The 57,671-nt window shown below is 70.2% G+C and carries 54 protein-coding genes (2 of these 54 only partly in view); 51 read left to right on the top strand and 3 right to left on the bottom strand.

Annotation, left to right across the window (positions count from 1 at the left end; translation table 11 throughout):
- The 9 genes from AB4078_RS03390 to AB4078_RS03350 all read left to right on the top strand — a co-directional run.
- On the top strand, positions 1-242 hold the 3' portion of the coding sequence (locus tag AB4078_RS03390; protein ID WP_440731808.1) for a YebC/PmpR family DNA-binding transcriptional regulator. It extends 517 nt beyond the left edge of the window; only the last 242 of its 759 coding nucleotides appear in the window; its start codon lies beyond the left edge, outside the window; its stop codon occupies positions 240-242.
- A 19-nt stretch (positions 243-261) separates the two neighbouring features.
- Entirely contained in the window at positions 262-891 is a 630-nt protein-coding gene (locus AB4078_RS03385) for a GrpB family protein (protein ID WP_441975948.1), read from the top strand.
- A complete protein-coding gene (gene ruvC, locus AB4078_RS03380) occupies positions 888-1,478 on the top strand; it encodes a crossover junction endodeoxyribonuclease RuvC (protein WP_441975947.1) in 591 nt (196 codons plus the stop codon). Before AB4078_RS03385 ends, ruvC begins: the two co-directional genes overlap by 4 nt.
- A gap of 9 nt (positions 1,479-1,487) precedes the next feature.
- The gene (ruvA, locus tag AB4078_RS03375; protein WP_440731805.1) at positions 1,488-2,105 is read left to right on the top strand and encodes a Holliday junction branch migration protein RuvA; all 618 of its coding nucleotides are present in this window, start codon (positions 1,488-1,490) and stop codon (positions 2,103-2,105) included.
- Positions 2,098-3,126: a Holliday junction branch migration DNA helicase RuvB gene (ruvB, locus tag AB4078_RS03370; RefSeq protein WP_441975946.1), complete on the top strand. Its 1,029-nt coding sequence runs from the start codon at positions 2,098-2,100 to the stop codon at positions 3,124-3,126. Before ruvA ends, ruvB begins: the two co-directional genes overlap by 8 nt.
- 75 nt (positions 3,127-3,201) lie before the next feature.
- The gene (locus tag AB4078_RS03365; protein WP_441975945.1) at positions 3,202-3,651 is read left to right on the top strand and encodes a preprotein translocase subunit YajC; all 450 of its coding nucleotides are present in this window, start codon (positions 3,202-3,204) and stop codon (positions 3,649-3,651) included.
- Between the two features lie 69 nt (positions 3,652-3,720).
- The gene (gene secD / locus AB4078_RS03360; RefSeq protein WP_441975944.1) at positions 3,721-5,448 is read left to right on the top strand and encodes a protein translocase subunit SecD; all 1,728 of its coding nucleotides are present in this window, start codon (positions 3,721-3,723) and stop codon (positions 5,446-5,448) included.
- On the top strand, positions 5,448-6,449 hold the full coding sequence (secF, locus tag AB4078_RS03355) for a protein translocase subunit SecF (RefSeq protein WP_441975943.1): 1,002 nt from the start codon (positions 5,448-5,450) through the stop codon (positions 6,447-6,449). Before secD ends, secF begins: the two co-directional genes overlap by 1 nt.
- 56 nt (positions 6,450-6,505) lie before the next feature.
- On the top strand, positions 6,506-8,764 hold the full coding sequence (locus AB4078_RS03350) for a RelA/SpoT family protein (protein WP_440731800.1): 2,259 nt from the start codon (positions 6,506-6,508) through the stop codon (positions 8,762-8,764).
- Between the two features lie 36 nt (positions 8,765-8,800).
- Here AB4078_RS03350 and AB4078_RS03345 read toward each other — a convergent pair whose 3' ends face one another.
- The 3 genes from AB4078_RS03345 to AB4078_RS03335 form a co-directional block, all read right to left on the bottom strand.
- A complete protein-coding gene (locus tag AB4078_RS03345; protein WP_441975942.1) occupies positions 8,801-9,364 on the bottom strand; it encodes a type IV toxin-antitoxin system AbiEi family antitoxin in 564 nt (187 codons plus the stop codon).
- 91 nt (positions 9,365-9,455) lie between these two features.
- Complete coding sequence (locus AB4078_RS03340) at positions 9,456-11,072, bottom strand: DUF349 domain-containing protein (protein ID WP_441975941.1); 1,617 nt, start codon at positions 11,070-11,072, stop codon at positions 9,456-9,458.
- An 87-nt stretch (positions 11,073-11,159) separates the two neighbouring features.
- On the bottom strand, positions 11,160-11,459 hold the full coding sequence (locus tag AB4078_RS03335) for a hypothetical protein (protein WP_441975940.1): 300 nt from the start codon (positions 11,457-11,459) through the stop codon (positions 11,160-11,162).
- 124 nt (positions 11,460-11,583) lie between these two features.
- Here AB4078_RS03335 and AB4078_RS03330 point away from each other — a divergent pair, with 124 nt between their 5' ends.
- From AB4078_RS03330 to AB4078_RS03125, 42 genes are all read left to right on the top strand, one after another.
- Entirely contained in the window at positions 11,584-12,921 is a 1,338-nt protein-coding gene (locus AB4078_RS03330) for a replication-associated recombination protein A (protein WP_441975939.1), read from the top strand.
- A gap of 216 nt (positions 12,922-13,137) precedes the next feature.
- The gene (gene rpsD, locus AB4078_RS03325) at positions 13,138-13,767 is read left to right on the top strand and encodes a 30S ribosomal protein S4 (protein ID WP_440731795.1); all 630 of its coding nucleotides are present in this window, start codon (positions 13,138-13,140) and stop codon (positions 13,765-13,767) included.
- A 142-nt stretch (positions 13,768-13,909) separates the two neighbouring features.
- Positions 13,910-14,101 (top strand): hypothetical protein, encoded by a 192-nt coding sequence (locus tag AB4078_RS03320; RefSeq protein ID WP_440731794.1) that lies wholly within the window; start codon positions 13,910-13,912, stop codon positions 14,099-14,101.
- A 68-nt stretch (positions 14,102-14,169) separates the two neighbouring features.
- Positions 14,170-16,830, top strand: a complete 2,661-nt coding sequence (alaS, locus tag AB4078_RS03315) for an alanine--tRNA ligase (protein ID WP_441975938.1) — start codon at positions 14,170-14,172, stop codon at positions 16,828-16,830.
- Positions 16,827-17,300 (top strand): Holliday junction resolvase RuvX, encoded by a 474-nt coding sequence (gene ruvX, locus AB4078_RS03310; protein ID WP_440731792.1) that lies wholly within the window; start codon positions 16,827-16,829, stop codon positions 17,298-17,300. Before alaS ends, ruvX begins: the two co-directional genes overlap by 4 nt.
- 1 nt (position 17,301) lies before the next feature.
- Entirely contained in the window at positions 17,302-18,651 is a 1,350-nt protein-coding gene (mltG, locus tag AB4078_RS03305; protein WP_441975937.1) for an endolytic transglycosylase MltG, read from the top strand.
- Between the two features lies 1 nt (position 18,652).
- On the top strand, positions 18,653-19,477 hold the full coding sequence (locus AB4078_RS03300; protein ID WP_441975936.1) for a shikimate dehydrogenase family protein: 825 nt from the start codon (positions 18,653-18,655) through the stop codon (positions 19,475-19,477).
- A gap of 57 nt (positions 19,478-19,534) precedes the next feature.
- Positions 19,535-20,764: a chorismate synthase gene (aroC, locus tag AB4078_RS03295; protein ID WP_441975935.1), complete on the top strand. Its 1,230-nt coding sequence runs from the start codon at positions 19,535-19,537 to the stop codon at positions 20,762-20,764.
- Positions 20,751-21,266: a shikimate kinase gene (locus tag AB4078_RS03290; RefSeq protein WP_441975934.1), complete on the top strand. Its 516-nt coding sequence runs from the start codon at positions 20,751-20,753 to the stop codon at positions 21,264-21,266. Before aroC ends, AB4078_RS03290 begins: the two co-directional genes overlap by 14 nt.
- The gene (aroB, locus tag AB4078_RS03285) at positions 21,263-22,369 is read left to right on the top strand and encodes a 3-dehydroquinate synthase (protein WP_441975933.1); all 1,107 of its coding nucleotides are present in this window, start codon (positions 21,263-21,265) and stop codon (positions 22,367-22,369) included. The genes AB4078_RS03290 and aroB overlap by 4 nt, the downstream gene beginning before the upstream one ends.
- Entirely contained in the window at positions 22,366-22,881 is a 516-nt protein-coding gene (locus tag AB4078_RS03280) for a GNAT family N-acetyltransferase (RefSeq protein WP_441975932.1), read from the top strand. Before aroB ends, AB4078_RS03280 begins: the two co-directional genes overlap by 4 nt.
- A gap of 12 nt (positions 22,882-22,893) precedes the next feature.
- Positions 22,894-23,352, top strand: coding sequence for a type II 3-dehydroquinate dehydratase (gene aroQ, locus AB4078_RS03275; RefSeq protein ID WP_441975931.1), 459 nt, complete (start codon positions 22,894-22,896; stop codon positions 23,350-23,352).
- A gap of 103 nt (positions 23,353-23,455) precedes the next feature.
- Complete coding sequence (gene efp / locus AB4078_RS03270) at positions 23,456-24,019, top strand: elongation factor P (RefSeq protein ID WP_045273064.1); 564 nt, start codon at positions 23,456-23,458, stop codon at positions 24,017-24,019.
- A 3-nt stretch (positions 24,020-24,022) separates the two neighbouring features.
- On the top strand, positions 24,023-24,433 hold the full coding sequence (nusB, locus tag AB4078_RS03265) for a transcription antitermination factor NusB (protein ID WP_440731784.1): 411 nt from the start codon (positions 24,023-24,025) through the stop codon (positions 24,431-24,433).
- Between the two features lie 102 nt (positions 24,434-24,535).
- A complete protein-coding gene (locus tag AB4078_RS03260; RefSeq protein ID WP_441975930.1) occupies positions 24,536-27,484 on the top strand; it encodes a DEAD/DEAH box helicase in 2,949 nt (982 codons plus the stop codon).
- Positions 27,485-27,588: 104 nt separating this feature from the next.
- The gene (locus tag AB4078_RS03255) at positions 27,589-29,169 is read left to right on the top strand and encodes a Rieske 2Fe-2S domain-containing protein (protein ID WP_441975929.1); all 1,581 of its coding nucleotides are present in this window, start codon (positions 27,589-27,591) and stop codon (positions 29,167-29,169) included.
- A gap of 112 nt (positions 29,170-29,281) precedes the next feature.
- Positions 29,282-29,821, top strand: a complete 540-nt coding sequence (gene pyrR / locus AB4078_RS03250) for a bifunctional pyr operon transcriptional regulator/uracil phosphoribosyltransferase PyrR (RefSeq protein ID WP_441975928.1) — start codon at positions 29,282-29,284, stop codon at positions 29,819-29,821.
- Positions 29,818-30,825 carry an aspartate carbamoyltransferase catalytic subunit gene (locus AB4078_RS03245; protein WP_440731780.1) on the top strand — a complete coding sequence of 336 codons (1,008 nt, stop codon included), beginning with the start codon at positions 29,818-29,820 and terminating at the stop codon, positions 30,823-30,825. Before pyrR ends, AB4078_RS03245 begins: the two co-directional genes overlap by 4 nt.
- Positions 30,822-32,123: a dihydroorotase gene (locus AB4078_RS03240; RefSeq protein ID WP_441975927.1), complete on the top strand. Its 1,302-nt coding sequence runs from the start codon at positions 30,822-30,824 to the stop codon at positions 32,121-32,123. The genes AB4078_RS03245 and AB4078_RS03240 overlap by 4 nt, the downstream gene beginning before the upstream one ends.
- On the top strand, positions 32,120-32,641 hold the full coding sequence (locus tag AB4078_RS03235) for a PH-like domain-containing protein (RefSeq protein ID WP_440731778.1): 522 nt from the start codon (positions 32,120-32,122) through the stop codon (positions 32,639-32,641). The genes AB4078_RS03240 and AB4078_RS03235 overlap by 4 nt, the downstream gene beginning before the upstream one ends.
- Positions 32,638-33,789 (top strand): glutamine-hydrolyzing carbamoyl-phosphate synthase small subunit, encoded by a 1,152-nt coding sequence (gene carA / locus AB4078_RS03230; RefSeq protein WP_441975926.1) that lies wholly within the window; start codon positions 32,638-32,640, stop codon positions 33,787-33,789. The genes AB4078_RS03235 and carA overlap by 4 nt, the downstream gene beginning before the upstream one ends.
- On the top strand, positions 33,789-37,076 hold the full coding sequence (gene carB / locus AB4078_RS03225) for a carbamoyl-phosphate synthase large subunit (RefSeq protein ID WP_441975925.1): 3,288 nt from the start codon (positions 33,789-33,791) through the stop codon (positions 37,074-37,076). The genes carA and carB overlap by 1 nt, the downstream gene beginning before the upstream one ends.
- Positions 37,077-37,078: 2 nt before the next feature.
- Positions 37,079-37,933 carry an orotidine-5'-phosphate decarboxylase gene (gene pyrF, locus AB4078_RS03220; protein ID WP_441975965.1) on the top strand — a complete coding sequence of 285 codons (855 nt, stop codon included), beginning with the start codon at positions 37,079-37,081 and terminating at the stop codon, positions 37,931-37,933.
- Positions 37,926-38,840, top strand: a complete 915-nt coding sequence (gmk, locus tag AB4078_RS03215; protein WP_440731775.1) for a guanylate kinase — start codon at positions 37,926-37,928, stop codon at positions 38,838-38,840. The genes pyrF and gmk overlap by 8 nt, the downstream gene beginning before the upstream one ends.
- Positions 38,841-38,944: 104 nt before the next feature.
- Entirely contained in the window at positions 38,945-39,199 is a 255-nt protein-coding gene (gene rpoZ, locus AB4078_RS03210) for a DNA-directed RNA polymerase subunit omega (protein WP_045273081.1), read from the top strand.
- Positions 39,200-39,349: 150 nt separating this feature from the next.
- Entirely contained in the window at positions 39,350-40,543 is a 1,194-nt protein-coding gene (gene metK, locus AB4078_RS03205; protein WP_441975924.1) for a methionine adenosyltransferase, read from the top strand.
- A 29-nt stretch (positions 40,544-40,572) separates the two neighbouring features.
- Positions 40,573-42,537: a primosomal protein N' gene (locus AB4078_RS03200; RefSeq protein ID WP_441975923.1), complete on the top strand. Its 1,965-nt coding sequence runs from the start codon at positions 40,573-40,575 to the stop codon at positions 42,535-42,537.
- 57 nt (positions 42,538-42,594) lie between these two features.
- The gene (locus tag AB4078_RS03195) at positions 42,595-43,554 is read left to right on the top strand and encodes a methionyl-tRNA formyltransferase (protein ID WP_441975922.1); all 960 of its coding nucleotides are present in this window, start codon (positions 42,595-42,597) and stop codon (positions 43,552-43,554) included.
- A complete protein-coding gene (locus AB4078_RS03190; RefSeq protein WP_441975921.1) occupies positions 43,551-45,044 on the top strand; it encodes an RsmB/NOP family class I SAM-dependent RNA methyltransferase in 1,494 nt (497 codons plus the stop codon). Before AB4078_RS03195 ends, AB4078_RS03190 begins: the two co-directional genes overlap by 4 nt.
- 60 nt (positions 45,045-45,104) lie before the next feature.
- Positions 45,105-45,800 (top strand): ribulose-phosphate 3-epimerase, encoded by a 696-nt coding sequence (gene rpe / locus AB4078_RS03185; protein WP_441975920.1) that lies wholly within the window; start codon positions 45,105-45,107, stop codon positions 45,798-45,800.
- Positions 45,797-46,060: a phosphoribosyl-ATP diphosphatase gene (locus tag AB4078_RS03180; protein ID WP_440731769.1), complete on the top strand. Its 264-nt coding sequence runs from the start codon at positions 45,797-45,799 to the stop codon at positions 46,058-46,060. The genes rpe and AB4078_RS03180 overlap by 4 nt, the downstream gene beginning before the upstream one ends.
- Before the next feature lie 55 nt (positions 46,061-46,115).
- Positions 46,116-46,958, top strand: a complete 843-nt coding sequence (hisG, locus tag AB4078_RS03175) for an ATP phosphoribosyltransferase (protein ID WP_440731768.1) — start codon at positions 46,116-46,118, stop codon at positions 46,956-46,958.
- Positions 46,958-47,719 carry an imidazole glycerol phosphate synthase subunit HisF gene (hisF, locus tag AB4078_RS03170; RefSeq protein ID WP_441975919.1) on the top strand — a complete coding sequence of 254 codons (762 nt, stop codon included), beginning with the start codon at positions 46,958-46,960 and terminating at the stop codon, positions 47,717-47,719. Before hisG ends, hisF begins: the two co-directional genes overlap by 1 nt.
- Positions 47,716-48,114, top strand: coding sequence for a phosphoribosyl-AMP cyclohydrolase (gene hisI, locus AB4078_RS03165; RefSeq protein ID WP_441975918.1), 399 nt, complete (start codon positions 47,716-47,718; stop codon positions 48,112-48,114). Before hisF ends, hisI begins: the two co-directional genes overlap by 4 nt.
- On the top strand, positions 48,114-48,692 hold the full coding sequence (locus tag AB4078_RS03160) for a Trp biosynthesis-associated membrane protein (protein WP_441975964.1): 579 nt from the start codon (positions 48,114-48,116) through the stop codon (positions 48,690-48,692). Before hisI ends, AB4078_RS03160 begins: the two co-directional genes overlap by 1 nt.
- Before the next feature lie 94 nt (positions 48,693-48,786).
- Entirely contained in the window at positions 48,787-49,017 is a 231-nt protein-coding gene (locus AB4078_RS03155) for a DUF6704 family protein (RefSeq protein ID WP_441975917.1), read from the top strand.
- A 2-nt stretch (positions 49,018-49,019) separates the two neighbouring features.
- Positions 49,020-49,796 (top strand): indole-3-glycerol phosphate synthase TrpC, encoded by a 777-nt coding sequence (gene trpC / locus AB4078_RS03150; protein WP_441975963.1) that lies wholly within the window; start codon positions 49,020-49,022, stop codon positions 49,794-49,796.
- Positions 49,793-51,016 carry a tryptophan synthase subunit beta gene (trpB, locus tag AB4078_RS03145; RefSeq protein ID WP_441975916.1) on the top strand — a complete coding sequence of 408 codons (1,224 nt, stop codon included), beginning with the start codon at positions 49,793-49,795 and terminating at the stop codon, positions 51,014-51,016. Before trpC ends, trpB begins: the two co-directional genes overlap by 4 nt.
- Positions 51,013-51,801 (top strand): tryptophan synthase subunit alpha, encoded by a 789-nt coding sequence (trpA, locus tag AB4078_RS03140; RefSeq protein ID WP_441975915.1) that lies wholly within the window; start codon positions 51,013-51,015, stop codon positions 51,799-51,801. Before trpB ends, trpA begins: the two co-directional genes overlap by 4 nt.
- A 29-nt stretch (positions 51,802-51,830) precedes the next feature.
- Positions 51,831-52,832, top strand: coding sequence for a prolipoprotein diacylglyceryl transferase (gene lgt / locus AB4078_RS03135; protein ID WP_441975914.1), 1,002 nt, complete (start codon positions 51,831-51,833; stop codon positions 52,830-52,832).
- A 169-nt stretch (positions 52,833-53,001) separates the two neighbouring features.
- Positions 53,002-57,519 carry a glutamate synthase large subunit gene (gltB, locus tag AB4078_RS03130; RefSeq protein WP_441975913.1) on the top strand — a complete coding sequence of 1,506 codons (4,518 nt, stop codon included), beginning with the start codon at positions 53,002-53,004 and terminating at the stop codon, positions 57,517-57,519.
- Positions 57,512-57,671: the 5' portion of a glutamate synthase subunit beta gene (locus tag AB4078_RS03125; RefSeq protein WP_441975912.1), read on the top strand. Its footprint extends 1,304 nt past the window's final position; only the first 160 of its 1,464 coding nucleotides appear in the window; its start codon is at positions 57,512-57,514; its stop codon lies beyond the right edge, outside the window. The genes gltB and AB4078_RS03125 overlap by 8 nt, the downstream gene beginning before the upstream one ends.

Genomic DNA, 57,671 nt, shown 5'->3' with positions numbered 1-57,671 from the left:
AGATCATCACCGAGGCATCCGACCTGGTCGCGGTGCGCACCGCGCTGCAGGAGGCGGGCATCGAGTACGAATCGGCGGACGTCGAGTTCGTGCCGAACCTCAAGGTCGAGATCGACGCCGAGGCGGCGCGCAAGATCTTCCGCCTCATCGACGCGCTCGAGGACAGCGACGACGTGCAGAACGTCTACGCGAACTTCGACCTCACGGCCGAGGTGCAGGCCGAGCTCGAGAACGACGAGTAAGCCCGAGGGAACCCTTTCGATGGCCGCGCCGCAGATCGTCCCCTACGATCCGGCGTGGCCATCTCTCGCTTCCGGCTGGAGCGCCCGGATACGCGATGCCTTCACTCGGGCCGGGATCGACATGACAGACCTCGCGCACATCGGCTCGACCGCGGTGCCGGGGCTCGCGGCGAAGCCGTTTCTGGATCTCCAGGCCGTTCTGCCCGCGGTCCCGGACGAGGGCGCGGCGACCGCCGCACTCGCCTCTCTCGGCATCCAAAGGGCGCGAGGCTCCCGGCCTGACTCGCCCGGCGTCGATGCCGACATCCCTCGACCCGGATCCGACCCGCGCCGCCACGAGAAGCTGCTCTACTTCCGGGACCTGGACGACGGCGGTTCTCTGCGCGGACTCATCCTGCACATCCGTCGCGCGGACTCGCCGTTCGCCGACTTCGTGGTCTCGTTCCGCGACTGGCTGCGCGCGGATCCCGAGGGACGGGCGGAGTATGAACGGCTGAAGCGATCCCTCGCCGCGGTTCACGCGGGCGCCGACGATTACGACGACTACACCCGCGCGAAGAGCGCCTTCATGGATCGCGCGCAGGCGGCGATGGGCTGGCCGCGCGCCTCGGCGCCGACCGACTGCGCTGCGCCTAGCCTGGAGGCATGACGGGCGTACGGCGGGTTCTGGGCATCGACCCCGGCCTCACGCGCTGCGGTGTGGGCGTCGTGGACGTCGATGCGAGGCGCCGCGGCACTCTCGTGCACGTGGGCGTGATCCGCACGCCCGTGGATGCGCCGATCGGCGAGCGCCTTGCCGCTGTCGCTGCGGGGATCCGTGCGGTGATCGCCGAACACGGCCCCGACGCGGTCGCGGTGGAACGCGTCTTCGCCCAGCAGAACAGCCACACCGTGATGGGCACCGCGCAGGCCAGCGGCGTGGCACTGCTGATCGCCGCCGAGCACGGGCTGCCGGCGGCCACGCACACCCCGAGCGAGGTGAAGGCGGCCGTCACTGGGTACGGCTCCGCCGACAAGAAGCAGGTGCAGGCGATGATCGCCCGGATCCTGAGGCTCGACGCACCCCCGCAGCCGGCCGACGCCGCCGACGCCCTCGCGATTGCGCTCTGCCATGCCTGGCGCGGAGCGGGACTCGGCGGGGGAGCGGATCCGGGATCCGACGCCCTGACCCCGGCGCAGAAGGCCTGGGCCGACGCGGAGCGTGTCGCTCGAACATACATACGAGCACGTGCGTAGACTGCTTTCATGATCTCTTCCCTGCGCGGCATCGTGCTGTCCGCGAGCACGGATTCCGTCGTCGTCGAGGTCGGGGGAGTCGGCTTCTGGGTCGCCGTACCCGGCGACGTCGCGCACACCGCCAGGGTCGGGCACGAACTCCGACTGCACACGTCGCTCATCGTCCGGGAGGACGCGCTGTCGCTGTACGGCTTCGCAGACCAGGCCGAGCTCGAGGTGTTCGGTCATCTTCTGTCGGTGACGGGCGTGGGACCGAAGTCCGCGCTCGGGGTGCTCTCGCACCTCTCCGTGGACCAGATCGCGAGCGCGGTCGCCGCTGACGACGACGCGCCCTTCCGCCGGGTCTCCGGCATCGGCCCGAAGACCGCCAAGCTCATCGTGGTGCAGCTCACCGGCAAGCTCCATGCGCCGGTCGCCGCATCCGCCGCCGCGTCCGTCCCCGACGAGATCGGAACGCAGCTGATCGCCGCCCTGATCGGACTGGGATGGTCGGAGCGCATCGCCGCGGACGCCGCGGAACGCAGCGCCGCCGAGGCCAGCGAGACCGAGCGCGGATCCGTCGCGCTGCTTCTCCGCCGCACGCTCGCCACCCTCGGTCCTGCCCAGGGCGGAAGTGCTCGTGGCTGAGTTCCACGACTCCGGCGACGTCGTCGACGAGGCCGAGCTCGCCGTCGAGGGAGCGTTGCGGCCGGCGAGCCTGAGCGAGTTCGTCGGCCAGCACAAGGTGCGCGGACAGATGACTCTGCTTCTCGAGGCCGCGAGGATCCAGGATCGCCCGGCTGATCACATCCTGCTCTCCGGCCCCCCGGGACTCGGCAAGACCACGTTGGCGATGATCGTGGCGCATGAGAGCGGGCGCCCGCTGCGCATGTCCAGCGGGCCGGCGATCCAGCACGCGGGTGACCTCGCCGCGCTGCTGTCGAGCCTCACGCCCGGCGAGGTGCTGTTCATCGACGAGATCCATCGGATGGCACGGTCCGCCGAGGAGATGCTGTACCTCGCGATGGAGGACTTCCGGATCGACATCATGGTCGGCAAGGGTGCCGGGGCGACGAGCATCCCGCTCGATCTCGCCCCGTTCACGCTCGTCGGCGCCACCACGCGTTCGGGTCTGCTGCCGAACCCGCTGCGCGACCGCTTCGGCTTCACGGCCCACCTGGAGTACTACGAGGCGGAGGAGCTCGAACGGGTCGTGGAGCGCTCCTCGAACGTCCTCGGCGTGGAGGTGCCCCCGATCGCGCGTGCCGAGATCGGACGGCGCTCCCGGGGCACTCCCCGCATTGCGAACCGACTGCTCCGGCGCGTGCGGGACTACGCCCTCGTGCACGGTGGCGGATCCTCGGCCTCCGTCGATGACGTGCGGGCGGCGCTGGAGCTCTACGACGTGGACCGGATCGGCCTCGATCGCCTGGACCGCGCCGTGCTGGATGCGATCGTGCGCCGCTTCCGCGGGGGACCCGTAGGGCTCAGCACACTCGCCGTCTCGGTCGGAGAGGAAGCGGACACCATCGAGAGCGTCGTGGAGCCGTATCTGGTCCGGATCGGATTCCTCGGCCGCACTCCCCGCGGGCGCATCGCCATGCCGGAGGCGTACGCCCATCTCGGCATCGCGCACCCCGAGGGGGCCGCGTTGTTCGATGACCTATAATCGCTGGAGACTTTCACCTTCCCCACCCCTTCCGCGCCCCACCGCCGGCGCGCGCCTCGAAAGGCTCCTCCTCGCATGAATCTCGCGACGTTCTTCTCGCAGTACGGCCTGTTCTTCGTCCTGGCCATCCTGCTCGTCTTCATGGTCCTCTCGACCCGCAAGCGCAACAAGCGAATGAAGGAGGAGCAGGAGAAGAAGGCCACGCATACCGTCCCCGGAGCCAAGGTGCTGCTGCAGGGCGGACTCTACGGCACGATCGTCGAGTTCGACCCGGAGAACCTGGACCGTCCCGCGAAGGTGGAGATCGCGCCCGGCGTGGTCATCGAGGTGCACTCGCAGGCGATCCTGCGGGTCGTGGACGAGGAGCAGAACGCTCCGGTCGCCGATGAGGCGCACATGCCGCTCGACGAGCAGACGACTCTCGACGCGCAGACCCCGCTGGACGAGCGCGCCAAGGACATCCGCATCGAGTCGGCCGAGGAGACCAAGGCGCGCCTGGAGCGCGACGCCGACGACAAGAACTGACGCGGTCCGCGCGCGCCGCTCGACCGTCCCTCCGGACAGACCGTCCCCCTCAGAAAGCGAAGAACCTTCGTGGCATCGTCTTCTCCCGTCAAGCACGCCTGGCGGGTTCTGCTCGGCCTGCTCATCGCCATCGGCGTGCTCTTCGGCCTGAACGCCCTGGGCGTGTACGGCTTCGGTAAGAGCTCCTGGTCGCCGCAACTCGCACTGGACCTGCAGGGTGGCACGCAGATCATCCTCAGCGCGCAGACGGCGGACGGCAAGGATCCCAACGCCGAGCAGCTCGATCAGGCGGCGCAGATCATCCGCCAGCGCGTGGACGCCTCGGGTGTCGGCGAGTCGGACATCACCACGGAGGGCGGCCGCAACATCGTCGTCCAGATCGCCGGCAAAGCGGACGAGGCGACGCGCAACCGCATTCAGGCCAGCGCGAAGATGGAGTTGCGTGCCGTGCTGGCGGCCACGGCGCCGTCCACGTCCTTCGTCGGCGACGACGGCAAGTCGACGCCGTATCCGACCCCTGCGCCGGATCTCGCCTCCACGCCGTCGCCGTCACCGACCGACGGCAGCGACATGTCGTGGGTGACGCCGAAGCTGCAGGCCGAGTTCCTCGCATACGACTGCAAGACCAAGCGCGATGCGGCGAAGCAGCCCACCGACCAGCCGCTGATCGCCTGCGATAGCAGCGGCCAGGCCAAGTACCTGCTCGGTCCGGTGGAACTGGACGGCACGTCGATCAAGGACGCCGTCGCCGGCCTGAACCAGCAGAATGCCCAGTGGGAGGTCAACCTCACCTTCGACGGCAAGGGCACCGACGCGTTCGGCAAGGTCAGCCAGCGCCTCTACGCGTTCACGCAGCAGAACCAGACGCCGCGCAATCAGTTCGCGTTCGTGCTGGACGGATCCGTCATCTCCGCGCCGTCCATGAACGGCGTGATCCTCGACGGGCGTCCCTCGATCAGCGGCTCGTTCACCCAGGAGACGGCGAAGAGCCTCGCCGACCAGCTCAAGTTCGGTGCGCTGCCGCTGAGCTTCACGGTGCAGAGCTCCGACACCATCTCCGCGACGCTCGGATCCCAGCAGCTGCAGATCGGCCTCATCGCGGGCCTGATCGGTCTCGGCCTCGTCGCGATCTACTCGCTGCTCAGCTACCGGGCCCTCGGTTTCGTGATCATCGCGTCGATCGCCGTGATGGCCGTCATCACCTACGTGCTGATCTGCATCCTGGGCTGGCGGATGGGCTTCCGCCTCTCGCTCGCCGGCGTCGCCGGTCTGATCGTCTCGATCGGATTCACGGCCGACTCCTTCATCGTCTACTTCGAACGAATAAGGGATGAGCTGCGCGACGGCAAGTCCATCACCGGTGCGGTGGAGGACGGCTGGAGTCGCGCCAAGCGCACGATCTACATCTCGAAGTCGATCAACATCCTCGCCGCCGTGGTGCTGTACATCCTCGCCGACGCAACGGTGAAGGGCTTCGCGTTCACGCTGGGTCTGACCACCCTCATCGACGTGCTGATCTTCGTGGTGTTCACGCACCCGGTGATGCAGATCCTCGCCCGCACGCGCTTCTTCGGCAACGGCCACCCGCTCTCGGGCATGGACCCGGAGGCGCTCGGCGCCGTCTACCGCGGACGCACCGAGTACCGCGCCGTCGCCACCGGCTCTCAGGGCAAGGCGGCTCGCGCCGGCCGCTCCCGTGGCGAGGCGGAGCGTCGTCAGACCATCGCCGAACGAAAGCGCGCGGAGGCTCTTGCCGAAGCGTCCCAGGGCGCGAGCCGGAACGGGGAGAACGACTGATGCGCTCCATGAACGAGTTCGGAAACGACCTCTACTCCGGCAAGACCTCGTTCCCGTTCGTCGGGAAGCGGCGGCTCTGGTTCATCATCGCGATCCTGCTCGTCGTGGGCTCCGCGCTGGTGCCGCTGTTCCGTCCGGTGCAGTTCTCGATCGAGTTCACCGGTGGATCCCAGTTCACGGTCGAAGCCCCCGCGAACCGCAACCAGGACATCGCGACGACCGCGGTGCGCTCGGTGCTGCCGAATGTCACCACGAAGGTGACCACCGTCAACAACCGCGACATCCGGGTGCAGACCGCCCAGCTCAAGAGCGAGCAGGAGAGCCACGACGTGGCGGCCGCCCTCGCGAAGGCGTACGGCGTCGCCGAGGACAAGGTGAACACCTCGTTCATCGGCCCGAGCTGGGGCGAAGGCGTGACACGCCAGTCGCTCTGGGGCCTTGCGATCTTCCTCGCGCTGACGTTCCTGATCCTCGCGATCTACTTCCGCACCTGGAAGATGTCGGCGGCGTCCATCCTCGGTCTGCTCGACGTGCTGATCATCACGGTCGGGGTGTACGCGCTGGCCGGGTTCGAGATCTCCCCGGCGGCCGTGATCGGCTTCCTCACGATCCTCGCCTACTCGCTGTACGACACCACGGTCGTGTTCGACAAGATCCGCGAGAACACGACCGAGGAGGGCGCCAAGTCCTCCCGCACGTTCGGCGAGGCCGTGAACCTCGCCGTGAACCAGACGCTCGTCAGATCGATCAACACGGCCGTCATCGCGGCCTTGCCGGTCGGCGCGATCCTGTTCATCGGGGCGTTCTGGCTCGGCGCGCAGACCCTCACCGACATCTCGCTGTCGATCTTCGTCGGCATCATCGTCGCCGCCTACTCGACGCTGTTCGTCGCGGCACCGTTGTACTCGCTGTTCCGGGAGAACGAGCCGGCGATCCGTGAGCACGACAAGCGCGTGCTCGCGGCGCGGGAGCGCGCCACGGCCACCGCGGTGGAGGTCTGAGCCTCGATGCGTCCGGCCGTCCCCGGCGCTTGTAGGATGATCTGCCTGGAGGTCGGATGAGCGAGGTCGGCACGACGCCTGGGGCGTCGGCGCAGGGGTCGAGTCTGCGCAGGCTCGTCCCGCGCATCTTCTCGCGCGCGCCCCGGATCAACGACCTCGACAACCTCATCCGCACGGTGCGGCAGAACCACCCGCGCGGCGATCTCGCGATCATCGAACGCGCCTACGCGGTCGCGGCGGAGAAGCACCAGGGGCAGAAGCGACAAAGCGGCGAGCCGTACATCACGCACCCGCTCGCGGTGGCGCAGATCCTCGCGGATCTCGGGCTCGGCCCGCGAGCGATCGCGGCCGCCCTGCTGCACGACACGGTCGAGGACACCGGCTACGCGCTCACCGAGTTGACCGCGACCTTCGGCGACGAGGTCGCCATGCTGGTCGACGGCGTCACCAAGCTCGACAAGGTGAAGTACGGCGACAGCGCGCAGGCCGAGACGGTTCGCAAGATGATCGTCGCGATGTCGAAGGACATCCGGGTGCTCATCATCAAGCTCGCTGACCGCCTGCACAACGCCCGCACCTGGGGTTTCGTGCCGCCGGAGAAGGCGGCGAAGAAGGCCACCGAGACCCTCGAGATCTATGCCCCGCTCGCGCATCGGCTCGGAATCCAGGCGATCAAGTCCGAGCTCGAGGACCTGTCCTTCGCGGTGCTGCATCCGAAGATCTACGCCGAGATCGACAGCCTCATCAAACAGCGCACGCCGCAGCGCGAGAAGTACATCCACGAAGTGGTCGACGCGGTCGAGAGCGACCTGCGTGACCTGCGAGTGCGCGGGAAGGTCGCCGGGCGGCCCAAGCAGCTCTACTCGGTGTACCAGAAGATGGTCGTGCGGGGCCGCGAGTTCGACGACATCTACGACCTGATCGGCATCAGGGTCCTGGTCGGCACGGTGCGCGACTGCTACGCGGTGCTGGGCGCGATCCATGCCCGATGGACCCCGCTGCCCGGCCGGTTCAAGGACTACATCGCCACCCCGAAGTTCAATCTGTACCAGTCGCTGCACACCACGGTGATCGGCCCCGGCGGCCGCACGGTGGAGATCCAGATCCGCACGCACGAGATGCATCAGCAGGCCGAGTTCGGCGTGGCCGCGCACTGGATGTACAAGGAGCGGATGAACGGCACGGGCAAGGGCACCGCCGACGCGGACATGACTTGGCTCGCGCATATCTCGGACTGGCAGGCCGAGACCGCCGACCCCAGCGAGTTCCTCGACTCGCTGCGCTTCGAGATCGGCGCGAAGGAGGTCTACGTCTTCACGCCGAAGGGTCGGGTGATCGGGCTTCCCTCCGGTGCGACGCCGGTGGACTTCGCCTACGCGGTGCACACCGAGATCGGCCACCGCACGATGGGCGCCAAGGTCAACGGCCGGCTCGTGCCGCTGGAGACCGCGCTGAACAGCGGTGACGTGGTCGAGGTGTTCACCTCGAAGAACCCCGACGCCGGACCCAGCCAGGACTGGCTGACGTTCGTGAAGAGCACACGCGCGCGTAACAAGATCCGCGGCTGGTTCACGAAGGAGCGCCGCGAGGAGGCGATCGAGCAGGGCAAGGAGGCCATCGCCCGTGCGATGCGCCGGCAGAACCTGCCCCTGCAGCGGCTGATGAGCCAGGAGTCGTTCACCGAGGTCGCGCACCAGCTGCGCTATGAGGACGTCTCGGCGCTGTACGCCGCGGTCGGTGAGGGGCACGTGTCCACCCAGTCCGTGCTGGAGAAGGTCACCGCGCTCATCTCCACGACCGAGGACACCTCGACCGGCGCGATCGACATCCCCGCCCAGGGACGCAGCCGCATTCCGCGCGAGGGCGACTCCGGGGTGCTGGTGCGCGGCGCGGCCGACATCCTGGTGAAGCTCGCAAAGTGCTGCACCCCGGTGCCGGGGGACGAGATCGTCGGTTTCGTCACGCGGGGGAGCGGCGTTTCCGTGCACCGCTCCGACTGCGTGAACGTCAAGGCACTGTCGGTCGAGAAGGACCGGATGGTGGACGTCGAATGGGCGCCGACCACGCGCAGCGTGTTCCTGGTGCAGATCCAGGTGGAGGCGCTGGACCGTTCCGGTCTGCTGTCCGACGTCACCAGGGTGCTCAGCGAGCACCACGTGAACATCCTCTCCGCCACCGTTCAGACGACCAACGATCGCCTGGCGCTCAGCCGCTTCGTCTTCGAGATGGGCGACACGGTGCACCTCGACCGCGTGCTCAACGCGGTGCGCCGGATCGACGCCGTCTACGACGTCTACCGCGTCACCTCGTCCTGAGCGAGGTCTTCGCGCCCCGAGGCGCGGTCGTCTCGCTCAGCAGGACGGCGGTTCTGCTCCGTAAGCGGAGAGGAACCGTGCGACGCGGTGATAACCGGGGCCGTGGTGCAGCCGTGCCAGGCGGACAGCGGTGCGGGCGACGAGCGACGGATCCGCGAGAACCAGCAGTCGGGCCCAGTCATGCCGCTCCGGCACCGTCACGGGCCAGCGCAGCAGGTCGATGAGTGTGCGCTCCGGGGTCGTCACCGCGAGGCCGCCGAGGTGCTGCACGTCCGAGGGATCCAGCACCGGATCATGCACGATGATCCGTCTCGTCGTGGGGGCGCGCAGCCGGCGACCCGTCGCACTCTGCAACTCGTGCGGATCCGGTGGGGAATCCCCGGCGCCATGGATCCACGCTGCGGTCATCCCCGCGAACGCGGCACCGTGCAGCCCCGCGACGAGGGAGGCCAGTGAAGCGGTCCGGAGAGCGGCCGTCTCGACGAGGTCCGCCGGAGCGTATGCCTCGCCGAGCTCGACCACATCCCCGTCCAGGCGCGCTGCCGCGAGTTCGGGCAGGGAGAGCCGATCTCCGGGAAGGTGCAGGAACGCGCCGCGCATGCCTCCAGTGTGCGGTACACGACACAGGGCGGGGATCCGGAGAACCCCGCCCTGTGGACAACTCCCGCGAATGCGGGGTGCGTGTCGTCGTTCAGCCCCCGAGAGCGTTCAGCCAGGCGCGTCGGGCCTCGAGAGCCTCGGTCGCCTCCTTGAGCGCCTTGGCGTTGCCGGACTGCTCCGCGGCGTCGCGCTCTGCCTCAAGCTTGGCGATGGCCTGCTGGAGCTGATCGCTCATCGCGCCGGCGCGGGCCTTCGTCTCGGGGTTGTTGCGCTTCCAATCGACGTCCTCACGCGACTTCAACTCCTGCTCGATGACGCGCAGGCGATCGTCCAGGGCACGCTCCTTCTCGCGCGGGAAGATCCGTCCGACCTCATCCCACTGGCGCTGGATGCGGGTCAGCATGGCTCGCGCCTTGGCGAGGTTCGGCTCGTCAGCGACGGCCTTGGCCTCTTCGAGCAGCGCGGTGCGCGCCTCGATACGGGGAGCGGACTCCGCCTCGGTCGCTGCCGCCTGCTCGGCGCGCGCCGAGTAGAGCGCGTCACCGGCGGCCTTGAACCGGGCCCACAGCGCGTCGTCGGCCTTGCGCCCCGCACGACCGGCGGCCTTCCACTCGTCGAGAAGACTGCGGTAGGCGGGAATCCCGTCCACGCCCTTGGGCGCCAGGGCCTCGGCGCGCTCGACCAGGCGCGACTTGCGGTCGCGCGCGGTCTTGTGGGTCTCGTCGAGCTCGGCGTAGAAGGCCCGGCGCTGACGGTCAACCGTCGCGCGAGCATCGCGGAATCGCTTCCAGAGCTGATTCGCCGCACCCTTCGGGAGGCGCGGGCCGTTCTGCTGGTGGCTCTGCCACGCGTCGAACAGCGCGCCCATCTCCTCGGTGACCTTCTTCCACTGGACGGAGGAGAGGTCCTGCGCGGCGATCGCCTCGGAACGCTCCACGAGAGCGGTGCGCTCGGCGATGGCCGCGTCGACGGCGGCCTTGGTCTCGGCCGCCTCTGCCGCAGAGGCGTCGGCGAGGGATCCGGTCAGCGCGTCGAGGCGGGCACGGAGGTTCGCGAGGTCGCCGACCGCAGCTGCGTCGGTGACCTCGGTGACGAGGTGCTGCGCCTGCTTGGCGAGATCCGTGGCGCCGGACCCGCCGGCCTGCACCCGCTGCTCCAGGGTGTTCACCTTGAAGGCCAGATCCTCGAACTTGCGCACGAAGTAGGCGAGCGCCTCGGCCGGGGTCCCGTCGGGGTACTGCCCGACCTCGCGCCACTCATCGCCTTCGCGAACGGACACCGTCCCGTCCTCGGTGACGCGACCCCATTCGGCCGCGTCGCTGGTGCTCACCGGTGCCGGGACGACGGGCGCCACCGGCACGGCGGGGCGGATCGCCGAGGCGGGGGGCCGGGGCATGGCCGGAGGCCGGGGCATCGCCGGCGGACGCGGAGCCGGGACCGAGGGGCGCGCTTCGACGGCAGGGGCCGGAGCGGAAGCTTCCTCACCGGTCTGCTCGGCAGGCGCGGACTCCTCGACAGGCCTGGCGTCCTCGACCGGTGCAGCAGTCTCGGCGTCGGCGCTCTCGACGGGTGCCGCGGCGACCTCGGGCGATTCCGCGGTCGGGGCCTCGGCTGCGTCGGCGACGGGCGTCGTGGCGTTCTCGGCGTCGGGCTGCGAGGTCTGCTCGGCGGCCGTCGGGTTTTCGGGGGTGTGCTCTTCGGTGGACACGGTGAACTCCTTGCGCGGCATGCCGCGGGAGGCGGAAAGGACAGGGCCAGCCTAGTACGCCGGGGCGGGGCGCGAGAGGGCTGCCGCTCAGCCGGCCGGGGTCTCCGTCGCCGTCGGGGCAGGCGCGGGAACGGAGCTCGGAGCCGCCGTCGGGCTGACCGTCGGAGAGGGGGACGGGGCAGGCGCGGTCGCCTCCGCATGCACGACCTGGCTCACGATCGCGCCGATCACGATGACGGCTCCCACGACCACGGCGACGGTGTTGTCACGCACTCTGCGCCGGACGCTCGCGGCGTGCAGGCCCTGGCGTGCGGCGTGCAGGCGCGCGCGCTCCTGCTGCGTGCGAGCGCGCTGATCGCGGGCGTTCGTCGGGCGGCGAGCGGCCATGGATCCTCCCTGGATGTCGAGGACCGAGCATATATCGCGTGCGCCTCGACGCGCCGTGCGACGCGTGACTTCGCCAGGGGTGCCGCGCGTCCTCGTGTCGGCGCACGACGTTAGCCTTGACCGCATGACTCCTGCAGCACCGCTGATGAGCGGCCATACGCCGCTCGCCGTGCGGATGCGTCCGATCTCGCTCGACGAGGTCGCCGGGCAGCAGCACCTGCTGCGGCCGGGTTCCCCGATCGTGGCGCTCGCGGATCCGGCGGCGAAGACCGCGTCGAGCGTCTCGATGATCCTGTGGGGCCCGCCGGGCACGGGCAAGACCACCCTCGCGCAGGCCATCGCGCGCTCGTCAGGGCGTCGCTTCGTGGAACTGTCGGCCATCACGGCGGGGGTGAAGGACGTGCGCGAGGTCATGCAGGAGGCGCTCAACCAGCGCGACCTCTACGGCCAGTCGACCATCCTGTTCCTCGACGAGATCCACCGCTTCACGAAGGCGCAGCAGGACGCTCTGCTGCCGGGTGTGGAGAACGGCTGGGTCATCCTCATCGCGGCGACCACGGAGAACCCGTCGTTCTCGGTCATCTCCCCGCTGCTGTCCCGCTCGCTGCTGCTCACGCTGCAGCCTCTCACCGACGAGGACATCGGCCTTCTGATCGACCGGGCCGTGTCCGATCCGCGCGGGTTGAGCGGGCGCGCGGTGCTGGACGACGCCGCACGGGCCGCCCTGATCCGGCTCGCTTCGGGCGACGCACGGAGGGCACTCACCGGGCTCGAGGCCGCGGCCGCCGTCGCGGCCTCGCCGGATCGCCTCACCGAGGACGAGACGCCGACCGTCACCGACGACGATGTGGCGCAGGCGGTGGATCGTGCGCTGCTGCGCTACGACCGGCAGGGCGACGAGCACTACGACGTCATCAGCGCGTTCATCAAGTCGATCCGGGGTTCGGACGTCGATGCCGCGGTGCACTATCTCGCCCGGATGATCGAAGCGGGCGAGGACCCGCGCTTCATCGCGCGCCGGCTGGTGATCTCGGCGTCCGAGGACATCGGCCTGGCCGATCCGCAGGCGCTCGTGATCGCCGTCGCAGCCGCAGACGCCGTCGCCTTCATCGGCATGCCGGAGGGGCGGATCCCGCTCGCCGAGGCGACGGTCTATCTCGCGACCACCGCGAAGTCGAACGCTGCCTACCTGGCGATCGACGCGGCGATCGCGGATATCCGTGCGGGTGGGTTCGGGCGAGTACCCGTGCATCTGCGCGACGCGCACTATCCGGGCGCCAAGCGCCTTGGACACGGCAAGGGCTACCGCTATCCGCATGACAGCGACGCCGGCATCGTGCCGCAGCAGTATCTCCCTGACGAGCTGCAGGGGCGCCGCTACTATCAGCCCAAGGCGCTCGGCGGAGAGCGCGAGGTGCAGGCGCGGCTCGAGCGCATCCGGAGGATCCTGGGGGAGGCGTAGGCGGGGCGTGGCACAAGTCGTCGCACTCAGAGCCACTGCGACAGGCGCTCAGGCCTGATCTGATAGCATGGATCGGCTCGAAACCGTGTTTTCGGGCATCTCTCCACTCCTGCACCACCCTCTCGTCCGCCCCGGCGTGCGCTCGTGAGGGGCGGAATCGAGACGATACGTCCGCGAGCCGTGATCGACACGGCCGCGTATCGAAAGGAACACTTCGTGGTCACGAAGTCCCAGGACCGCCGCAAGGTCCGCCTGTCCCGTGCACTCGGCATCGCCCTCACCCCGAAGGCGGCCAAGTACCTCGAGAAGCGTCCCTACGCTCCCGGTGAGCACGGCCGCACCAAGCGCAAGCAGGACAGCGACTACGCCGTCCGTCTGCGCGAGAAGCAGCGTCTCCGCGAGCAGTACGGCATCCGCGAGAAGCAGCTGGTCATCCAATTCAACGAGGCCCGTCGCAAGGACGGCCTGACGGGTGAGAACCTCGTCGAGCAGCTCGAGATGCGTCTGGACGCACTCGTGGTCCGCGCCGGTTTCGCGCGCACCACCGCGCAGGCGCGTCAGCTCGTCGTGCACCGTCACATCCTCGTCGACGGCCAGCTCGTCGACCGCCCGTCCTTCCGCGTGAAGCCGGGTCAGCTCATCCACGTCAAGCCCAAGAGCGAGGGCCTCGAGCCCTTCCAGGTGGCGGCCGCCGGCGGTCACGCCGACGTCCTGCCCCCGGTTCCGGGCTACCTCGAGGTCGAGCTCGACAAGCTGGAGGCCCGTCTGGTCCGTCGTCCCAAGCGCGCCGAGGTCCCCGTGACCTGTGACGTGCAGCTGGTCGTCGAGTACTACGCGGCTCGCTGATCCGCAGCGACTCTGCTCTCGGAGTTCAGCGAACTCTGCGAACACGCCGAGGAGGCGTCGGGGGTATCCCCGGCGCCTCCTTCGCGTTTGCGCATACGATGGAGAGCGTTGTGACGAGCGGGCCCGAACCGGAGGTGGTGACATGAAGACCCTGCTGTGGTTCCTCATCGGCGTGATCGGCGGCTTCGTCGCCGCGCACTTCATGAACAAGGATCCGCGAGGACACGACGTGCTGGCGGCCGTCGACGACCGGATCAACGAGTTCACCGGGATCCTCGCCGGCGCTTTCCACGCCGAGGAGGCGCGCCTCACTCAGGACGGCGCCGCGGACTGACGCGGATCGCTCCCTCTCCCGAAACCTGCGCTCCGGCGCGCCCTGACAGCAAGGACCCCTCGACGAGCATGAAGACCGCGGAGATCGCGCAGCGCTACCTGAGCTACTTCGAGAAGAACGATCACCTGATCGTCCCCTCGGCGTCACTGGTCAGCGACGACCCCTCGCTGCTGTTCACCGTGGCCGGCATGGTGCCGATGATCCCCTACCTCACCGGCGTGGTCCCCGCACCGCACCCGCGCATCGCCGACCTGCAGAAGTGCATCCGCACCAACGACATCGAAGAGGTCGGCCGCACGGCCCGGCACGGCACCTTCTTCCAGATGCTCGGCAACTGGTCGTTCGGCGACTACTTCAAGGAAGGCGCGATCCGGTACGCCTGGGAGCTGCTGACCGGCTCCGAGAGCGACGGCGGCCTGGGCTTCGATGAGAAGGACCTCTGGGTCACGGTCTTCGAGACGGACGACGAGGCCGAGGCGATCTGGCGCGACGTCATCGGCCTGAAGCCGGAGCGCATCCAGCGCCTCGGCCGTGCGGACAACTACTGGAACACGGGTCAGCCCGGCCCCGGCGGCCCCGACAGCGAGATCTTCTTCGACCGCGGACCGGCGTACGGCCAGGACGGGGGACCGGCCGCAGACGACAACCGGTTCCTGGAGATCTGGAACCTCGTGTTCATGCAGGACTTCATCGAGAACATCCGCGGCAAGACCGAGTTCGACATCGTGGGCGAGCTGCCCATGAAGAACATCGACACCGGCATGGGGCTCGAGCGCGTCGCCTTCCTCAAGCAGGGCGTCGAGAACATGTACGAGACCGACCAGGTGCGCCCCGTGCTGGACCGCGCCGTCGAGCTCTCCGGCCGCCGCTACGGCGCCGATCACGCCGACGACGTCCGCTTCCGCGTCGTCGCCGACCACGTGCGCTCCGCGCTCATGCTGCTCTCCGACGGCGTGCGACCGTCGAACGAGGGCCGCGGCTACATCCTCCGCCGGCTCATGCGCCGCACGGTCCGCTCCATGCGTCTGCTCGGCGTCGACGAGCCGGTGTTCCCCGAGCTGTTCGCGGTGTCCAAGGACGCCATGAAGAGCGCCTACCCGATCCTCGAGCAGGACTGGGCGCAGCTCTCGGCCGCCGCGGACGCGGAGGAGGAGACGTTCCGCCGCACGCTGGACGCCGGATCCACGATCCTCGACCTCGCCCTCGCCGACACGAAGAAGGCCGGATCCGAGACGCTGAAGGGCTCCGAGGCGTTCCTGCTGCACGACACCTACGGCTTCCCGATCGACCTCACTCTCGAGATCGCCGAGGAAGCGGGCCTGAACGTCGACCGCGCCGCGTTCGACTCGCTCATGCAGGAGCAGCGCTCCCGCGCCAAGGCCGACGCACGCAATCGCAAGCGGCAGATCGCCGACGTGTCCGTCTACGGCGACCTGCGCGCGAAGGGTGAGACCGCGTTCCTCGGCTATGACGAGCTCGAGACCAGCTCGAGCGTGCTCGGCATCCTCGTCGACGGCCAGCCCGTGCGCAGCGCCGCAGAGGGCCAAGTGGCCGAGGTCGTCCTCGCCGAGACCACGCTGTACGCCGAGTCGGGCGGCCAGGTCGCCGACAAGGGCGTCATCACCGGGCCCGGCTACGCACTCGAGGTGCTGGACGTCCAGCGTCCCGTTCCGGGGCTGATCAGCCACACCGTCGAGGTGACCACGGGCGTGGTGTCCGTCGATGCGCCCGCGACGACGAGCGTGGATGCCGCCAACCGCCGAGCCGCCCGTCAGGCGCACTCCGCCACGCACCTCGTGCATGCGGCCCTGCGCGACACCCTCGGCAAGACCGCCACTCAGGCCGGATCCCTGAACCGCGCCGGCTACCTGCGGTTCGACTTCTCCTGGGGACAGGCGCTCTCCGCAGACACCAAGACCGAGATCGAGGAGATCGCGAACCGCGCCGTGCAGGACGGGCTCGAGGTCACCACGCGGATCATGTCCCTGGACGACGCCAAGGCCGCCGGCGCGATGGCCCTGTTCGGCGAGAAGTACGGCTCGACCGTGCGCATGGTGGATATCGGCGGCCCCTGGTCGCGGGAGCTGTGCGCCGGCACGCACGTGTCCTCGAGCGCTGAGATCGGACTCATCAATCTCGTCGGCGAGTCGTCGGTCGGCGCATCGAACCGCCGTGTGGAGGCTCTCGTCGGCGCGGACGCGTTCCGCGAGTTCGCCGCCGAGCGCGCCCTCGTGTCACAGCTCACCTCTGCGCTGAAGACGCCGCGCGACCAGCTCACCGAGCGCGTGACGGATCTGGCCGCGCAGCTGAAGGCGGCGGAGAAGCGGATCGCGCAGTTCGAGGCCGCAGAACGTGCCGGCCGGGTCCCGGCGATCGCGCAGACCGCCACATCCCTCGGCTCGCTGCAGTTCGTCGCGCACGATCTCGGCGAGGTCGGCGGCGCGGACGAGGTGCGCGAGATCGCCACCGGCGTGCGAGACACGTTCGGATCCGCAGCCGCGGTCGTGGCGATCTCGGGCGTGGCGAACGGCCGGCCCATGGTGGTCATCGCGGCCAACGACGCCGCCCGCGCCCAGGGCGCGAAGGCCGGTGCCCTCGCGAAGATCGCGGCCGGCGTGCTCGGCGGCGGAGGCGGCGGCCGTGACGACGTCGCACAGGGCGGCGGATCCGATGCGGCGGCACTGCCGGCGGCGTTCTCCGCGATCGAGCAGGAGCTGCGTCGCGCGTGACCGGGTTCCGACGGGGCGTACGGCTCGGCATCGATGTGGGCCGCGCCAGGATCGGCGTGGCCCGGTGCGATCCTGACGGCATGCTCGCCGTGCCCGTGGAGACCGTGCCCCGCGGCGACGGGGCGGTTGGCCGGATCGCGGAACTCGCCGCCGAATACGAACCGCTCGAGTTCGTCGTGGGCCTGCCGATCAACCTCCGCGGTGAGGACACCGCCTCGACCGCCGACGCCCGCGAGTTCGCCGAGTCCCTCGGCCGTGCCAGCGGGATCGCCGTCCGGCTGATCGACGAGCGCCTGAGCACGGTCACTGCGCACCAGGCGCTGCGCGCCTCGGGACGCACGCAGCGCAACTCGCGCGGCGTGGTCGACCAGGCCGCCGCCGTCGTGCTGCTGCAGCACGCGATCGACATCGAGAAGAACACCGGCAACCCAGCCGGTTCCCCGCTGATCCTCGACGAGGAGAACCCCTGACATGTCCGACCGATCGCCATCGGCCGCCACGCCGGAGAACGACCCCGTCTCGCACGACCTGTTCGGCGCACTGCCGGATCCGCAGGTGCAGACCCCACGCCCGGCCGAACAGCCTGCGGTTCCCGGTTCCCGTCGTGCGGCCCGCGCGGCCGCGTCCTCCCCGTCCACGCCGGCAGCCTCCGACGAGGGCACCGGGACCCCCGCGGAACGGCACGACGAGACCCATTCGACGCTCGAGGCGCTGTTCCGCCATGAGGCCGAGCCGCCCGTCGCGCCGAAGCGGAAGAAGCGGCGCGGCTGTCTGGTGGCCCTGCTCGTGGTGTTCGTGCTGGTCGCCGGCGCCGCAGGCGGTGGGCTCTGGGTCTGGAACGCCTACGGCGACAACATCAGCGAGGTCATGGGCTGGGGCCCGTCGAAGGACTATGAAGCGGGTCAGGCCACCGGCAATGCGCTCGTCACCATCAACAAGGGCGACGGCGGGCACCAGGTGTCCGAGGCGCTCTACCGGGCCGGCGTCACGAAGACCTCCGACGTGTTCTACACCATGATGGTGAAGGAGAACATCGTCAACACGTTCTATCCGGGCGTCTACAAGCTGCAGCAGAAGATGACCGCCGCCGCCGCGCTCAAGGCGCTCAACGACCCGAAGAACAAGATGCAGAACTCCGCGGTGATCCCCGAGGGATACACCGTCGCCGAGACCGTGGAACGGATCTCGAAGAGCGTGGATGTGCCGCTGGCAGATCTCCAGGCGGCCGTGCAGAGTCCGGCTGACTACGGGGTGAACGCCCCGTCGCTGGAGGGCTGGCTCTTCCCCGCTCTCTACGAGTTCGGCCCCGGAGCAACCGCGAAGGACATCGTCGCCACGATGGTGAAGCGCACCAGGGACTCGCTCGCCTCCGCGGCCGTCCCCGCGAGCGACGAGCAGCGCGTGCTCACGATCGCGTCGATCATCCAGCGCGAGGCTCGTGCCGAGGCGGACTTCTACAAGGTCTCGCGGGTGATCCAGAACCGCCTGGATCAGGGCATGAAGCTGCAGATGGACTCCACCGCGCAGTACGGCTACGGAGAACTGCACAGCGGCTCGGCCAGCACCTCCGACGAGGCGCAGACCGATGACAACCCGTGGAACACGTATGTGATCGACGGGCTGCCGAAGACCCCCATCGCCAATCCGGGCGACAAGGCGATCGACGCCGCCATGCACCCCGCGGACGGACCCTGGCTGTACTTCGTCACGGTCAACCTGGACACGGGCGAGACGGTGTTCTCGACGACCTACGCCGAGCACGAGGCCGCGGTCAAGCAGTGGCAGGACTGGTGCAAGGCCAACCCCGACTCCGGATGCTGACGTGACCTCTCCGTCACGGCTGGCCGTCTGGGGGGATCCGATCGACCACAGCCGCTCTCCCGATCTGCACAACGCCGCCTACCGGTTGCTCGGACTGGATTGGGAGTACGGCCGTCGCCAAGTGGATGAGGCGGGCTTCGACGAGGCCCTGGACTCCCTCGACGCGACCTGGCGCGGACTCTCACTGACGATGCCGCTGAAGGAGCGGGCCCATGCACGCGCCCACGCCCTCGACGACGACGCCCGCCTCACCGGCGCCGTGAACACGCTGCTGCTGGGCGAGGAGATCCACGGCTTCAACACCGACGTCGGCGGGCTCACCTCCGCGCTCCTGGCGGCAGGTCTCGCGCAGGTGCGCACCGCGCGCGTGCTCGGCGGGGGAGCGACGGCCCGGTCGGCTCTGGTGTCACTGTTGCGCCTGGGCGTCGATGAGGTCGAGCTGCGGACGCGGCGACCGGAGCAGGCCGAGGAGCTCGCCGGTTTCGCCCAGCGCATCGGCCTGAAAGCGACCACGAATGAGCTCGGATCCGGCTCGCCGCCGCCGTCGGTGGATCTGACCGTCTCGACTCTGCCCGGCAGCGCGGCGCTGCCGGATGACGTGATGACGGTGCTCGCGCGAGAGGGCGGCGCGCTGTTCTCCGCCGCGTACGCGCCGTGGCCGACCCCGCTCGCACAGGCGTGGACCGATGCGCCGGTGCTGACCGGACTGGAGATGCTGCTGCACCAGGCGGTCGCCCAGATCCGGATCTTCCTCAATGGCGCACCGGATGCAGCGCTGCCGGACGAGCCCGCCGTGCTCGGCGTCATGCGGGCGGCTCTGCGCTGACGCGCACACGGAAGTCATCCGGCCGGTCGCGCTCTGAACGCATGGGAGACTAGGGGAATGCTCCGCGTGCTCACGGCCGGCGAATCGCACGGCCCCGAACTCATTGCCGTCATGGAGGGCCTGCCTGCGGGCGTCCCGCTGTCTCGTGAGGCGATCCAGTCCGACCTGCAGCGCCGCAAGCTCGGCTACGGGCGCGGCTCGCGGATGAAGTTCGAGCAGGACGAGCTCTCGATCTCCGGCGGCGTGCGCCACGGCTTCTCACTCGGCAGCCCGATCGCGATGCGGATCGGCAACACCGAGTGGCCCAAGTGGGTCGAGGTCATGAGCGCCGATCCCGTCGAGCTCACCGAGAAGTCCCGGGGCCGCAGCGCGGCCCTGACCCGCCCTCGTCCCGGCCACGCCGACCTCGTCGGCATGCAGAAGTACGGCTTCGACGAGGCCCGCCCGATCCTGGAGCGCGCGAGCGCTCGCGAGACCGCAGCCCGGGTCGCGCTCGGCGCCGTGGCGCGCGCGTTCCTCGGCGAGCTCGGGATCCGCCTGGTCAGCCACACCCTGTCCATCGGGCCCGTCCAGGTGCCGGACGGATCCGACCTCCCCACTCCCGATGACGTCGACACGCTGGACGCGGATCCGCTGCGCTGCTTCGACCCCGCGACCTCCGCGCGCATGGTCGAGGAGGTCGACGCGGCCCGCAAGGACGGCGACACCCTCGGTGGCATCGTCGAGGTGCTCGCCTACGGTCTGCCGCCGGGGCTGGGCTCTCACGTGCACTGGGACCGTCGTCTGGATGCGCGCCTCGCGTACGCGCTGATGGGAATCCAGGCGATCAAGGGCGTCGAGGTCGGCGACGGCTTCGATACCACGCGCCGGCGCGGTTCCGCGGCGCACGACGAGCTGTTCGCCACCGGGGCCGGCATCAGCCGCGGCTCCGACCGCGCCGGAGGAACCGAGGGCGGCATGTCCACCGGTACTGTGCTGCGCGTGCGCGCCGGCATGAAGCCGATCGCCACCATCCCGCACGCGTTGCGCACGGTCGATGTGGCGTCGGGCGAGCAGGCCACCGCGCATCACCAGCGTTCCGACGTGTGCGCCGTGCCCGCCGCGGGCGTCGTGGGCGAGGCGATGGTCGCGATCGAGCTCGCGAACTCCGTGCTGGAGAAGTTCGGCGGCGACAACGTCGCCGAGACCCGGCGCAACCTCGAGGCGTACCTCGCCGCGATCCCGGAGGAGCTGCGCACCACGCCGGCCTCCGAGGCGGCGCTGATCCTGCACGATGAACTCGGCTGAGCCGGCGATCGTCCTGATCGGGCCGATGGGGTCCGGCAAGACCAGCATCGGCCGCAGGGTCGCGAAGGCCACAGGGCTCCACTTCGTCGACACGGACAAGGCCATCGCGCGCGAGCACGGACCGATCCCCGCGATCTTCGCGGAGCACGGTGAGACGCAGTTCCGCGCCTGGGAACGAGAGGCCGTCGCCGAAGCCATCGCGGGCGGGGGAGTGATCTCCCTGGGCGGCGGCGCGGTGATCGCCCCCGAGACCCGAGCGCTGCTGCAGAGCGTTCCGGTCGTGCTGCTGACGGTGTCGCCGGAGGCCGTGGCGGCGCGGATCGCCGGCGATGCCCGTCCGCTCCTGCAGGGCGAGGAGGATCCGGTGCAGCGCTGGACGAGGATCTTCGCCGAGCGGCGCGCACTGTACGAGGAGGTCGCCGACGTGCACTTCGACACCTCACGGGTGCCGATGTCTCGGGTGGCGGAGCAGGTCGTGGAATGGATGAGAGGACGAGCATGAGCGCGGAGCAGAACGACGGCGTCACGACGATCGGCGTGACGGGGAGCACCCCCTACGACATCACCGTGGGACGGGGGATCCTCGATCGCGTCTCTGCGGCGCTGGCGCCGAGCGTGCGCAAGGTGCTCGTCGTGCATCCGCCGACGCTCGCCGACCGCGCCGCACAGCTGCGCGACCGGATCGTCGCCGACACGGCGAACGGCCCGCGCGAGGTGCTGCTGGCCGAGATCCCCGATGCCGAGCAGGGCAAGCGCATCGAGGTCGCGCAGTTCCTGTGGCAGATCATGGGCCAGGCCGACTTCACCCGCACCGATGCAGTCGTCGGCTACGGGGGCGGGGCGGTCACCGACCTTGCCGGCTTCGTCGCGGCGACCTGGCTGCGCGGCGTGCAGATCGTGCAGGTGCCGACGACCGTGCTCGGGCTCGTCGACGCCGCCGTGGGCGGCAAGACCGGCATCAACACGAACGAGGGCAAGAACCTCGTCGGCGCCTTCTGGGCCCCGCGTGCGGTGATCGGCGACCTGGACGAACTGTCCAGCCTGACTCCGAACGAGGCGACCGCCGGTTTCGCCGAGGTCGTCAAGGCCGGGTTCATCTGGTCGCCTGAGATCCTCGACATCATCGAGGCGGATCCGGCTCGCGCCGTCGATCCGCTCACCCCGGAGTTCCGGCGGGCCGTCGAGCTCGCGATCGGCATGAAGGCGAGCGTCGTCTCCGACGACTTCCGTGAGGCCGGGCAGCGCGAGATCCTCAACTACGGCCACACGCTCGGGCACGCGATCGAGCACGCCGAGCGCTACCGCTGGCGGCACGGCGCCGCGATCTCCGTCGGCATGCTGTTCGCGGCCGAGCTGTCCCGGCTCGCCGGACGGCTCTCGGACGACGACGCCAACCGGCACCGCGCGATCCTCGAATCGCTGGGGCTGCCGACGTCGTACCGCGCCGGCGCGTGGCCGACCCTGCTGTCCACCATGCAGCGCGACAAGAAGAGCCGCGGGGGGATGCTGCGCTTCATCGTGCTGGACGGCATCGCAAAGCCCACTGTGCTGCAGGCACCCGACGAGTCCCTGCTCTTCGCCGCGTACCAGGAGGTCGGCGAGTGACTTTCTCGATCCGGCGCATCGAGACCGACGAATGGCGCGAAGTGCGGGATCTTCGTCTGCGAGCCCTGCAGGATCCCGTCGCCGCGCTCGCATTCCTCGACACGTTCGAGAACGCGTCTGAGCAGCCCGACGAGTTCTGGCAGCACCGCGCGAAGCAGGCTGCCGAGGGCGGCCCCAACGGCCAGTTCGTCACGATCGCGGACGACGGCGAGTGGTTCGGATCGGCCACGGTGATCGGAGATCGGGACGCGGCTCCCTCCGCGCTCGTGGTGGGCGTGTACGTGGCGGACGGGCATCGCGGCTCCGGGGCGATCGAGGCGCTGTTCGACGAATGTGCGGCGTGGGCGGCTGAGGGCGGCCTGACCGAGCTCACGCTCGAGGTGCACGTGGACAATCACCGCGCGCAGGCCGCGTACGAGCGCTGCGGCTTCACGCGCACGGGCCAGATCACCGAGCTCGAGAACGGACGCGAGTACGTGATGACCCGCCCGGTCGTGCCCGTCGCGCGCTGATACCGTGAGCACGTGACCACGCCGCGCCGTCTTCTGCTCGTCAACGGGCCCAATCTCAATCTGCTGGGTCTGCGCGAGCCGGGGATCTACGGATCCGCGACGCTCGCCGACGTCGAGCGTCTCACCGCCGAGGCCGCGGCGGCCTACGGGTACGAGATCCGTGCCGTGCAGAGCAACCACGAGGGCGTGCTCCTGGACGCGATCCACGACGCTCGAGAGGATTGCGCCGGCATCGTCATCAACGCCGGGGCCTACACGCACACCTCGGTCGCGCTGCGGGATGCGCTCACGGGGGTCGCGCTGCCGTTCGCCGAAGTGCACATCTCCGATGTCTACGCCCGCGAGGAGTTCCGGCATCACTCGTACCTCACGGACGTCGCCGCCGTGCACGTCGTGGGCGAGGGCGTGCAGGGCTACGCGACCGCGACCCGCCGTCTGATCCTCGTGATCGCCGGGCAAGCCGACGGCTGATCCCCTCGCGAGAGCCGCTCCCACCGGCCGTCCGGCGGGCATCGCGTAAGATGGAACGTCGGTCGATCGACCGCGCAGACTTCAGAACGGACTTCTCAGACCCATGGCATCCACCGCAGACATCAAGAACGGCGTCGTCCTGTCGATCGACGGACAGCTCTGGAACGTCATCGAGTTCCAGCACGTCAAGCCCGGCAAGGGCGGCGCGTTCGTCCGCACGAAGCTGAAGAACGTCGTCAGCGGCAAGGTCGTGGATCGCACCTACAACGCGGGCGCCAAGATCGACATCGAGAACGTCGACCGCCGTGACTTCACCTACCTGTACACGGACGGCGACAACTACGTCTTCATGGACCAGGAGGACTACGACCAGATCAACGTGGCCGCCGCCACGGTCGGTGACGCGAAGAACTTCATGCTGGAGAACCAGCAGGTTCAGATCGCACTGAACAACGGCAACCCCCTCTACATCGAGCTGCCGGCCTCGGTCGTGCTCGAGGTCACCTACACCGAGCCCGGCCTGCAGGGCGACCGCTCCTCGGCCGGCACCAAGCCCGCCACGCTCGAGACCGGGTACGAGATCCAGGTTCCGCTGTTCCTGGAGACCGGCACCAAGGTCAAGGTCGACACGCGCACCGGCGGCTACCTCGGCCGCATCAACGACTGACGCGTGGGCGCCCGGACCAAGGCGCGCAAGCGCGCCCTCGACATCCTGTTCTCCGCCGACGTACGCGGTGACGACCTCGCCGTGACCCTCGCCGCGGAGGCCAAGCGCGCCGCCGCCGAGCCCGCGCGCGAAGGATCGTGGCTCTATGCGCGCGAGATCGTCGACGGGATCATCGACCACCGCGACGAGATCGACGAGCAGATCACCACGCACAGCCGGGACTGGAAGCTCGAGCGGATGCCGGCCGTGGACCGTGCGCTGCTGCGCATCGGCGTGTGGGAGATCCTGCGCAACGACGAGGTCCCCACGGCCGTCGCGATCGATGAGGCCGTGGAACTCGCCAAGGAGTTCTCCACCGACGAGTCCGGCGCATTCGTGCACGGCGTGCTGGCGCGGGTCGCCCGCACGGCCTGACGTCACGCATTCCTTCGAGGCGCCTCTCCCGCGAATCCGGGTGGGGCGCTTCGCCGTCTCCGCGGTCTCGGATGTCGGCGGCGCGGGGGAGGATGGATGATCATGACCTCCGCTGACGCCGACGACTGGCGCGTACTGCTGCCGTCCGCGCGGGCGAGCGGGGTGCCACTGGCGCTCGGCGTCGAACTGCGTCGACGTGATCGTGCAGACGCACGGCACTGGGCCGCACGACCGCTGCGCACCGCCACCGCACGGGATCTGGTCATGGATCCGGGCGAGCTGTTCGTCGCCGTCCGTCCGCTGCGGCGCAACGACGCCGGATCCGCCTGGGTGCAGGCGGACGCCGACTGGGACGCGGTTCGCCGCCCTGGCGCGCGATACGACGCGGCGCACTCCCGCTGGTTCGCCGATCTGCTGAGCATCTCGCGCGACTCGCTGCTGTCCGGCACGGCGGGGGACTGGCTGCTGCTGGATCCCGTGGCGTCGCCGCTGCTGTGGCCGCACCTGCAGTCGGCCGCAGACGCGGGGATCCGAATGGTCGCCACAGAGCGCAGCACCCGTCTGCAGTGGTCCGACGAGCTGCGGATCGTGGTGGACATCGCGGCGGACGGCCACGGCGGGCTCCTGCTCTCCGGCGCGGTCGACGCCACGGGTGAGGCATTCCCCGCCGCGACCACACAGGCGCTGGGATCCGGCGGTGTGTACGCGCATCGCGTCGTCGGCAAGAGGATCGATCTCGTGCTCGGGCAGGTGGCGCTGACCGACGGTGTGCGGGCGCTCCTCGCAGCCCCGGCCGGACTGAGCGTCGCCCCGGTCGACAAGAAAGCGTTCTTCCGGGATGGGTATCCGACGCTCCTGCGCGGCGCTGCCGTGCGCGCGGGACACGGGGTCACGCTGCCGGCGCCGCCGAAACCGGTCCCGCTGCTCGTGGTCGACTTCCGCCCCGACGACGTCGTGGCGTACCGGCTGCACTGGGACTACCCGGGGTACGCGCGCTTCCCCCTCGATGAGCGGGCCGCCGAGACCGGGGTGCGCGACGGCGCCGTGGAAGCGCGGCTGCGTCCGTCCGTGCTCGCGATGTGGACCGAGGTCACGGGCCTGCCGTTCACGCTGGCGGGCGCGCTGCGCGACGCCGATGCGGCCGAGTTCGTCTCGCACCTCGTGCCGGCTCTGGAAGAACGCGGCTTCGTCGTCGAGCGCACCGGCACGCCGCGCACGTACGCGGAGCTCACCGGCGATCCGTCGATCACCGTCAGCACGGTGGAGAGCACCGATCCGGACTGGTTCGAGCTCGGCATCCTGGTGCGGATCGACGGGCGCTCGATCCCGTTCGAGCCGTTGTTCCGCGCGCTCGCCCTGCGGCAGGTCAAGCTCAAGCTCGTCGACAACACCTGGTTCTCGCTGCGGCATCCCGCCTTCGACCGGCTCAAGGAGCTGCTGGACGAGGCCGCGGAGCTCGCGGAGTGGGAGACGGGTCCGCGAATCGCGCGCACCCACGTGACGCTCTGGGAGGACTTCGAGGATCTCGCCGACGAGACCGTGCCCGCACAGGCCTGGCGCGCCGCCGTCGAAGGCCTCAGAGCCGATCCGGGCCAGGATCCGGTTCCCCTGCCCGCCGCCATCACCGCGGAGCTGCGCCCGTACCAGCGTGAGGGGTTCACGCGGCTCGCGCGCCTGTGGCAGCACCGCCTCGGCGGCATCCTCGCCGACGACATGGGCCTCGGCAAGACGCTGCAGCTGCTCGCGCTCATCGCGCACGCCCGCGAGGATGCCGCCGAAGGAGACGCCCCGTGGCTCGTCGTCGCGCCCACGTCGGTGCTTGCGGTCTGGCAGCGCGAGGCGGAGCGGTTCGCGCCCGGGATGCGGGTCGCGATCGTGGATCGCACCCGGGGCGCGCACGGGGTCGAGCTGGCCGCGCACATCGACGGCGCGGACCTCGTGGTCACCTCGTACACGCTGCTGCGCCTGGACGCGGAGGAGTTCGCCCGCCGGCCGTGGTCGGGCGTCGTGCTCGACGAGGCGCAGAACGTGAAGAACCCGGCCACCCGGCAGCATCAGGCAGTCGCCGCGCTCGACGCCGGGGCGGTGTACGCCGCCACAGGCACACCGCTGGAGAACGGCCTGGGGGAGCTGTGGGCGCTGCTCAGCCTCACGTCGCCAGGCTTGTTCGCGTCGGCGCGGAAGTTCCGGGAGGACTTCATCCAGCCGATCGAGCAGGGCAAGGTGCCCGAGAACGCCGAGGGCGCCCCGTACCGTCGATCCCGCATCGACCTGCTGCGACGGCGGATCCGTCCGTTCCTCATCCGCCGCACGAAGGAGCTGGTCGCCCGGGACCTCCCCGAGCGGCAGGAGCAGGTGCTGCGCGTCGAGCTCGCCCCCGCGCACCGCCATCGCTACGACACGGTGCTGCAGCGCGAACGGCAGAAGATCCTCGGGCTGCTGGAGGACCTCGACCGGCAGCGCTTCATCGTTTTCCGCTCGCTCACGATGCTGCGCATGCTGAGCCTGGCGCCCGGCCTGATCGAGCCCGACGACGCCGGCATCGCGTCCCGCAAGCTCGAGGAGCTCGTCGAGCGACTGCTCGAACTGCGTGCCGAAGGACACCGGGCACTCGTGTTCAGCCAGTTCACGTCGTTCCTCGGGCTCGCCGCCGAACGCCTGCGCCGTGCCGGCCTGCGGATCTCTTACCTCGACGGATCGACCAGGGACCGGGACCGCGTGGTCCAGGAGTTCCGCGAGGGGGATCAGGACGCCTTCCTGCTCAGCCTCAAGGCGGGCGGCACGGGCCTCACGCTCACCGAGGCCGACTACGTGTTCCTGCTCGATCCCTGGTGGAACCCGGCGGCCGAGGCTCAGGCCGCCGACCGCGCCCACCGGATCGGTCAGCAGAACCGCGTCTTCGTGTACCGGATGATCGCCGAAGGCACGATCGAGGAGAAGGTGCTCGCGCTGCAGCAGCGCAAGGCGCGCCTGTTCTCGGCGGTGCTGGACGACGAGGATCTGTTCGCGCAGACCCTGACCGCGGATGACATCCGGGAACTGCTCGGCTGAGGCCCGACGCCGCCAGCGCTCGGATCCGGGTTATGCACGGGCCGTCTCCAGGGCCGCCGTGAATCGCCCCGGTAGGATCGACAGGTCCACACAGGAGGAGAAACATGCGGATCACGGGACTCGGGCATGCCGGGATGTTCATCGAGACGGTCGGCGGGAACATCATCTGCGACCCCGTCCTCGGCCCGTCCTTCTACGGTTCCTGGTTCCCGTTCCCCGACAACCGCGGCCTCGACTGGGAGCGCTTCGGACGCGAGGCCGACTTCCTGTACGTATCGCACCGGCATCGCGACCACTTCGACCCGCGCCTGCTCGAGCGCTACATCCGCAAGGACATCGAGGTGCTCCTGCCGGAGTACCCGACCGACGACCTGGAGAAGGATCTCCGCGCTCTCGGGTATGACAACATCACCTACGCGCCTGCCGGCGAGGTCATCGAGCGCGGCGCGCTCAAGATCATGATCACGCCGCTGCGGGCCCCGAGCGACGGCCCGATCGGAGACTCGTCGCTCAGCGTGGACGACGGCTCGGGATCCGTCCTGAATCAGAACGACTCGCACCCGCTCGACCTCGAGAAGCTGCTGAAGTTCGGCACGCCCGACGCGTACTTCACACAGGTCTCCGGCGCGATCTGGTGGCCGATGGTCTACGACCTGCCCCTCGACGCCAAGCAGAACTTCGCCCGCCTCAAGCGGGAGGCGCAGAACAAGCGCGCGATGTACTACATCGAGAAGGTCGACGCGCCGCACGTGTTCCCGATGGCAGGCCCGCCGATGTTCCTGCGCGACGAGCTCTTCGACTTCAACGGGATCGGCCGCAACGGCGAGTCGATCTTCACGGACCAGAAGCAGTTCCTCGCGCACATGAACGAGCTCGCCCCGCAGTACGACGGGCACCTGTTCGTGCCCGGCACGGTGGTGACGCTGGAGGACCGCGAGGTGGCGTCGGTCGAGCAGACCCTGTACACCGAGGATGAGCTGCGCCACATCTTCGACGAGAAGTGGGACTACCTCGAGGAGCAGCGCGCAAGCCGGCAGCAGGAGATCCGCGACGAGGAGGCACGTCGCTCGCCGATCCTTGCGCCCGACGAGATGCTCGCCGCGATCAAGGAGTGGTGGGAGCCGCTGCTGAAGAAGTCCCGCACGATCCGCCTCGGCGTCGGCGGCAACGTCCGGTTCCGCATCGGCGAGCTGGACATGGTCGTGGACTTCCCGAAGGCGAAGGTGCGCGAGTACGCGGGGGAGGAGTGCATCTACTGGTACACGATCCCCGCGGACCTGGTCTCGACGAACATCGCCGACCACGAGATCGACTGGTCCAACTCGATCTTCCTGTCGATGCAGTTCTCCGTGGGCCGCAGCGGCAAGTTCAACGAGTTCCTCACCACCTTCCTCAAGTGCCTGTCGGTCGACCGGATCGAGTACGTCGAGAACTGGTATCAGGAGCAGACGGATCAGACCGAGGACGCCGAGATCGGCGACTGGGTCGTCCAGCGCCGGTGCCCACATCTGCGCGCCGACCTCACCCGCACCGGATCCATCGATGAGGACGGCGTGCTGACCTGCAGCATGCACGACTGGAAGTGGGATCTGAAAACGGGCCGATGCCTCTCCACCGCAGGTCATCCGATCCGCGCCAAGCAGATCGATCCGTTGACCGACGCCGTGCTCAGCGAAGCATCCTGAGTTCCGCGGAGCCTCGTCGTGTCCATGGCGGGGAGCTGCCTCGGCTAGACTGAGGTCATCCTCAGAAGCAACCTTTAACACCGTCCCGTGAGGCGGAGAAGGGAGCCGGCAGATGAGCGCACGTATCGTGCTGCAGGAAGCCGACATCAGGCGCGCTTTGACGCGCATCGCCCACGAGATCCTCGAATCCAACCGGGGAGCGGAGGATCTGGTCCTCCTGGGCATCCCCACCCGCGGTGTCCCTCTCGCCGAGCGCCTCGCGCTGCTGATCACCGAGATCGCACAGACCGCCGTCCCCGTCGGCTCGCTGGACGTGACGCTGTTCCGCGACGATCTGGCGAAGCACCCGACCCGATCCCCGCACCGCACCGACATCCCCGCGGGCGGGATCGACGGCAAGATCGTCGTCCTCGTCGACGACGTGCTCTTCTCCGGACGCAGTATCCGCGCCGCCCTCGACGCGCTGCAGTCCATCGGCCGCCCCGCGGTGGTGCGCCTCGCGATCCTCGTCGACCGCGGGCATCGCGAGCTGCCGATCCGCCCCGACTTCGTCGGCAAGAACATCCCCTCGTCCCGCAGCGAGCGTGTCAACGTGCGCCTGCGCGAGGACGACGGCGAGGAGTACGTCTCGATCGAGGGAGGGGACGAATGAGGCACCTGCTCGACACCCGCACCCTTGCACGCGAAGACGCGATGCGGATCCTGGACATCGCCGAGGACATGGCCGACACCCAGTCCCGCGAGGTGAAGAAGCTCCCGACGCTGCGCGGCAAGACCGTGGTGAATCTTTTCTTCGAGGACTCCACCCGCACGCGCATCTCGTTCGAGGCCGCCGCCAAGCGCCTCTCCGCCGACGTGATCAACTTCGCCGCCAAGGGGTCCAGCGTCTCCAAGGGCGAGAGCCTCAAGGACACCGCGCAGACGCTGGAGGCGATCGGCGCCGACGCCGTGGTCGTGCGCCACCCCGCGTCCGGCGCGCCCCGCACTCTCGCTACGAGCGGCTGGATCTCGGCCGGCGTCGTGAACGCCGGCGACGGCACCCATGAGCACCCGACGCAGGCACTGCTCGACGCGTACACGATGCGCAAGCGCCGGTTCGGCGCGGACAGCCGCGGCCGCGATCTCAGCGGAGTACGGGTCGTGATCGTCGGCGACGTGCTGCACTCCCGCGTCGCCCGCTCCAACGTGTGGCTGCTCGCGACGCTCGGCGCGGAGGTCACCCTGGTCACCCCGCCGACGCTGATCCCGCAGGACGTCACCGCATGGCCGGCGCGGGTGCTGTACGACCTCGACACGGCGCTGGCCGAGGAGCCGGACGCCGTGATGATGCTGCGCATCCAGCTCGAGCGCATGCACGCGGCCTTCTTCCCGAGCGAGCGCGAGTACGCCCGCCGCTGGGGGCTCGACGCAGCCCGGCTGCGGCGGCTGCCCGAGGATACGATCGTGATGCACCCCGGCCCGATGAACCGCGGACTGGAGATCTCGTCCGACGCCGCCGATTCCGCCCGCTCCACCGTGCTGGAGCAGGTCGCGAACGGGGTCTCGGTGCGGATGGCGGCGCTGTACATGCTGCTGGCCGGGGAGCGCTCTGAGCCCGTCAGAACAGGGACCGGCTCAGGGACCGAGGAGTTTCAAATGAATCGAGGAGACCGATGACCGAGAGCCTGCTCTTCCGAGGCGCGAAGATCCTCGGCGCCGATTCCGCGGACATCCTCGTCCAGGACGGACGGATCGCCGAAGTCGGCGCCGGCCTCTCCGCCGCAGGCGCCCGCGTCGTCGACGCCGACGGCCTGGTCGCGCTGCCCGGCCTCGTCGACCTGCACACGCACCTGCGTGAGCCCGGCTTCGAGGCGAGCGAGACCGTGCTTTCCGGCACCCGCGCTGCCGCCGCCGGCGGCTTCACCGCCGTGTTCGCGATGCCCAACACCTCACCCGTCGCCGATTCGGCGGGCGTCGTCGAGCAGGAGCTCGCCCTCGGCGAGGTCGCCGGCTACGCCACGGTGCAGCCGATCGGCGCCGTCACCGTCGGGCAGAAGGGGGAGCGGCTCGCCGAGCTCGGCGCCATGGCCTCGTCCCGCGCGAACGTCCGGGTCTTCAGCGACGACGGCTTCTGCGTCTGGGACCCGCTCATCATGCGCCGCGCGCTCGAGTACGTGAAGGCCTTCGACGGGGTGATCGCGCAGCACGCGCAGGACCCGCGGCTCACCGAGGGCGCGCAGCTGAACGAGGGCGCCGTATCGGCGGAACTGGGCCTCGCGGGCTGGCCGGCGGTCGCCGAGGAGTCGATCATCGCGCGCGACATCCTGCTCGCGGAGCACGTCGGATCCCGGCTGCACGTCTGCCACCTGTCCACCGCCGGATCCGTCGAGCTCATCCGCTGGGCGAAGAAGCGCGGCGTGGCGGTGACCGCCGAGGTCACCCCGCACCACCTGCTGCTGACCGACGAGCTGGCGCGCGGCTACGACGCGCGATTCAAGGTCAACCCGCCGCTGCGCACCCAGGAGGACGTGCTCGCCGTGCGTGAGGGCCTCGCCGACGGCACGATCGACATCGTCGCCACCGACCACGCTCCGCACCCGAGCGAGGCGAAGGCCTGCGAATGGCAGGCCGCCGCGAACGGCATGGTCGGCCTGGAGTCCGCGCTGCGGGTCGTGCACCAGGCCATGGTGCAGACCGGACTGCTGGACTGGACCGATGTCGCCCGCGTCATGAGCTCCGCTCCGGCGCGGATCGGATCCCTCGCCGGGCACGGCACGCCGATCGCCGCCGGGCAGCCGGCCGAGTTCACGCTCTACGACGCCGCTGCGCAAGGAGTGTTCGCCGAGGCGGACCTGCACGGCCAGAGCACGAACTCGCCGTACCTCGGTCGCGACCTGCCGGGCAAGGTCCTCTGGACCGTGCATCGCGGGTACGCGACGCTCGCCGACGGCGTGCTCGTGGAGCTCGGCTCGTGAATCAGCAGGTCGCCGGCGCGGTCGTCCTCGGGGTCGCCGTGCTGCTCATCCTCGCCGGAGTCTGGGCGTGGCGCGCCCGGCTGCGGCGCGACTCCGGCCTCGCGGCACCGATCGGGGTTCCCGAGCACGCCGAGGTCCAGGCGCGCTACGAGACGCTCTACGTCGCGACCACCCGGCACGACCACTCGCTCGAGCGCCTCGCGGTGCGCCCACTCGTGTATCGAGCACGGGGCGAGCTCACCATCACCGACCGCGGCGCGGCGCTGAGCCTGGACGGCTCGCCGACGGTGTTCCTCGCCTCGGCGCGGCTGCTCGGCGCCGACCGCGCGACAGTCACGATCGACCGGGTCGTCGAACCGGGCGGGCTGATCCGCCTGGTCTGGCGCACGGACGACGGCACCGTCGTCGACAGCTATCTCCGCATCACCGGCGACCTGGGCAACACCGATGCCGCCGGCGCCGCGCTCACCGACCTTCAGCGCCTCTGCGCTGCCTCCGAGACTGGAGAATCCGCATGACCCTTCCTCACGACTCCGCCGTGCTCGTCCTCGAGGACGGCACCCGCCACGTCGGACGCGCCTACGGCGCGACCGGAACCGCCCTGGGCGAGGTCGTCTTCGCCACCGGCATGTCCGGCTACCAGGAGACGCTCACCGACCCGTCCTACGCCGGACAGATCGTGCTGCAGACCGCGCCGCACATCGGCAACACCGGAATGAACGACGAGGACCCCGAGTCCCGCCGCATCTGGGTCGCCGGCTACATCGTGCGCGACCCCTCGCGGGTCGTGTCGAACTGGCGCGCGAACGCCTCGCTCGATGAAACCCTCGTGCGCGACGGGATCGTCGGCATCAGCGGCATCGACACCCGTGCGATCACGCGGCACATCCGCTCCGCCGGATCCATGCGCGGCGGCATCTTCTCCGGTGCGGACGCCGCGCTGGATGCGGATGAGCAACTGCGCCGCGTGGCGGAGGCGCCCGAGATGGCCGGGCAGAACCTCTCCGCCGCGGTCTCCGTCACCTCCGCACAGGTCACGCCCGCGACGTCGGAGCGGATCGGCAACCTCGCCGTGCTCGACCTCGGCGTCAAGCAGTCCACGCTCGACAACCTCGCCGCCCGCGGGTTCGACGTGCACGTGCTGCCGCAGGCCTCCACGTTCGCCGACATCACCGCGATCGAGCCGGTCGCGGTGTTCTACTCGAACGGTCCCGGCGACCCCTCGGCGTCCGACGCCCAGGTCGCGGTGCTCCGCGAGGTGCTGGACGCGGGTCTGCCGTACTTCGGCATCTGCTTCGGCAACCAGCTGTTCGGCCGTGCCCTGGGGCTCGGCACCTACAAGCTCACGTTCGGCCACCGCGGCATCAACCAGCCGGTGCTCGACAAGGCCACGGGCCGCGTCGAGATCACGGCGCACAACCACGGCTTCGCCGTCGAGGCGCCCATCGAGGGCTCCTTCGACAGCCCCCACGGCTACGGCAAGGTCGAGGTCAGCCACGTCGGCCTCAACGACCAGGTCGTCGAGGGGCTCCGCGCCCTGGACATCCCGGCCTTCTCGGTGCAGTACCACCCCGAGGCCGCGGCCGGTCCCCACGACGCCAACTACCTCTTCGACCGCTTCCGCGACGTCGTCGTCGCCCACCTCTCCACGAAGGACAGCAAGTAATGCCCAAGCGCGACGACATCCACTCCGTCCTCGTCATCGGATCCGGTCCGATCGTCATCGGTCAGGCCTGCGAGTTCGACTACTCCGGCACCCAGGCGTGCCGCGTCCTGCGCGAGGACGGCGTCCGCGTCATCCTGGTCAACTCCAACCCGGCCACGATCATGACCGACCCCGACTTCGCGGACGCGACCTACATCGAGCCGATCACCCCCGAGGTGATCGAGACGATCATCGCCAAGGAGAAACCGGACGCGATCCTGCCGACCCTCGGCGGGCAAACCGCGCTGAACGCGGCCATGGCGCTGCACGAGCGCGGGATCCTGGAGAAGTACGGCGTCGAGCTCATCGGCGCGAAGGTCGAGGCGATCCAGAAGGGCGAGGATCGCCAGATCTTCAAGCAGCTGGTGCTCGATGCGGGCGCCGACGTCGCCGCGTCCGTGATCTGCCACACGATGGACGAACTGCTCGAAGGCGCCGAGAAGCTCGGCTACCCGCTGGTCGTGCGCCCCTCGTTCACCATGGGCGGACTCGGATCCGGCTTCGCGTACGACGAACGCGACCTGCGCCGCATCGGCGGCGCCGGCCTGCACGACTCGCCGACCACCGAGGTGCTCCTGGAGGAGTCGATCCTCGGTTGGAAGGAGTACGAGCTCGAACTCATGCGCGACACGGCCGACAACACGGTCGTCGTCTGCTCGATCGAGAACGTCGACCCAGTCGGCGTGCACACCGGCGACTCGATCACGGTCGCCCCGGCGCTCACGCTCACCGATCGCGAGTACCAGAACCTGCGCGACATCGGCATCGACATCATCCGCGCCGTCGGCGTCGACACCGGCGGCTGCAACATCCAGTTCGCAGTGAACCCGGAGAACGGCCGCGTCATCGTCATCGAGATGAACCCCCGCGTGTCGCGCTCCTCGGCGCTCGCGTCGAAGGCGACCGGATTCCCGATCGCGAAGCTCGCCGCCAAACTCGCGCTCGGCTATCGCCTGGACGAGATCCCGAACGACATCACGGGCGTGACCCCGGCGAGCTTCGAGCCCACGCTCGATTACGTCGTCGTCAAGGCCCCGCGGTTCGCGTTCGAGAAGTTCCCGGCCGCCGACGCGACGCTCACCACGACCATGAAGTCGGTCGGCGAGGCCATGGCGATCGGCCGCAACTACACGACGGCGCTGCAGAAGGCGCTCCGCTCGCTCGAGAAGCGCGGATCCTCGTTCCACTGGGGTCCCGAAAGCCGAAGCGTCGAGGAGCTCCTCGAGATCTCCAAGACGCCGACCGACGGGCGCATCGTCGTGCTGCAGCAGGCGCTGCGCAAGGGCGCCACGATCGAGCAGGCGTTCGAGGCCACGGCGATCGACCCCTGGTTCATCGACCAGATGGTGCTCATCAACGAGGTCGCCGAGCAGATCCGCACCGCGCCCGAGCTCGACGCCGCCACGATCCGCCTCGGCAAGGACCACGGCTTCTCGGACGTGCAGTTCGCCGAGCTCCGCGGGCTCACCGAGGCCGAGGTGCGCGGCGTCCGGCACGGGCTCGGGATCCGGCCCGTCTACAAGACCGTGGACACCTGCGCCGGCGAGTTCCCGGCCCTCACGCCGTACCACTACTCCAGCTACGACAGCGAGACCGAGGTCACCCCGAGCGACCGGACCAAGGTCGTCATCATCGGATCCGGGCCGAACCGCATCGGCCAGGGCGTCGAGTTCGACTACTCCTGCGTGCACGCGTCCTTCGCGCTGTCCGCCGCCGGGTACGAGACGGTCATGGTCAACTGCAACCCGGAGACCGTCTCCACCGACTACGACACCAGCGACCGGCTGTACTTCGAGCCGCTCACCCTGGAGGACGTGCTCGAGGTGCTGCACGCCGAAGCGCAGTCCGGCACCATCCTCGGCGTCGTCTGCCAGCTCGGCGGGCAGACCCCGCTCGGACTCGCGAAGGGGATCGAGGCGGCGGGATACACCGTGCTCGGCACCAGCCCGGAGGCGATCGACCTCGCCGAGGAGCGGGAGCTGTTCTCCCGGCTGCTGGACGCGGCCGGTCTGGTCGCGCCCCGCAACGGCACCGCGATCGACGTCGAGGGCGCGGTCGCGGTGGCCGAGGAGATCGGCTACCCGGTGCTCGTCCGCCCCAGCTTCGTGCTCGGCGGCCGCGGCATGGAGATCGTCTACGACACCCCGGCGCTGCGCGACTACTTCGTGCGCACCGCGGGCGAGGTCATCATCGAGGAGGGCAAGCCCCTGCTCGTGGACCGCTTCCTCGACGACGCGATCGAGATCGACGTGGACGCGCTGTACGACGGCGTGGAGCTCTACATCGGCGGCGTCATGGAGCACCTCGAGGAGGCCGGCATCCACTCCGGCGACTCGAGCTGCACGCTGCCGCCGGTCTCGCTCGGCCGCACCGACATCGACCGCGTGCGCACCGCCACCCTGGCCATCGCCGAGGGCGTCGGCGTGCGGGGCCTGCTCAACGTGCAGTTCGCGATCAGCGCCGGCGTGCTCTACGTCATCGAGGCGAACCCGCGCGCGAGCCGTACCGTGCCGTTCGTCTCGAAGGCGCTCGGGATCCCGCTCGCGAAGGCGGCGAGCCGGATCCTGTCCGGATCCACGATCGCCGAGCTCAAGGACGAGGGGATGCTGCCGCCGGTCGACGGCTCCCGCGTGCCGCTCGGCTCGCCCGTCTCGGTCAAGGAGGCCGTGCTGCCGTTCAAGCGGTTCCGCACCAAGGACGGCCGCATCGTCGACTCGATCCTCGGGCCGGAGATGCGCTCGACCGGCGAGGTGATGGGCATCGACCGCGACTTCCCGACCGCGTTCGCGAAGAGCCAGGCCGCGGCCTACGGCGGCACCCCGACGTCCGGCACCGTGTTCATCTCGGTCGCCGACGCCGACAAGCGCTCGGTGATCCTGCCCGCGCACCGGCTGCACCAGCTCGGCTTCACGATCGTGGCGACCACGGGCACGGCCGAGATCCTGTCCCGCAACGGCATCCCGGTGACCGTCGTCGAGAAGTACAGCGAGACCCAGGCGAGTGGCGAGACGAACATCGTCGACCTGATCGACCAGGGCGCGATCGACATCATCGTGAACACGCCCTCCGGCGGGGCCGCACGCGCCGACGGCTACGAGATCCGCGCGGCCGCGGTCGCCGCGGACAAGGCGCTGTTCACGACGATCGCGACGCTCGGCGCGGCCGTGAGCGGAATGGACGCGGCGGACAAGGGCTTCGAGGTGCGGAGCCTCCAGGAGTACGCCCAGGACCGGCTGGCGCGCGCGTGACAGTGACATCCTTCGGAGCGCGGCTGCGCAAGGCGCTCGACACGCACGGTCCGCTGTGCGTGGGGATCGACCCGCATGAGGCGCTGCTGGACGCCTGGGGCCTGCCTCAGACGGCCGACGGCGTGCGGGCGTTCGGACTCGCGACGGTCGAGGCCGCCGCGGGGCGCGTCGGCATCGTCAAGCCGCAGGTGTCGTTCTTCGAGCGCTTCGGATCCCGGGGGTTCGCCGCGCTCGAAGACGTGATGTCGGCGGCGCGTGCGGCGGGGCTCCTGGTCGTCGCCGACGCGAAGCGCGGCGACATCGGCACCACCATGGCCGGATACGCGCAGGCATGGCTCGAGCCGGGCTCACCGCTCGAGGCCGACGCGCTCACGATCAGCCCCTACCTCGGCGGCGGGTCGCTCGCTGAGGCGATCACGCGCGCGCTTCCCGCGGGCAAGGGCGTCTTCGTGCTCGCCGCGACGAGCAACCCCGAGGGGGCGCCGGTGCAGCAGGCGCTCGTGCCGGCAGCGCTCGCTGTCACGCCGGGGGAGACCACCGCGCTGCGCATCACCCGGGATGTGACGGCGTACGACTCACCGCAGGGCGGGCTCGGATCCGTCGGCCTGGTGGTCGGGGCGACCATCGACCGAGAGGATTTCGGCCTGGACGATGAGACGCTGCGCACGGTGCCGCTGCTGGCCCCGGGATTCGGCGCGCAGGGCGCGACACCCGCGGATCTGCGCTCGAGATTCGGTACGCTGGCAGGTAACGTCCTGGCTTCCGAAAGCCGGAGCATCCTGTCCGCTGGTCCGGACCGGATCGCAGCGACGATCGAAGAGCGCGCCGCGCGCTACCAGGAGGTCATGGGTGGTTGAACCGGCAGGACGCGCAGTCCCCGAGGTCGATCGCGTCGCCGCCGCTCGTCGAGCGGTCGAACGCCGCCGCGCGCGCGCATCGCTGAAACGCGATCTCACCATGCGGGTGACCGCGCCGCAGGACGTGCTGGCCGCGGCCGCGGCCGACCCGCATTCCACAGCGGGAACGCTGCGCGTCCCGGACTTCCTGACGGCTCTGCCCGCGATCGGCGCGGGCAAGCGCGATCGCATCCTCGCCGACCTGCAGATCTCCCCGGTCAAGCGGCTCGGGGGCCTCGGGTCGCGGCAGCAGCAGGCGCTGCGTCACTGGGTCGACACGCGCTTCCCGCAGCCCGTGCCCCGCGCCGGCCGGAGCCGGCTGCTCGTGCTGGCCGGACCCACTGCGGTGGGCAAGGGCACGGTGGCCGCGCACATCCGCGAGAATCACCCCGAGATCCACCTCTCCGTCTCCGCGACCACGCGCGCACCGCGCCCGGGGGAGCAGGACGGCGTGCACTACTTCTTCGTGGACGACGCCGAATTCGATCGCATGATCGCCGCGGGCGAGCTGCTCGAGCACGCCACCGTGCACAACCGGTTCCGCTACGGCACTCCGCGCCGGCCCATCGATGCGGCCCTGGCCGAGGGCAAGACCGTCCTGCTGGAGATCGACCTGCAGGGCGCCCGTCAGGTGCGGGCTGCGGATCCCTCCGCGAACCTCGTGTTCCTGCTGCCGCCGTCCTGGGACGAGCTCGTGCAGCGTCTGGTCGGTCGCGGCACGGAGGACGCCGAGGAGCGTGCCCGGCGTCTGCGCACCGCGAAGGTCGAATTGGCCTCTCAGTCGGAGTTCGATCACCGCGTCGTGAACGAGGACGTCGCCACGGCCGCCCGCGAGGTCGTAGAATTATCTTCGGCGTCTGCGCGCTGACGGATCCATCCGGTTCCTGAGCCTGTCGAAGGGCTCGAAGGGCGCGCACGCCCGAATTCTTCGCGACATGCGTCGCCGAACATCCCACCAACAGGAGGTCCACCATGGCCGGACACAACAACGGCATCATCGACCCGCCCATCGACAACCTGCTCGACCGTGTCGAGTCCAAGTACGAGCTCGTCATCTACGCGTCCAAGCGCGCGCGCCAGATCAACGACTACTACTCCGACCTGCACGAGGGCAACCTGTTCGACAACGTGGGTCCGCTGGTCGACTCCTCCGTCGAGGACAAGCCGCTGACCATCGCGCTGCACGAGATCAACGAGGACAAGCTCCGCATCCGCCACGCGGAGTGAGCTGACCCTCCGCCGGCACGACGCAAGGGAGCCGCCGTCATCCCGTCCGTGGATGTCGGCGGCTCCGTCCATACTGGGCATGGGCGCACCGACCTGTTGCCAGGGGCGCAACCCGTCCCGCCCGACCGCCCTCCACACCAAGGAGCACCGATGAGCGCGCTGCGTCTGTTCACCTCCGAGTCCGTCACCGAGGGGCACCCCGACAAGATCTGCGACCAGATCTCCGACTCGATCCTGGACGGCCTGCTCACGGTGGACACCGGAGCACGCGTCGCGGTGGAGACGCTCGTCACCACGGGCCTCGTGCACGTCGCCGGCGAGATCCGGACCTCGGGCTACGTCGACATCCCCACGATCGTCCGCGACGTCGTCAACGGCATCGGCTACACCTCGAGCGACACCGGATTCGACGGCTCCTCCTGCGGCGTGAGCGTCTCGGTCGGGGAGCAGTCGGCGGACATCGCGAGCGGCGTCGACCAGGCGCACGAGCACCGCGAGGGCGGCTCCTCCGACCCGCGCGATCTCCTGGGCGCGGGCGATCAGGGCATCATGTTCGGCTTCGCCACGACCGAGACCCCGCAGCTCATGCCGATGGCGGCGTGGACCGCGCATCGCCTGGCGGAGCGCCTGACCGAGGTGCGCCGCGACGGCACGCTGCCGTTCCTGCGTCCCGATGGCAAGACCCAGGTGACACTGGGCTACGACGGCTTCACCCCGAAGACGGTCGACGCGGTGGTGCTGTCCACTCAGCACAACCCGGAGATCTCCCAGGAGGAGCTCAAGGCGCTCGTCCGGGAGCACGTGATCGACCCTGTGCTCGCGACGACGGGCCTCGACCTCGATGGCGTCACGCACTACATCAACCCGGCCGGCCCCTTCGTGACCGGCGGTCCGAAGGGCGATGCGGGGCTGACGGGTCGCAAGATCATCATCGACACCTACGGCGGCGCGTCACGGCACGGGGGCGGCGCCTTCAGCGGCAAGGACCCGTCCAAGGTCGACCGTTCGGGTGCCTACGCGATGCGCTGGGTCGCCAAGAACGCGGTCGCGGCGGGGCTCGCCGATCGGCTCGAGGTGCAGGTCGCGTACGCGATCGGCGTGGCGCAGCCCGTGGGGCTGTACGTCGAGACGTTCGGCACCGGCGCCGTGGACGACGAGACGATCACCCGCGCGATCCGCTCGGTGTTCGACCTGCGCCCGCAGGCGATCATCGAGGAGCTGGATCTGCTGCGCCCGATCTACGCCGCCACCGCCGCATACGGGCACTTCGGCCGTGAGCTGCCGACGTTCACCTGGGAGCAGACGACGCGCGCCGACGACCTGCGCCGCGCCGCCGGACTCTGATCGACCCCGTTCACCCGCAAGCTCCGCTCGTGCCCCGGCCGATCGCCCGCGTACTGCTGGACTCGCCGGTCCCGCAGCTGGATCGACTGTTCGACTACGCCATCCCGGCGGAGCTGATCGATGATGCCCTGCCGGGGGTGCGGGTACGGGTTCCGCTGCGTTCCGCGGGGCGCGTCATCGACGGGTACCTGGTCGAGGTGGCCACGGAGGACGACGACGCCCGGACACTGGCGGAGGTCGACGCCGTAGTGTCCCGCGCGCGGGTGCTGCCCGAGCCGCTCTGCACCCTCGCCCGTCGCGTGGCGGACCGCGCCGCAGGCAGCGCATCCGATGTGCTGCGGCTGATCGTGCCCAAGCGACAGGTCCGCGTGGAGAAGGCGTGGCTGGCGGCAGCCGGGGAAGCGGAGGGCGACAGTGCCGCAACCGCGCAGGCGACGGTCCCCGCCGTCTCCGAGACGATCGCGCGGTACGCCGGTCTCGCCGATGTGCTCGCGGACTCCGGCCGGGCGGCCGTGGAGGCGATCCCGCGCCTGGCCTCCGACGATCTGCCGGAGTGGACCCGGTTGCTGGCCGCTGCGGCTGCGCACACGCTGGCGGGCGGCGCCTCGGCGATCCTGGTCGTTCCCGACTACCGCGACCTCGACCTGCTGCTCGCCGCCCTCGACGTGCTCGCGCCCGACGCCCCCATCGCCCGCCTCGACTCCCGGCAGACGGGCCCCGACCGCTACCGCGCGTACCTCCGCACGCTCGAGGACGCCCCCTGCATCGTGGTCGGCAACCGCTCCGCCGTGTACGCCCCGGTGCGAGCGGGCCTGGTGATGCTATGGGACGACGGCGACGGGCTGCTGGCCGAGCCGCTCGCGCCCGGTGCGCATCCCCGAGATGTCGCACTGCTGCGGCAGGAGCAGGAGGGATCCGCCCTCTTGTTCGCCGGCCACACCCGCACGACCGACGTGGAGCGCTTGGTCGAGACCGGGTGGATCCGGGCGATCACGGCCGCCAAGCGGCAGCTGCCGCGCGTGGTCCTGGACTCCACCGAGGATCTGGACCGGCGCGGTCAACGCCTGCCGTCCCGGGCGTTCCTCACGGCACGGGACGCTGCCGCGACCGGACCTGTGCTGCTGCAGGTGGCGCGACCGGGGTTCTCGCCGACGCTCGTGTGCGCGTCGTGTCGCGCGCCGGCTCGCTGCCGAGCCTGCGGAGGGCCGCTCGGTGCCGCGCATCGCGGGGCGACACCGGTGTGCGCCTGGTGCGGACGCGGGGCGCGCCTCTGGGCGTGCAGCTCCTGCGGCGGGGAGAAGGTGCGTCTTGCCGCATCCGGCAGTGAGCGGACCGCGGAGGAGCTGGGGCGCGCGTTCCCGGGGATCCGCGTGATCGTCGCCGACGGCAACCATCCGGTGGTCCGTGTCGACGCGAAGCCTGCCCTCGTCGTCGCGACCCGCGGCGCCGAGCCTCTGGCCGAGGGAGGCTACCGGGCGGTCGTGCTGCTCGACGGCTCCCGGATGCTGCAGGCGCCGGAGCTGCGGATCGGGGAGTCCTGCCTGCGCTGGTGGTCGAACGCGGCCGCCCTCGCCGCGCCCGGAGCGCCGATCCATCTCGTCGGCGTCGACGGTGCCGTGGCTCGTGCTCTTGCGACCTGGTCCCAGGCGTCGTACGCGCGGACGGAGCTCGCCGAGCGCGCGCCGCTGCGCATGCCGCCGTCCGTGCGCGTCGCCCAGGTCGAGGGCACCGGCGCCGCCATCCGTCGCGCCCTCGACGACATCGCCGCGCTGCAGCTGCCGCCGGACGCCGTGCTGGGGCCCGTACCGATCGAAGGCGACGACGACGGCCGGGAGCGCGCGCTCGTGCGGTTCCCCTACGCCGAGGGCGCGCGCGTGGCGGGCGCCCTCCGCGCCGCCGTGATCGCCGAGGCGATGGGCCGTCGCCGAGCCCGTGGCAGGACCCCACGGACTACGCTCTCGGTGAGGCTCGACGTCACCGAACCCGACCTCTAAACCACCCGATCCACCCCGTTCGTCTCGAACAACCCGCAGCACCTTCGAAGGACCCTCATGCGTCTCGTCTTCGCCGGCACTCCGGCGGCCGCCGTACCCACCCTCCGTCGCCTCGCCGGCGAGCACGAGATCGTCGCGGTCGTGACCCGCCCCGACGCGCCGCTCGGGCGCAAGCGGATACTCACCCCTTCGCCGGTCGCGCAGGAGGCCGATGCGCTCGGGATCCCGGTGATCAAGGCCGCGCGCCTGGACGAGGAGGCGACGGGTCGGATCACGGCGCTGCGCCCCGAACTCGGTGTCATCGTCGCCTACGGCGGCCTCGTGCGCGAACCCCTGCTGAGCGCCCCCGAGCACGGCTGGATCAACCTGCACTTCTCCCTGCTGCCGGCCTGGCGCGGGGCCGCCCCGGTGCAGCGGGCGCTCATCGCGGGGGACGCGGAGCTGGGCGCCACGGTGTTCCAGCTCGTCCCTGCGCTCGACGCGGGGGACGTGCACGCGATGCGGGTGTACCCCGTAGCCGGCGACGCCACCGCGGACGACGCGCTCGCCTCCCTCGCCATCGACGGTGCCGGGCTCACCGCGGAAGCCGTCGGCGCCATCGCCGGTGGCACCGCTCGCCCCGTGCCGCAGCAGGGCGAACCCACGCACGCGGCGAAGCTCGGCCTCGAGGACGGCCTGCTGGACTGGACCGAGCCCGCCGACATGGTGTTCGCCCGTTACCGCGGCGTCACCAGCGAGCCGGGTGCGCACACGGCCATCGACGGGGCGCCGCTGAAGGTGCGCGAGCTCGCGCGGACGCATGATGCGGATCCGCTGGCGCCGGGCGTATTGCACGGGATCAAGGGCGGCGTGCTCGTGGGCACCGGCAGCGCGCCACTGCTGCTCGTGCGCGTGCAACCGGCGGGGAAGGCCGCGATGGCCGCCGCGGACTGGTTCCGCGGCCTGCGGACCAGCGACGGCGAGACCGTGCGGTTCGACGCCGCCGCGCCCTCGAGCGAGCAGAGCGACGCACGATGAGCGGACAGGGACGGCAGCACGGCGACGGCCGCCGGGGCCCGAAGCGGCGCGCGGACGGTCAGGGCGCACCGCGCCGGCAGAACACCGGCGGAGCGACGCAGCACTCGGCGTCGCGGAACGCGCGTCCCCGCGACGTGCAGCCTGCGCGTCGCGTCGCGTACGACGTGATCCGCGCTGTCAGCACCTCCGATGCCTACGCCAATCTGCTGCTGCCGGGGGCGATCCGCGATGCGGGACTGAACGCTGCGGACGCGGCCTTCGCGACCGAGCTGACATACGGGACGCTGCGCCGTCTGGGCACATACGACGCCATCATCGCCGCCGCGGCCGGACGCGAAGTCGCCGGCATTGATGCTCCGGTGCTCGACGCCCTCCGCCTCGGTGCGCACCAGATCCTCGCCACCCGGGTCGCGACGCACGCGGCCGTCAACGAGTCGGTGAATCTGGTGGCCCTGGAGAGTGGGCGCGGCGCGTCGGGGTTCGCGAACGCGGTGCTGCGCAAGGTCGCCGCGCGCACGCAGGAGGAATGGTTCGACGCCGTCACGGCCGCGGCGCGCTCCGACGACGAGCGCCTGGGGCTCCGCTACGCGCATCCGGTCTGGATCATCCGTGCCCTGCGCCGTGCTCTCGCGGCCGAGGGGCGGGAGGACGAGCTCGAGGAGCTTCTCGCGGCGGACAACGTGGCTCCCGAGGTCACGCTCGTCGCGCTGCCCGGACTTGCGGAACCGCGCGAGCCCCGGCGGCCGTACGCACCGACGGCGTTCGGATCCGAAGGCGGAGACCCCGGAGCGACCGTCGCCGCGAACAAGGGCAGGGTGCGCGTGCAGGACGAGGGGTCGCAGCTCGTCGCCCTCGCGCTCGTCGGCGTCCGGCCTGTGGCGGCGGGGGAGCGCTGGCTGGATCTCTGCGCCGGCCCCGGCGGCAAGACCGCCCTGCTCGCCGCGGAGGCGCTGCGCAGCGGGGCGACACTCGACGCGAACGAGGTGGCGCCCGCCAGGGCGGGACTGGTGCGCAAGGCAGTCGCCGCGGTGCCGCTGCACGTCGAGGTCGCCGAGGAGGACGGCCGCGTGCTCGCCGCCGAGCGCCCTGCAGCCTATGACCGGATCCTGCTCGATGCGCCGTGCACGGGACTCGGAGCGCTGCGGCGCCGCCCGGAGGCGCGCTGGCGCAAGACCGCCGCCGACGTCCCCGAACTCGCCGCGTTGCAGGAGGAGCTGCTCTCGGCTGCCCTCGGCGCGCTGAAGCCCGGCGGGATCCTCGCCTACGTCACGTGCTCCCCGCACCTGGCCGAGACCGCAGCGGTCGTGCAGACTGTGCTCCGCGACCGGGACGACGTGCACGAGCTCGATGCCCGTGAGGCACTCGGTGCCGTGTCGCAGCAGCCGATCGATCTGCCGGAGCCGTCGAACGGATCCGGTCACGCGCAGCTCTGGCCGCACCGGCACGGCACCGACGCGATGTTCCTGTCGCTGCTCGTCAAGGACGCCTGAACCGCGATCGGACGGCGGCATCGGTACGATCGCGGCGGCGGGCACCGGGATAATGGGCGCATGCCCGCATCCCGCGCCGAACTGCCCGCAGCCCCCCGGATCAATCCCTCGATCCTCGCCGCCGACTTCGTGAACATGCAGGCGGATCTCGCCCGCATCGCGACGGCCGACTTCGCGCACGTGGATGTGATGGACAACCACTTCGTGCCCAACCTCACCTTCGGGCCGCAGATGGTCGAGCGCATCCAGGCGACGAGCCCGATCCCGCTCGACGTGCACCTGATGATCACGGATCCGGACCGCTGGGCGCCGGGCTATGCGGAACTGGGTGCGGCGAGCGTCACCTTCCACCTCGAGGCGGCGTCCGACCCCGTCGCCCTCGCACGCGCCCTGCGCAGCATCGGCGCCAGGGCGGGCGTCGCGATCAAGCCGGGCACGGCGGCGGAACCGCTCTACGACATCCTCGGCGAGTTCGACCAGATTCTCGTGATGACCGTGGAGCCCGGCTTCGGCGGGCAGGGCTTCATGCCCGAGACGATGCCCAAGCTGCGAGCCCTGGCCGACGAGGCGAAGCGGCGCGGCTCCGACGTCTGGCTGCAGGTGGACGGCGGGATCTCGGATGCGACGATCGCGCAGGCCGCTGCCGCAGGCGCCGATACGTTCGTCGCCGGATCCGCCGTCTACGGCTCCCGCGACATCGAAGCCGCCGTCACGCGGCTCCGGGGTCTCGCACGAGCCGGTAGCCTGGGAGGGTGAAGACCTTCGACGAACTGTTCGCCGAGCTGAGCCGCAAAGCGGCCGAGCGCCCGGAGGGATCCGGGACGGTGCGCGAGCTCGACGCGGGCGTGCACACGATCGGCAAGAAGATCGTGGAAGAGGCGGCCGAAGTGTGGATGGCCGCAGAGTACGAGAGCGACGAGGCTGCGGCCGAGGAGATCTCCCAGCTGCTGTACCACCTGCAGGTGCTGATGCTGGCCAAGGGAATGACCCTGGAGAACGTCTACCGACATCTGTGAGGCGCCCCGACGGGGCTCCTTTCGCACACAGATCGCTTCGAACGAAAGACCTCCCATGCTGCGCATTGCCGTCCCGAACAAGGGATCGCTGTCCGAGACCGCCGCCGAGATGCTCGCCGAAGCCGGATACGCCGGCCGCCGCGACACCAAGACCCTGCACGTGATCGACGCCGACAACGACGTCGAATTCTTCTTCCTCCGTCCTCGCGACATCGCCACCTACGTCGCCTCGGGCGCGCTGGACGTCGGCATCACGGGACGCGACCTGCTGCGCGATGTGCGCCGCCCGGACGCCCGTGAGATCGAGCAGCTCGGCTTCGCCCGCTCGACGTTCCGCTTCGCCGCCCCGCCCGGACGGTTCAAGACCCTGGAGGACCTCAACGGCGTGCGCGTCGCCTCCGCCTACCCGGGGCTCGTCGACGACTACCTGCGCGAGCACGGCGTCACCGCGGAGCTCGTGCCGCTCGACGGCGCCGTCGAATCGGCCGTGCGCCTGGGCGTCGCCGACGCCATCGCCGATGTCGTGGAGACCGGCACCACGCTGCGCCAGGCGGGTCTGGAGATCTTCGGCCCGGTGATCATCGAGTCCGAAGCGGTGCTGATCAGCCGCCCCGGCGACGCCGAGGGCACCGAGAAGCTGCTGCGCCGCCTCCGCGGCGTCATGGTCGCCCACCGGTTCGTGCTGCTGGACTACGACCTGCCGGCCGATCTCGTCGAGCAGGCGGCCGCGATCGCGCCAGGGCGCGAGTCCCCGACGGTGTCGCCGCTGCGGGACCCGGCCTGGGTCGCCGTGCGGGTGATGATCCCGCGCCGTGGCATGAACCAGGTGATGGACCAGCTCTACGCGCTCGGCGCACGGGCCATCCTCGTCACCGCGATCCACGCCGCGAGGCTCTGATGTCGCTCACCGCGCGCGTCATCCCGTGTCTCGATGTGGCCGCCGGCCGCGTCGTCAAGGGCGTGAACTTCGAGAACCTGCGCGATATGGGCGATCCGGTCGAGCTCGCCCGGCACTATGCCGCGCAGGGCGCCGACGAGATCACCTTCCTCGACGTGACCGCGACCGTCGATGAGCGCGCCACCACCTACGACGTGGTGCGCCGCACCGCCGAAGAGGTCTTCGTGCCGCTCACCGTCGGTGGCGGCGTCCGCTCGGTCGACGACGTGGCCCGCCTGCAGGGCGTCGGCGCCGACAAGGTCGGGGTGAACTCCGCGGCGATCGCCCGTCCGGCTCTGATCGGCGAGATCGCCGACCGCTTCGGCGCCCAGGTGCTGGTGCTCTCGCTCGACATCAAGCGCAGTCCGCGCACGGCCTCCGGATTCGCCGTGACCACGCACGGCGGGCGCACCGAGACCTCCCTGGACGCCCTCGACTGGGCCCGCGAGGCCATCGAACGCGGCGCGGGGGAGCTGCTGGTCAACTCCATCGACGCCGACGGCACCAAGGACGGGTTCGACCTGGAGCTGGTGGGCCTCATGCGCGAGGTCTCCAGCGTGCCCGTCATCGCCTCGGGCGGCGCCGGGAAGGCCGAGGACTTCGCTCCGGCCATCGCCGCGGGCGCGGACGCGGTGCTCGCCGCGAGCGTGTTCCACTCCGGACAGCTGACCGTCGGCGATGTGAAGGCGGCGCTGAACGCCGCGGGGGTGACGGTGCGATGAACACGGATCTCGATGCCAGGCTCGCCGACGTGAGCTACAACGACCAGGGCCTCGTCCCCGTGATCGTGCAGCAGTGGGACACTCTCGAGGTGCTCATGATGGCCTGGGCCGACGAGGAGGCGCTGCGCCGCACGCTCACGACGGGTCGAGCCACGTACTGGTCCCGCTCCCGCCAGCAGTACTGGCGCAAGGGCGACACCTCCGGCCACGTGCAGCACGTGCGCGGCGCCCGGCTGGACTGTGACGGCGACACCGTGCTGCTGCTCGTCGACCAGATCGGCGTGGCCTGCCACACCGGCACACGCACCTGCTTCGACGGGCGCGATCTGGATCCGGTCGTCGCCGCGGCGCAGGACCGGGTTGTGGCAGACGACGCCGGGAAGGCCACGGCGTGATGCTCGCCCGCCGAGCGAAGTCGACGAGCCTGCTGCTGATCCTGCTCGCGGGCGGGATCGGGGTCCTGTCCTCGACGCAGACCTGGCTGACCGTCACCCGCGCCGACGGGGGAGAGTCGCTCGACGTCGCCGGCAACGCGGCGCTGCCCGTGCTCGCCCCGCTGAGCCTCACGGCGCTCGCGCTGTGTGCAGCCATCGCTCTCGTCGGGCCCGTGCTGCGACGCGTGTTCGCCGCGATCGCGGTCGCTGTCGGGGCCCTCCTGCTCGTGCTGACCACGCGCATCCTGTTCCAGCATCCGCTGGATGCCGTGAGCCCCGCCCTCACCAAGGCCACGGGGCTCGCAGGGGACACGGCGCTGAAGGCCATCGTCGACGGCATCGCCGTGACCGCTTGGCCCTGGGCTGCGCTCGTCGGCTGGATCCTGCTGCTCCTCGGCGGCGGGCTGGCCCTGGTCACCGCGGGGCAGTGGCGCAGCGGCGGGCGTCGCTATCGCACCGCCCCGGCGCCGAACGACGGACCGGTGGACGCGGTGGAGAGCTGGGACGAGCTCAGCCGCGGCACCGACCCCACCCGCTAGACCGCCTCGACGACGCCCCGCGCTGTCCGCGGTCCTCGTCGAGAAGCACGATCCCGATAGACTTGACCACACCACCCGACGCTCGGAGGAGAACATGAGCAACCCCATCGCAGATCCCGGCCACGGACACTCGCCTGCGGCTTGGACCGCCGTGGTGATCATGCTGCTCGGCTTCAGCGTGGGCACCGCCGCCTTCTTCCTCGACGTCCCGGTCGTGGTCTGGGTGGGCGTCGTGCTGATCGTCATCGGCGCGATCGTGGGCTGGGTCCTCTCCAAGGCCGGATACGGCGCGAAGGGCCCGAAGTACCAGCCGAAGGCGCACTAATGGTGCTCGCCGACCTCACGGCCGGCGCAGTCGAGGACGCCGCCCGTCGCGAGCGGGAGCGTCCGCTGGCGATCGTGGAGCGTGCCGCACTCGATCGCGCCCCTGCCCTCGACGCGCGCGCCGCGCTGGCGCCTGTCGACCGGGTGAAGATCATCGCCGAGGTGAAGCGGGCGAGTCCCTCGCGCGGCGCCCTCGCCGAGATCCCGGATCCGGCGCTGCAGGCATCCCTGTACCAGCAGGGCGGGGCGTCTGCGATCAGCGTGCTCACGGAGGAGCGTCGGTTCGGGGGCAGCCTCGCCGATCTCGAGGCCGTGACCGCCGCCGTGCAGGTCCCCGTGCTGCGCAAGGACTTCATCGCCACCCCGTACCAGGTGTTCGAGGCGCGCGCCGCGGGTGCGTCCCTCGCGCTGCTCATCGTGGCGGGCCTGGACCGCGCGAATCTGGAGCGGCTGTACGCCCTCATCCTCGAGCTGGGCATGACGCCCCTCGTCGAGACGCACTCCGCCGACGAGCTCGAGGTCGCGATCGATCTGGGTGCGCACCTCATCGGCGTGAACGCCCGCGATCTGAAGACCCTCGAGCTGGACCGCGACCTGTTCGGCCGGCTGGTCGAGCGGATCCCTTCGACGTCCGTGAAGATCGCCGAGTCCGCCGTGCTCACGCCCGCCGACGTCGCGCACTACCGCGCGGCCGGCGCCGACGCGGTGCTCATCGGCGAGGCACTCGTCACCGGCGACCCCGTCGCCACCCTGCGTTCTTTCCTGGAGGCCGGATCATGAGTCTGCGCGATCAGCCGGGGCCGTTCTTCGGTGACTTCGGCGGGCGCTTCATGCCCGAATCGCTCATCGCGGCGATCGACGAGCTCACCGTGGCGTACCACGAGGCGATCGCCGACCCGGCATTCCAGTCCGAGCTCGCGACACTGCTGCACTCCTACGCCGGGCGTCCCTCGCCGATCACCGAGGTGCCGCGGTTCGCCGAGCACGCCGGCGGCGCGCGGATCTTCCTCAAGCGCGAGGACCTCAACCACACCGGATCCCACAAGATCAACAACGTGCTCGGTCAGGCGCTGCTGACCAAGCGCCTGGGCAAGACCCGGGTGATCGCGGAGACGGGCGCCGGCCAGCACGGTGTCGCCACGGCGACCGCCGCCGCGCTGTTCGGTCTCGAGTGCACGATCTACATGGGCGAGGTCGACACCGAGCGTCAGGCGCTCAACGTCGCCCGGATGCGCCTGCTCGGCGCGGAGGTCGTGCCCGTCACCACGGGATCGCGCACGCTCAAGGATGCGATCAACGACGCGTACCGCGACTGGGTCGCGACCGTCGAGACCACCAACTACATCTTCGGCACGGCGGCGGGCCCGCACCCGTTCCCGGCGATGGTGCGCGACTTCCAGAAGATCATCAGCGAGGAGGCTCGTCAGCAGCTGCTCGACGAGGCCGGGCGCCTGCCGGATGCGGTGCTCGCCTGCGTCGGCGGCGGCTCCAACGCGATCGGCATGTTCGACGCGTTCCTCGATGACGAGACCGTGCGGCTGTACGGCGTGGAGGCGGCCGGCGACGGCGTCGACACGCCCAAGCACGCCGCCTCGATCGAACGCGGTCGCCCCGGGGTGCTGCACGGTGCACGCACGTACGTCCTGCAGGACGAGGACGGGCAGACCATCGAGTCGCACTCGATCTCTGCGGGCCTCGACTACCCCGGCGTGGGGCCGGAGCACTCGTGGCTCGCCGCGATCGGCCGCGCCGAGTACATCCCCGCGACCGACGACGAGGCCATGCAGGCGCTGCGCCTGCTGAGCCGCACCGAGGGCATCATCCCCGCGATCGAGTCCGCGCACGCCCTCGCCGGCGCCATGCGGATCGGCAAGGAGCTCGGCCGCGACGCGATCCTCGCGGTCTGCCTCTCCGGACGCGGCGACAAGGACATGGACACCGCGGCCCGTTACTTCGGGCTGTACGACGAGGGCGCTGCAGAGAACGGAGTCGGCGCATGAGCCGCGTCGAAGAGGCCATCCAGCGCGCACATGACGCCGGTCGGGGCGCCTTCATCGGCTACCTCCCGGTCGGCTACCCCGACCTGCAGACCAGCATCGACGCCGCGATCGCCCTGGCGCGCAACGGCGTGGACATCATCGAGCTCGGACCGCCCTACAGCGATCCCGTGATGGACGGCGCGATCATCCAGGAGGCGACGCAGGCGGCACTCGCGAACGGCTTCCGGATGCGCGATCTCTTCACGGCGGTCGCGGCCATCACGGCTGCCGTGGACGCCCCCGTGGTCGTCATGACCTACTGGAACCCCGTGCTGCAGTACGGCGTCGACCGCTATGCCGACGACCTGCTCGCCGCAGGCGGTGCAGGTCTGATCACGCCCGACATCACTCCCGAGGCGGCACCCGAGTGGATCGCCGCGAGCGAGCGCACGGGGCTCGACCGCGTCTTCCTGGCCGCGCCCACCTCCACCGACGCCCGCCTCGACCTGGTCGCTGCAAGCTCCACGGGCTTCGTGTACACCGTCTCGACCATGGGCATCACGGGGGAGCGGGCCGAGCTGGACAAGGCCGCCCGCACGCTCGTCGGACGCCTCAGGGAACATGGCGCCGGTCGTGCGTGCGTGGGCATCGGCATCTCCACCGCGGAGCAGATCGCGGGCGTGCTGGAGTACGCCGACGGCGCGATCGTCGGCACCGCCCTCGTGCGGGCTCTTCGGGACGGGGGCGTGGATCGGCTCGCGGAGGTCACCCGCGAACTCGCCACGGGCACCGCGCTCGCACGGTGACGGCGCTCTGACGACGTAGACTCGTGACCATGCCCTTCGCGCTCCAGAACGCTCTCATCGGCGTGCATGCCAGCATCCCGAGCCCGCCGATCAGCTACTTCCAGGTCGGGCCGCTGCAGATCCACTTCTACGCGCTGTGCATCATCGCCGGCATCATCGTGGCCACGCTGCTGACCAACCACCGGCTGACGAAGCGCGGCGCGGAGCGCTGGGTCGTCGTGGACATCTGCATCATCGCGGTCCCGCTCGCCATCATCGGCGCGCGCATCTTCCACGTCGCCACCCACCCCGGCTTCTACTTCGGGCCGGACAAGAACACCTGGAACCCGTTCGAGCCCGGCTCGGTCTGGGCCATCTGGGAAGGCGGCATCGCCATCTTCGGCGCGCTCATCGGCGGCGCCATCGGCGCCTGGCTGGGCTGCAAGTGGACCGGCGTGCGCTTCTCGGCCTTCGCGGACGCGCTGGCCCCCGGCCTCATCCTCGCGCAGGCGTTCGGCCGCTTCGGCAACTGGTTCAACCACGAGTTGTTCGGCCTGCCCACCGACCTCCCCTGGGGCCTGGAGATCGAGTCGACGAACTCTGCCTTCCCGGCAGGACTCGCCGCCGGGACCCTGTTCCACCCCACGTTCCTGTACGAGGTCATCTGGAACACTCTGGGCTGCCTGTTCCTGCTCTGGCTCGGCCACAAGCTGCGCCTGCAGTGGGGCAAGCTCTTCGCCGTCTACCTGATCTGGTACGGCGCAGGACGCATGGTCTGGGAGTCGATCCGCATCGATCCGAGCGAGATCTACTTCGGGCTGCGCACGAACGTCTGGGCCGCGCTGTTCGGCGTCGTGCTGGGCATCGTCGTCCTGTTCGTGCAGACTCGCCGTCACCCCGGCTTCGAGCCTTCGCCGTACCAGCCGAGTCGGGAGCCGAGCGCCGCTGGGGTAGAATCGCAAAACCCCGATGATTTCGTCGACCTGAGCGAGCCTCAGACCGACGAGAATCGCGCGGAGGCGGACGCCACGAGCGCCGTCTCCCGCCCCTGAGAACGGCGCCGACAGGAGCCTCGCTGCGGTGGACGTACGTCCACCGGGAATATCGCACTGAACGAGCGGGCCGATGATGTCCCCGGGTTCATCAGAAATCTGAGGACGGTGACTGGTGTACTTCCAGCCTCCCCACGGCGCTTCCGGCGCTTACCCCCCGAAGCAGGGGATGTACAACCCCGCGTTCGAGAAGGACGCCTGCGGCCTGGCCATGGTCGCGACGCTCCGCGGGGAGCCGGGCCACGACATCATCGCGCTCGCCCTCGAGGCGCTGCGCAACCTGGAGCACCGCGGCGCGATCGGCTCCGACGCGGGCACCGGCGACGGCGCCGGGATCCTGACGCAGATGCCGGACGCGTTCCTGCGTGCGGTCACCTCGTTCGAGCTTCCTCCGGTGGGCGAGTACGCCGCCGGGCTCGCCTTCCTCCCGCTCGACTCGCGGTCGCGTCGCGAGCAGAAGGCCGGGATCGAGAAGATCGCGCGCGCCGAGGGCCTCACCGTGCTCGGCTGGCGCGAGGTGCCCACCGCGAACCAGCACCTCGGCAAGCTCGCCGACGAGGCCCGCCCCGCCTTCGAGCAGCTGTTCGTCTCGCGCCCCGCCTCGAGCGGAGCCGAGGCGCTTTCCGGCATCGCGCTGGACCGGGTCGCCTACAGGCTGCGCAAGCGCGCCGGCCATGAGCTCGGGGCCTACTTCGTCTCGTTGTCCGCCCGCACGCTGGGCTACAAGGGCATGGTCACGACTCTGCAGCTGGAGCCGTTCTACCCCGACCTGCAGGACGAGCGCTTCGCCTCCGAGCTCGCGGTGGTGCACTCGCGCTACTCGACCAACACCTTCCCGTCCTGGCCGCTCGCGCAGCCGCTGCGCATGCTCGCGCACAACGGCGAGATCAACACCGTCGGCGGCAACCGCAACTGGATGCGCGCCCGCCAGTCGCAGCTCGAGTCCGAGCTGCTCGGCGACATCCGCCCGCTGCTGCCGATCTGCACCGACGGTGCGAGCGACTCCGCCTCGTTCGACGAGGTGCTCGAGCTGCTCACCCTCACCGGGCGCAGCCTGCCGCACTCCGTGATGATGATGGTGCCGGCTGCCTGGGAGCGTCAGACGGACCTGGATCCGGACCTGCGCGCGTTCTACGAGTACCACGCCAACCAGATGGAGCCGTGGGACGGTCCCGCCGCCCTCATCTTCACCGACGGCACCGTCGTGGGCGCCACGCTCGACCGCAACGGACTGCGCCCCGGCCGTTGGACCGAGACGACGGACGGCCTCGTCGTGATCGGCAGCGAGACCGGTGTCCTGGAGTTCGAACCCGAGCGCATCAAGCGCCGCGGCCGCCTGCAGCCCGGCACGATGTTCGTCGTCGACACCGCCCAGCGCCGCATCGTCGAGGACGAAGAGGTCAAGCGAGACCTCGCCGCCCTGCACCCGTGGCAGGAGTGGCTCGATGAGGGACGCGTGCGCCTCGCCGATCTGCCGGAGCGGGAGCACATCGTGCACCCGGTCGCATCGATCACCCGTCGTCAGCGCACCTTCGGCTACACCGAGGAAGAGGTGCGGATCCTGCTCACCCCGATGGGGCAGACCGGCGCCGAGCCGCTCGGCGCCATGGGCAGCGATGCGCCGATCGCGGTGCTCTCGGAGCGTCCGCGGCTGCTCTTCGACTACTTCGTGCAGCAGTTCGCGCAGGTCACCAACCCGCCGCTGGACGCGATCCGCGAAGAGGTCGTCACGAGCCTCTCGCTCGGTCTCGGGCCGGAGCGCAACCTGCTGGACTGGGGACCCGACCACGCACGCACGATCGTGCTCGACTTCCCCGTCATCGACAACGACGAGCTCGCCAAGCTCCGTCACATCGATCGCGCCCGCCCGGAGCGCTCCAGCGCGACGATCAAGGGGCTCTACCACTTCGATCTGGGTCCGCACGCGCTCGCCCAGCGCCTCGAGGAGATGTGCGCCGAGGTCGACGCCGCGATCGAGGACGGCGCGGAGCTGATCATCCTCAGCGACCGGGACTCCAACAAGGACCTCGTCCCGATCCCGTCGCTGCTCATGCTGTCCGCGGTGCACCACCACCTCATCCGCCGTGAGGACCGGATGAAGGTCGGGCTGATCGTCGAGGCCGGTGACGTGCGCGAAGTGCACCACGTCGCGACCCTGATCGGTTACGGCGCCTCCGCGGTGAACCCCTACCTCGCGATGGAGACGGTGGAGCACCTCGTGCGCACCGGCTACATCACCGGCATCACGCCGGAGAAGGCCGTCCGCAACCTGATCTACGCGCTCGGCAAGGGCGTGCTCAAGATCATGTCCAAGATGGGCATCTCCACGGTCGGCTCGTACGCCGGCGCGCAGGTGTTCGAGGCGGTCGGCCTCAGCCAGGAGCTCGTCGACGCGTACTTCACCGGCACCGAGACCAAGCTCGGCGGCATCGGCATCGAGGACGTCTTCGCCGAGAACCAGGCGCGCCACGACTTCGCCTACCCCGAGGACGCCGCGGCGCGTGCGCACGAGCGCCTCTGGACGGGCGGCGAGTACCAGTGGCGCCGTGACGGCTCGCCGCACCTGTTCAACCCGGACACCGTGTTCCGTCTGCAGCACTCGACGCGCACCCGGCGGTACGACATCTTCCGCGAGTACACGCGGCTCGTGGACGACCAGGCCAAGGAGCTGAAGACCCTGCGCGGCCTGTTCGAGCTGCGCACGGGGGAGCGCCCGCCGGTGCCGATCGACGAGGTCGAACCCGTGTCCTCCATCGTCAAGCGGTTCTCCACCGGTGCGATGAGCTACGGATCCATCTCGCAGGAGGCGCACGAGACGCTCGCGATCGCGATGAACCGTCTCGGCGCGAAGTCGAACACCGGCGAGGGCGGTGAGGATCCGGATCGCCTGGTCGACCCGGAGCGCCGCAGCGCGATCAAGCAGGTCGCGTCCGGCCGTTTCGGCGTGACCAGCCAGTACCTCACCGCGGCCGACGACATCCAGATCAAGCTCGCGCAGGGTGCCAAGCCCGGTGAGGGCGGTCAGCTGCCGCCGCAGAAGGTGTATCCGTGGATCGCGCGCACCCGGCACGCGACGCCCGGGGTCGGGCTCATCTCGCCCCCGCCGCACCACGACATCTACTCGATCGAGGATCTCAAGCAGCTCATCTTCGACCTGAAGCGCGCCAACCCGAACGCCCGGATCCACACCAAGCTGGTCAGCCAGTCCGGCATCGGCGCGGTCGCTGCCGGTGTCGCCAAGGCGCTCAGCGACGTCGTGCTGGTCTCCGGCCACGACGGTGGCACGGGCGCGAGCCCGCTGAACTCGCTCAAGCACGCGGGCACCCCGTGGGAGCTCGGCCTCGCCGAGACGCAGCAGACGCTCATGCTCAACGGCATGCGCGACCGCGTCGTGGTGCAGGTCGACGGCCAGCTGAAGACGGGCCGCGACGTGATCATCGGCGCCCTGCTGGGTGCGGAGGAGTTCGGCTTCGCCACGGCGCCGCTCGTGGTGAGCGGCTGCATCATGATGCGCGTGTGCCACCTGGACACCTGCCCGGTCGGCGTCGCCACCCAGAACCCGGTGCTGCGCGAGCGGTTCACGGGCAAGCCCGAGTTCGTCGTGAACTTCATGGAGTTCATCGCGGAGGAGGTGCGCGAGCACCTCGCCGCGCTCGGCTTCCGCAGCCTGGAAGAGATCGTGGGCCGGGCGGATCTGCTGCGCACGGACGCGGCCATCAAGCACTGGAAGGCGGACGGTCTCGACCTCGCCCCGGTGCTCGAAGGTCCTGTGTTCCCCGCCGGGGAGCCCCGTCGCAGTGCTCGCGCGCAGGACCACGAGCTGGAGAAGCACTTCGATGCTCCTCTGCTCGAGGCCGCCCGCGAGGCGATCGCTCAGGGCACGCCGGTCTCCTTCGATCTGCCGATCCGCAACACCGAGCGCGCCGTCGGCACGATGCTCGGCCACGAAGTCACCGTGCAGCACGGGGGAGAGGGGCTGCCCGCGGGCACGATCCGGATCTCCCTGCACGGCACTGCGGGGCAGTCGCTCGGCGCGTTCCTGCCGCGGGGCATCTCGATCTGTCTGGAGGGCGACGCGAACGACTACGTCGGAAAGGGTCTCTCCGGTGGCGAGATCGCGGTCCGTCCGCATCCCGATGCGACGTTCGTGCCGCAGCACAACGTGATCGCCGGCAACGTGATCGGCTATGGCGCGACCAGCGGCACTATCCACATCTCCGGCGTGGTCGGGGAGCGGTTCCTGGTTCGCAACTCCGGGGCGACGGCCGTCGCCGAGGGCGTGGGCGACCACGCGCTCGAGTACATGACCGGCGGCGTCGCCGTGATCCTCGGCAGCACGGGACGCAACCTCGGCGCCGGCATGTCCGGCGGCATCGCTTACGTGCGCGATCTGCACACCGAGCGCGTGAACCCGCTTTCGCTGAGTGCGGGGGAGCTGGAGCTCCTGGCTCTCGACGAGGTGGACACGCAGGAGCTGCGCGAGCTGCTGATGCAGCATGTGGAGCGCACCGGATCCCCGCTCGCGGCGGAGATCCTGGCGGACGACGACTTCGCCGCCTCTTTCACGAAGATCCTGCCGCGGGACTACGCCGCCGTGCTGCGCACCCGCGCAGAGGCAGAGGCCGAGGGGATCGACCCCGACGGCTCCATCGTCTGGACCCGCATCCTGGAGGTGACCGGTGGCTGACCCCAAGGGCTTTCTGACCGTCACGGAGCGCGAGCTCCCTGCCCGCCGGCCCGTTCCAGTCCGCATCATGGACTGGAAGGAGGTGTACGAGCCGGGCGATTCAGCCGTGCTCCGCCGCCAGGCGAGCCGCTGCATGGACTGCGGTGTGCCGT

This window comes from Microbacterium sp. 2MCAF23, assembly GCF_052115565.1.
GTDB lineage: Bacteria > Actinomycetota > Actinomycetes > Actinomycetales > Microbacteriaceae > Microbacterium.
This window is presented reverse-complemented; position numbering and strand designations above follow the sequence as displayed.

Bases quoted from the DNA above. Each gene is read 5' to 3' on its own strand.
- AB4078_RS03385 (WP_441975948.1), top strand. From the start codon at position 262: ATGGCCGCGCCGCAGATCGTCCCCTACGATCCGGCGTGGCCATCTCTC.
- ruvC (WP_441975947.1), top strand. From the start codon at position 888: ATGACGGGCGTACGGCGGGTTCTGGGCATCGACCCCGGCCTCACGCGC.
- ruvA (WP_440731805.1), top strand. From the start codon at position 1,488: ATGATCTCTTCCCTGCGCGGCATCGTGCTGTCCGCGAGCACGGATTCC.
- AB4078_RS03365 (WP_441975945.1), top strand. From the start codon at position 3,202: ATGAATCTCGCGACGTTCTTCTCGCAGTACGGCCTGTTCTTCGTCCTG.
- secF (WP_441975943.1), top strand. From the start codon at position 5,448: ATGCGCTCCATGAACGAGTTCGGAAACGACCTCTACTCCGGCAAGACC.
- AB4078_RS03350 (WP_440731800.1), top strand. From the start codon at position 6,506: ATGAGCGAGGTCGGCACGACGCCTGGGGCGTCGGCGCAGGGGTCGAGT.
- AB4078_RS03345 (WP_441975942.1), bottom strand. From the start codon at position 9,364: ATGCGCGGCGCGTTCCTGCACCTTCCCGGAGATCGGCTCTCCCTGCCC.
- AB4078_RS03335 (WP_441975940.1), bottom strand. From the start codon at position 11,459: ATGGCCGCTCGCCGCCCGACGAACGCCCGCGATCAGCGCGCTCGCACG.
- AB4078_RS03330 (WP_441975939.1), top strand. From the start codon at position 11,584: ATGACTCCTGCAGCACCGCTGATGAGCGGCCATACGCCGCTCGCCGTG.
- AB4078_RS03320 (WP_440731794.1), top strand. From the start codon at position 13,910: ATGAAGACCCTGCTGTGGTTCCTCATCGGCGTGATCGGCGGCTTCGTC.
- alaS (WP_441975938.1), top strand. From the start codon at position 14,170: ATGAAGACCGCGGAGATCGCGCAGCGCTACCTGAGCTACTTCGAGAAG.
- mltG (WP_441975937.1), top strand. From the start codon at position 17,302: ATGTCCGACCGATCGCCATCGGCCGCCACGCCGGAGAACGACCCCGTC.
- aroC (WP_441975935.1), top strand. From the start codon at position 19,535: ATGCTCCGCGTGCTCACGGCCGGCGAATCGCACGGCCCCGAACTCATT.
- AB4078_RS03290 (WP_441975934.1), top strand. From the start codon at position 20,751: ATGAACTCGGCTGAGCCGGCGATCGTCCTGATCGGGCCGATGGGGTCC.
- aroB (WP_441975933.1), top strand. From the start codon at position 21,263: ATGAGCGCGGAGCAGAACGACGGCGTCACGACGATCGGCGTGACGGGG.
- efp (WP_045273064.1), top strand. From the start codon at position 23,456: ATGGCATCCACCGCAGACATCAAGAACGGCGTCGTCCTGTCGATCGAC.
- AB4078_RS03260 (WP_441975930.1), top strand. From the start codon at position 24,536: ATGACCTCCGCTGACGCCGACGACTGGCGCGTACTGCTGCCGTCCGCG.
- AB4078_RS03255 (WP_441975929.1), top strand. From the start codon at position 27,589: ATGCGGATCACGGGACTCGGGCATGCCGGGATGTTCATCGAGACGGTC.
- pyrR (WP_441975928.1), top strand. From the start codon at position 29,282: ATGAGCGCACGTATCGTGCTGCAGGAAGCCGACATCAGGCGCGCTTTG.
- AB4078_RS03245 (WP_440731780.1), top strand. From the start codon at position 29,818: ATGAGGCACCTGCTCGACACCCGCACCCTTGCACGCGAAGACGCGATG.
- AB4078_RS03240 (WP_441975927.1), top strand. From the start codon at position 30,822: ATGACCGAGAGCCTGCTCTTCCGAGGCGCGAAGATCCTCGGCGCCGAT.
- carA (WP_441975926.1), top strand. From the start codon at position 32,638: ATGACCCTTCCTCACGACTCCGCCGTGCTCGTCCTCGAGGACGGCACC.
- carB (WP_441975925.1), top strand. From the start codon at position 33,789: ATGCCCAAGCGCGACGACATCCACTCCGTCCTCGTCATCGGATCCGGT.
- rpoZ (WP_045273081.1), top strand. From the start codon at position 38,945: ATGGCCGGACACAACAACGGCATCATCGACCCGCCCATCGACAACCTG.
- metK (WP_441975924.1), top strand. From the start codon at position 39,350: ATGAGCGCGCTGCGTCTGTTCACCTCCGAGTCCGTCACCGAGGGGCAC.
- AB4078_RS03195 (WP_441975922.1), top strand. From the start codon at position 42,595: ATGCGTCTCGTCTTCGCCGGCACTCCGGCGGCCGCCGTACCCACCCTC.
- AB4078_RS03190 (WP_441975921.1), top strand. From the start codon at position 43,551: ATGAGCGGACAGGGACGGCAGCACGGCGACGGCCGCCGGGGCCCGAAG.
- rpe (WP_441975920.1), top strand. From the start codon at position 45,105: ATGCCCGCATCCCGCGCCGAACTGCCCGCAGCCCCCCGGATCAATCCC.
- hisG (WP_440731768.1), top strand. From the start codon at position 46,116: ATGCTGCGCATTGCCGTCCCGAACAAGGGATCGCTGTCCGAGACCGCC.
- hisF (WP_441975919.1), top strand. From the start codon at position 46,958: ATGTCGCTCACCGCGCGCGTCATCCCGTGTCTCGATGTGGCCGCCGGC.
- hisI (WP_441975918.1), top strand. From the start codon at position 47,716: ATGAACACGGATCTCGATGCCAGGCTCGCCGACGTGAGCTACAACGAC.
- AB4078_RS03160 (WP_441975964.1), top strand. From the start codon at position 48,114: ATGCTCGCCCGCCGAGCGAAGTCGACGAGCCTGCTGCTGATCCTGCTC.
- AB4078_RS03155 (WP_441975917.1), top strand. From the start codon at position 48,787: ATGAGCAACCCCATCGCAGATCCCGGCCACGGACACTCGCCTGCGGCT.
- trpB (WP_441975916.1), top strand. From the start codon at position 49,793: ATGAGTCTGCGCGATCAGCCGGGGCCGTTCTTCGGTGACTTCGGCGGG.
- trpA (WP_441975915.1), top strand. From the start codon at position 51,013: ATGAGCCGCGTCGAAGAGGCCATCCAGCGCGCACATGACGCCGGTCGG.
- lgt (WP_441975914.1), top strand. From the start codon at position 51,831: ATGCCCTTCGCGCTCCAGAACGCTCTCATCGGCGTGCATGCCAGCATC.
- gltB (WP_441975913.1), top strand. From the start codon at position 53,002: ATGTACAACCCCGCGTTCGAGAAGGACGCCTGCGGCCTGGCCATGGTC.